The organism is Streptomyces jeddahensis (genome assembly GCF_001642995.1).
GTDB classification, from domain to species: domain Bacteria; phylum Actinomycetota; class Actinomycetes; order Streptomycetales; family Streptomycetaceae; genus Streptomyces; species Streptomyces jeddahensis.
The window spans coordinates 57,672-104,597 of the sequence record NZ_LOHS01000158.1 but is presented as its reverse complement, the minus strand read 5'-3'; the positions used below and the strand labels follow the sequence as shown (position 1 = coordinate 104,597).

The following is a 46,926-nucleotide window of genomic DNA, read 5'->3' as shown; positions in this document are numbered from 1 at the left end:
CCACCGGCAGGTGGCGCACCAGCCGACGACACCCCCGCAGCCGCGCACGCTCCCGCGCCCCCGCCGGCAAGGCGCATCGGCGGCCGCAGGCCGTGTCACGGCCCGGCCGGCGCCGAGGTCTCCGTGTCCTGGGGCGTCGCGTCCGCGTCGCCCCCCGACGTCGCCACCCACGTCCCGACCCCCACCACGGCCGCCAGCACCACCCCGGCGACCCCCAGGGTGATGCGCCGCCGCCGCGCAGCGGCCCGGTGCCGGGCGGACCCGGGCCGCGGCACCCCCGCCGCCCGCGGAGCGCGCGCCGTCCCCCGCGCCCCTCCGGCGAGCTCGTCGGGCGCCGGAACGCGCATGCTCGTATGCGTGTCCCGGTTCGAGTCGGGCGCAGACCCCCGCACCAGCGGCACGGCGCCCCGCCGGCCACCCCCACGGGCCGCGTGCGGCGCCGGATCGTCGTACGCAGGCCCGGCCGGGCCTGCCGCGGCGGCCTCGGCGTCGTCCGCCTCCGCCTCATCCGGCTCGTCCACGTCCAGCGGCGGCATCCCCGCGAGCAGCGGCAGCTGCTGCCGGAGCCGCGCCCCGAGCTCGGAGGCCCGCAGCCGCGAGGCCGGTGCCTTGGCCAGGCACTGCACGAGCAGCTGCCACAGCTCGTCCGGGATGCCCGGCAGCGGGACGACGGTCTCGGTGACGTGCCGCCGCAGCACCGCTCCCGGGTGTCCGCCTCCGAAGGGAGTGAACCCGGCCAGCAGCTCGTACAGGACGGTGGCCAGCGCGTAGATGTCCACAGAAGCGGTGGGCGGCAGCCCCTCGATGATCTCCGGCGCGAGATAGTCGGGCGTGCCGATGATCTTCGTGGCGCGGGTACGCCGGGGCGTGTCGATGAGTTTGGCCACACCGAAGTCGGTGAGCAGCGCGGGATGCGAGCCGCCCGGGCCGAGCGGCCCCTGCATATCGAGCAGGACATTCTCCGGCTTCACGTCGCGGTGCACGATGCCCGCGGCGTGGGCGGCCGCGAGTCCGTCGGCCACGTCGGCGACGATGGCGACCGCGGCCTCGGGGGCCAGCCGACGCTCGCGCTCGAGCCGGGTCCGCAGATCCGTACCGCGTACGAGGTCCATGACCAGCGCGAGGTCGTTGCCGTCGACGACCAGGTCGCGCACGCCGACCACGCGCGGGTGGTCCAGGCCGAGCAGCGCGGTGCGCTCCTGGACGAAGCGGCCGACCAGTTCCTGGTCGGACGCGAGGTCCTCACGCAGCAGCTTGATGGCGACGGGCCCCTCGGGGCCCTCGCCCAGCCACACCGTGCCGGCGCTGCCGCGTCCCAGGATCTGGTGGGCGGTGTACCGGCTGCCGATCTTCCGTGCCAAGACTGCTCCTACGGACGCGTGTCGGCGACACTGTGCTCTCCCGGGCCGGGCGCATCAGCGGCTGCCGTCGCGGCCCCCGGGCCCGGCCTCAGCCGACAAAACTACGCGGCCGCGGAGCCAACCTTCACTTCCGAGGAGGAAATCACCCTGCAGATGTCGACAAATCCCCAGTCTCGCCGGACTCGCCAGAGTCGCCGGACTCATCAGAGTCGCCGGCTAGTACCCCAGCCCTGACCCGGACCCGGTCCCCAGGCCGGAGCCGGAACCGGAACCGGAGGACCCTGTCCCGCCGCCGAGCTCCCCGAACCAGTCCGTGACCGTGTTGAACCAGTCCGTGAGCTGCTGCCAGTAGTCCTTGGTCGTGCCGATCCAGCCCTGGAGCGGGCTCAGCTCCCAGATGAGCCAGCCCGCCACGAACAGGATGACGATCGTGAACAGGCACCCCTTGAGGCAGCCGAGGCCCGGGATCCGCATCGGGTTGGCGCTGCGCTGCCTCGGCGGCCGGGGCTCGCGCTCCGGCCGGGGTGCCTGCCGCGGCGGCTCGGCGTAACGCTGGGGCTGCGGCTGGGGGGCGGGCGCGGGGGCGTACCGCTGGGGCTGCTGTCGCTGGGGCGCGTACGGCTGAGGCCCCGGACTCTGTTGCGGCCGCTGCTGGGGGTTCGGCTGCGGGCGTGCGACCTGGCGCTGGGGCCGGCGCCGCAGCGGATCCTGGTTCGGCTCCAGGTACTGGATCTGCGTCTGTTCGTTGCGGTCGCGGGCCGCGCGCAGCTGGTTCTGCCAGGGGTGCGGGTCCTCGGGCGCTCCGCCGGACGGGTGCTGCCCACCGGCCTGCGGCCCACCGGACTGCGGCCCGCCGGGCCGGTTCTGCGGCATCGGCGGCATGACCGCGGTCGGATCGGCTGCGCCGCGGTTCGGGAGGACCGCGGTCGGGTCGGCGGCGCCGGAGCCTGCGGTGTGCGGCATGACGCTGGTCGCGGCGTTCGGGTCGTACGCACCCGAGTTCGGTCCCGCGTTGGCCCCCGCGGCCGCTCCCGCGTTGTTCGGCAGCACCTGTGTGGGGTCGGCGGCGCCCGGGATGCCCGGGACCGTGGCGGGGGACGGGTCCGGCGCGAGCAGGGCGCCGACGCCCTCCGCGGCGGCGATCTGAGCGGAGTTCGCGTGCACGCCGACGCCCTCGGCGACGACCCGCAGCCCGCGCGCGAGGTTCTCGGCGCTGGGGCGTTCGTCGGGGTTCTTGTGCAGACAGCGCTCTATGACGGTCCACAGCGGGTCGGGCACGGTGGACGGGCGGCGCGGCTCCGCGCTGAGGTGCTGGTGGAGCACCTCGAGGGCCGAGCTGCCGGCGAACGGCGGACGGCCGGTGACCAGTTCGTACAGCATGATCCCGGCGCCGTAGATGTCGACGGCGGAGGTCTGCGGGCGGCCCTCGGCGGACTCCGGCGCGACGTACGCGGGCGTGCCGACGAACTCGTGCGTGCGGGTCAGGCCCGGCGAGTCCGCCAGGCGGGCGATGCCGAAGTCGGTCAGCATCGGGTGCATCTGGCCGCCCTCCTGCTTCAGCAGGACGTTGGCGGGCTTGAGGTCGCGGTGCACGACGCCGTCGGCGTGGCTCGCGGCCAGGGCGTCGGCGACCTGGGCGGTCAGCAGGGCGGCGGCTACGGGGCTGAACGGCCCGTTCTCGCGCAGATAGCGGTGCAGGTCCGGGCCGTCGACCAGGTCCATGACGAGGGCGAGCAGATCGCCCTCGACGACCAGGTCGCGCACCCGCACGATATTGGGGTGCGTGAGCCGCAGGAGTACGGAGCGTTCGCGCAGGAAGCGCATCACGATGTCCGCGTCGTTGGCGAGCTCCTCCTTGAGGACCTTGATCGCCACGGTCTCGCCGGGCTGGCCCGGCACGGCCGCTTCCGCGCCCGCGGTCTCCCTCTGGCGGGCTCGCCAGACGGTGCCCGTGGCGCCGCGTCCGAGCGGCTCCTCGAGCAGGTACTTGCTGCCTACCGGCCGCACGTCATGCGCTCCCTGCTTGCTTCTTGCCCTGGCTGGTCTGTTGCTCGCACTGGTGTGCTCGCTGCTGCCTGCTTGTGCTGCTGCCTGCTTGTGCCCGTGGTACGGCGGCTCCGCGAGGCGCTGACAACGCCGAGCCCCCGGGCGGTCCTGGTCTTCCGATCCACTGTAGTGGGAGCGGGCGGACCTCCGGCCTGTCGACTTCCTGTGTGATCCTCCCTGAGACGCTTCCGTCGGTGGTGGGGAAAGACGCGGCGCCGGGGCTGTTGGTTGCCGGAATCACGCCGGCATCGCGCCCGCATCGCGCCGGTATGACGTCTATTACGTCACTGCCGCGTCGGTGGGCGATCGCAAGCGGACAGCGGCTGCGCACAGGGCGGGCACTTTTGCGGGCAGAGCCGACCAATCAAGATCACTTACGGGTGGGCGCCGGGCGTGTTGTCAGTGGCAGGTGCGAGGATGCCTCCAGTACTGGCCGACGTGCCCGTGTGCGGTGGGGGGAATCACAGCGCAACCCCGTGCCGGGTGCCCGCAGAAGGGACTGCTGACGGCGATGCAGATCCGGCTGACCGTCCTGGGGCCGCGACCCGAACCGACGGGCCGCACGGCCGCGTGCGACGTGCTGGTCACCGCCCCGGCCGGCACCGCGCTCGCCACGGTGGCCTCCGGCCTGGCCTCGGCGGTCGCGGGCGTCGACGGTCCCGCGGTGCTGTACGCGGGCGCGGAGCGGCTCGACGCGCAGCGCTGCACGCTGGGCGAGCCGCCCCTGGTCGACGGTGCGGTGCTCGCGCTGGGCGCTCCCGCCGATCCCGGCCCCGAGTTCGAGGGCGCCACGGCCCAGCTGCACGTCGTCGCCGGACCCGACGCGGGCGGTGTCCATCTGCTGCATGGCGGGCGGATCGACATCGGCCGCTCGGCGGACGCCGACGTCCCGCTGGACGACCCGGATGTGTCGCGGCTGCACTGCGCCGTGACGGTCGCCGCGGACGGCGGCGTCTCGGTCACGGACCTGGGCTCCACGAACGGCACGACGGTGAACGGCACGCCGATAGGCGACCGCCCGGTCCGCCTCCAGCCCGGCGCACTGCTGCGCCTGGGAGAATCCGCCATCCGCCTGGCGCCGATGGGGGACACGGCGCCCACGCTGCCGACGACGCCGGACGGCGAGGGTCACCTGCGTGTGCGGCGCGCCGCCGGGACGCCGCCGGCCGGGGGCGACCCCCACGCGGCACACGCGCGCGTGGCCGACGGCCAACCCGCGCAGATCCGCGCCGGGGGCCGGGCTGAGGCCGGGGTCAAGGGCGAGCCGGGCCCGTCGGGCGAGACGCACCATGCGTACGGAACGGGGACGCGGGACCGGGACCCGGGGGCGGTCGACGGCGGGCCGGCCGCGTACGGAGAGGGATCAGCCGGAGCGTGGACCCGCGCGTACGAACGGGATGCGGCGGGGACCGACCGCGCTCGGCGCGCGCCGGACGGGCCGGAGAGCGACCGCGCTCGGCGCGCGCCGGATGGGTCGGGGAGCGACCGCCGCCAGTCGGGCTCGCCGAGGGCGGACGGGGGGCACGGCGCGTATGCGCCGGAACCGGCGGGAAGCGACCCCAGCGATGGCACACGGGATGTGTCGGGCGCGGGCACCGGGCTCGGGCTCGGGTCTCATCAGGCCGACGCGACCTGGAGCGACCGCGGGGCGAGCGCATACCCGTCGAGCGCGGCGATGAGCGACGGCAGCGGCCGAAGCCCGGCGGGCCCGGACGAATCCGGGTCGGGCACGGCCGCCCGGCAGGAGAGAGCGCTCGGGCGTACGGACGCGGGGGCCGGGCGAGGCGGCCTCCTCGGCCCGGGCGGACGGCAAGGCAGCGTCGGCACGGGCAGGGGCACGGATACGGACGCGGGCAGGGACACGGATACGAACGCGGAGGTGCTGCCCGTCGTCCCCGAGCAGGGCCGGATGCCCGACGAGCGCGCGCGTATGGGCACCCCCACGCGTGGCACGACGGTGCCGCGGGGCCTACGCCGGCGCGGAGGCTTCACGGCCTGGGCCCGGCGGCTGGGGCGCGGCCGGGACGATCACGGCCGGTCATCCGGCCGCGCGGACGGAACGTCGCCGCAGGAGTGGACGCCCGCGGGCTCCACCGCGCCCGAGCCCTGGCCGGACCCGGCGGCGCTGCTGCTCACCGCCCTCGGTCCAGGACCGCGGCTCTGGGAGCGCGAGCCGGATCACCCAGAGGCGCTGGTGGTGCGTCTCGGCACCGCCGACCGGCCCGCTCCGGGGGGCGCAGGACTGCTGCCCGCGGTGCCGGTGACCGTCGGGTTGCGGGAGTCCGGCGCGCTCGGCCTGGCGGGACCGCGCGAGCGGCTGGCCGGGCTCGCCCGTTCTGTGATCGCGCAGCTCGCCGCGTTGCACTCGCCCGACGTGCTGGAGATCGTGCTGATCAGCACGGACCGGGCGCGCCCCGTCCAGGAGCGCACCGCCGAGTGGTCCTGGCTCGGCTGGCTCCCCCATCTGCGCCCCGGACAGGGCCAGGACTGCCGCCTGCTCCTCGCCTTCGACCGCGAACAGGCCGCCGCCCGTACGGACGAACTGCTCCGGCGCCTGGACGATCACCTGCGCGAACAGCGCGAACAGAGGACGGCGGGTCCACTCGGTACGGGACGTCATGCGCGGCAGGGGACGCCGTCCTGGGCCGGCGGTGCGCAGCCACCGTCCTGGGCCAGCGGTGCGCAGGACGCGCACGAGCGCCCGGGGAGCTCGGCCGGTGGCGATACCGGCTGGTCAGGCGGTTCTGGCCCGCCCGAGCACGATCACGATCCGGCACAGGACGCCCACGGCCGCAGCGCCCTCCATGACGAGACCCGCCCGGGCGGTGCGAGCGGTGCCCCTCCGGGCTACGACGAGCACGACGACCACGGCGGGCGCAGCCACCGGGCGTACGGGCACGTGAGGGAGGAGCAGGGCCACGGGGCGTACGGACACACCCCCCGCTCGGGCGGAGGCGCGGCCGTGGGCCGGCCGGAGGACGGCTCCTGGCGGGCCGCTGCGGGTCGGGGCGCTACGGAGGCGGCCGAAGCGCCTGCCGAGCCTGCCGACGGACGTGCACGTCCCGGGCCGTACACGGTGGTCGTGGTGGACGGGGACCCGGGTTCCGCGGGTCTGCGGGAGGCTGTGACCCGGCTCGCTGAGCAAGGCGGCGCCGCGGGGATCCACGTCGTGTGCCTCGCCGAGACCCCGGCCGCCTCGCCCGCCTCGCCGCTGGCCGAGACGTACGAGGCCGCTTGTGCCGAGTCCCCGGCGTTCCGTGCGTGCGGGGCCGCCGCCCTGCTGAGCGGCGACGTGGCCACGGCCCTGCGGCTGCTGCGTACGGTCCGCGGAGAGATCGCCGGGCATGGCACGGTGGCCGCGGTCGACGCGGTGTCGGCGGCCTGGATCGAGCGGTTCGCACGGGCGTTGGCGCCGTTGCGGATGGACGGCGCTCCGGGCGATCGGCACGCGGGCGTGGCCGCTCCCCTGCCCCAAGCGGCCCGTCTGCTCGACGAGTTGGGGCTCGCGCGGGCCACCCCGGCTTCGCTGATGGCGCGTTGGGCGGCCGCGGACGACAGCCCGGAGGCCCTCGGCGGCCGCGCCTGGGCGGTGCTGGGCGCCGGGCCGCGCGGGCCGGTGTGCGTGGACCTCGCGGCGGAGGGCCCGCACATGCTGATCGACGGCCCTCCGGGCAGCGGCAGGACGGAGCTGCTGCGCTCGGTGGCCGCGTCGCTGGCCGCCGCGGAGCGGCCCGACCGCCTCGGCCTCGTCCTGATCGACGGCCGCGACGCCGGCGCGGGCGGCAGCGCGCCCGCCGCGACGGGCGGCGGCGGTACGGGGGCCGCCGGGCGCGGCGACGGGCTGCGGGCCTGTACGGACCTGCCGCACGTCACGACGTATCTGACGGCCAACGACCCCGTCCGGATGAGGGAGTTCGCACAGTCGCTGACGGCCGAGCTGAAGCGGCGCGCCGAGCTGCTGGGGCGGCTCGGCTTCACCGACTGGCACACGCAACGCGAGGTGTCGGGCCGGATGGTCGCGCAGCGGTCGGCCGCAGGGGCTCGGTCGCCCGGGCGGTCGGAGGCCTCCACCGCGCCGCGGGCGACGGCGGGAGCACCGTTCGCGCCACAGGCGCCCCAGACACCGTCCGCTTTCTCCGGGACGTCCGCACATCCCTCGTCCCTGCCACCGGGTACGTCTCTGCCACCCGGTGCGTCCCTGCCGCCCGGTACGGAGATTCCAGGCAGCCAGCCGTCCGGCACCTCCGGTACGCCCGGCACCCCCGGTACGCAGACACCCGGTAGTCCCCTGCCCTCGCAAGCATCCGGTGATCTGGACACCCCGCCGAGCTCGACGCTGCGGCTGCGGCCAGGAGGCCGGAAGCGTCCGGATCCAGGGCCGCCACTGCCCCGGCTCGTCGTCATCGTGGACGACGTCGACGCGCTGCTGTCCCCGGCCCTCGGGTCGCCCGGACGTCCCTCGGCCGGCTCGGTCGTACGCGCGCTGGAGGCCGTCGCACGGGACGGCGAGCGGCTCGGCGTACACCTCGTGGCGGCCACCAGGGGCGGGGCGCGCCCGCCGGAGACGGAGCTGGGCCGTTCGGCGACGCTGCGGATCGCACTGGACGCACCGTCGGGCGGGGTCGACGATCCCGCGCCGGGACGCGGGACCCTGCGGACGGCCGACGGCCGGGCCACACCGTTCCAGGCCGGTCGGGTCACCGGGCGCATTCCCCGGACGGGCACGCTGCGGCCCACGGTCGTGGCGCTGGACTGGGAGCGCATGGGCGATCCACCGGCCCGGCGACCGGTGCGGGAGCTGGGGAACGGCCCTACGGACCTGGCGTTGCTGGCGAGCGCGCTGGAGAGGGCTGCACGCTCCGTGGAAGCCACGCAGGTGCCCTCACTGCTGTAGCTGTCACGTGGGGCCGGGACTGGGCTCTTTCATCGCCCCGTCATGCTTCGCGGTGGCAGCCTGTCCTCGGTCAACACGATCTCGGCGATCAGCCCCCGAGCCAACGCGCCACCCAAATGCTGACTAAACGCATCGATCGAGAAAAAACGTTCTTTCAAAGAAGCGTTTGCCCGCGGGAGGGCGTTTGATTTGCGTCGTTCCTGGCTGGCTGCTTCCCGATGACCGAGACCGGTGAGCAAGGATTTCCTTCAGACATCTGTGCAAGTCAGAAGGACCGCAAGAAATAGCTCGCTCGGCGTAAGCAGCCGTGTCCTCAAGACGTGGCCTCGGTTCTTCATTGCATGGCATTGTTCGGCCGCATTGCTCCGCCGCGTTCAGCACCACCTCTCTCAAACGCCGAGGGCGTTCCCTATCTGCCGTCACAGAAAGGCTCCTCCCCGCGCCTATCGGACCGCTGGGAAATCATCATTCTGGTCACTGGCCTCGTGGGCATCGTCAGTGCCCTGTTGCTGCCCATTGCTCCCGTACTGGCGCAGCGATCGGAAGTGACCTGGCCGCAGCGTGGTGCTGATGTCCGGTCCACCGTCGTGCAGCTCGTTCCTTACCGACCCGAGAGCATCACCGTACGTATTCCGTGCCACGCGGTGCGGGCTGCGGAGGGGCGCTCCGGCGTAACCACGGTATTTGCCACTGCCCCGGGCGGCTCGCCTCAGGACAGGCTCGCGATGGTGTCTGACCATGGTGAGAGTCAACTCGTTTACCACAAGCGGTCGATCCGGCTCCCGCAGCTGGACGGGAGCTGCACCATCACAGTGCGGCTCGAGTCTGGCCGCACCCCACGAGTGGATGTTTCCGGAGGCCCGTCACTCCGCCTCTCACCCGGCCCAACGCCTGAGGTTGTCGCGTTTCTCACCGACCTCGACGCATCTACAGCGCGCGGGATGAGTGCCGTCGCGCGCCCTTATACATGGTTCGAAACTTCCCCCACACGGATCAAGACGTTTCTTACCGCCACCACCATCGCCTGCATCCTTGTCGTGCTGACACTGGCGATTCGCCTCCGCAGGCCGCGGACGTCGACTGCTACGCCCAAGCGTCGCCGTGTTCTCTTCGACGCGCGTACAGCACTCGATGTTTCCGTCACCACGGTACTGGCGGCCTGGCTTTTCATCGGGCCGGCGACCCACGACGACGGATTCGCCACGATGACCGTGCGCAATTACGCGGCGACCGGTGACATCGGCAATTACTACCGCTGGTTCAACGCCTCTGAAGCACCGTTCACCCTTGTCCAACACGTCATGCGGATTCCGATCGAGTTCGGGCTGAGTCCTCCGCTGCTCCGACTGCCGAGCATGATTGCCGGCCTGGCGACGTGGCTGCTGCTGCACCGAACGGTGCTGCCATTGGTCTGTCCGGTGACCCCGCGGATCCGGTGGCGGGTGAGCCTGCTCGCCTTGGTGTTCTTCCTTGCTTGCTGGCTGCCCTTCAATCTGGGTGTCCGGCCCGAACCGTACATTGCACTGGGCACGTTGGCGACGTTTGCGTGCCTCCTACGTGCGACAGCGCCAGGCACGGACCGGCCATTCGCCTGGCTTGCCACAGCGTCGCTGGCAGCCGGGCTCACCGTGTCCGTGACACCTGGTGGCATCGCCGCGCTGCTGATCCTTGGCGTCTTCGCGCCACGGTGGGTTCCCGTCATCACGGCCGGAAAGCCCTTGCGGACCGCCGCACGCTGGGTGCTGATGCTCTGTCCCGGCTGTGCTGGGGCTGTGGCGATTTTCGCAGACAACACTCTGCACAGCGTCGTAGTGGCCACCCGGCTGCACGAAACGATGGGGCCGAGCCTTGCCTGGTACCAGGAACCCATCCGATACGAGTACCTTTTCGATACCACCTTTGCGGGGACAGCCGCGAAGCGTGCGGCCGTATTGCTGGTCCTCACCGCACTATTCGTGGCTGCCGTCTGCTTGCTCAGAGCAGTCCACCGTCTGTGCCATGCACCTGCGCTGGTCCCGCTGACGCTCTCTACCGCCTCGCTGTTCGCAGCAATGTGTGTGGCACCCTCCAAATGGAGCCACCACTTCGGGTCACTGGCCGGCATCGGCCCGGCGCTGCTCACCGCCGTCGTACTGCTGTTGGGAAAACCGGCTCGGGCTCGCAGCGAAGAGCCGCGAACCGAGGACCGGTGGCTCGGCCTAGGGGGAGCAAGCGCGGTTGCGGTTACGGCCGGCCTGGCATTCATGGGCCCCAACCAATGGCTGACCTTCAACCGAGAAGGGCTTCACTGGACCGACACTCCTGTCCGCCCTGGCGGAGTTCCTCTGGACAGCCCCATTCTCTGGCTTGCGGCCATGGGTTGCGTCGGTGTTCTGGCTGCCGCCATGCGCCGCAGAAGACGAGCCTGGCCAGTGCCCACGCTGCTGCCGGCCATCGGCCTCTCGGGGATGGCACTCGTCTCGACCGGGCTGATGATCGGCTCCTTCGCACTGGCGCCCTTCGAATCCTCCAGTGCCTACTCACTCACCCGGTTCAGCTACGACAGCGTGACGCGTTCGGGATGCGGGCTGCTGGACGCAGTGGAAGCACTCCCTCTTGCCCGGGACGGGGTTCTGCGCCGCAGCGACGGCCGCTCTCTGGAGTCCGGCGCGCGGGCGCAGAGCGTCAACCCTGCCAAGCAAATCCAGGAGCCATATCTGTGGACAAGTTCAACCGCTACCTCAGGAGGGGCCAAGCAGACAGGCTCGTACACAAGCCCCTGGTTCACGCTGCCTCGTCTTGGGCGCCACCAGGTGTTGACCGTGTGGGTGGCCGGGAGACCGCAGCAAGGCAACACCCTGAGCCTCCAGTTCGCGGACGACGGCAAACATCTCGGCACCCGGGTAATGCGCCTCCCACCCCCGGCTACCCGTCCCTATGCGGATCCTCGCCATGGCCGTCCGCGCAACTGGCAGCGGTTCGACGCATGGCGACCGCTCACACTCGCTTCGCATGCGGTGCCCGCCGGCGCTCGTCAGGTGCGTGTACGCGCGGTTGACAGGGCAACCGATCCGCAAGGGTGGCTTTCCACGAGCGCCCCCTCCGTCCGCGACGTGGTACCGCTTCGCGAGTTCCTCCGCACAATCCACCCGCTCTACTTGGACTGGCGCCTCGCATTCCTGGCTCCCTGCCGCAACGACTATCCGCGTGTCGCCCATGGCACGGCACAGTCCGTAGCCGCCTCTATCGAGGAAACCAGCAACTTCGGGATTGATCAAAGCTCGCAGCTGGGGGGCGTCTTCATCGGCAAGTACCAGCTCTCCACCCGCACAGAGATCCCGACACGCGCAATCGGCTCGCCGGGGCTCGATTGGGGACACCTCTATCTGCACACCTATCGGATCCAGCAAGACGCGTACGACGTCACCGTCCGTCGGGTTCAGCAAAGCGGCCTGAACGGGCAGGGCTACTACGTCTTCGATCAGTAACCCAGCGCGAAGGGAACTCTCATGACCGCTGCCATGGAATCCGTCGTCTCCGATGACACTCGAGAAACTCCATCGGCCGTCTCAGATCAACGGCATCGATCTCTCATCTCCTACGTGCTGCCGGTCTACAACGAGCGCGAGGGAATCTGGGCCTTCCATACGGCGCTCACCGAGGCGATCGCCGCACGGCCCGAGTTCGACTTCGAGTTCGTGTACATCAACGACGGTTCCACGGACGGCACTCTGCCGATCTTGAAGGACTTGGCGAAGAACGACCACCGCGTGCGTATCGTCGACTTCACTCGTAACTATGGGCATCAACTCGCCATCACAGCAGGGATCGACTTCGCCGCGGGCGACGCCCTCATCGTGATGGATACGGATCTGCAGGATCCGCCTCAGGTGAGCCTGGAGCTCATTGATGCCTGGCGTGAAGGCGCAGAGATCGTCCATGCACGTCGGCGCACCAGACGTGACACAGCCTTCAAGCGCACGACTGCGCACGCCTACTACCGGCTGCTGCGCAAGTGCACCGAGGTTGACATCCCGCTGGATACGGGGGACTTCCGGTTGCTGGATCGCAGGGCCGCCGAGGAACTGCGGCGGTTCCGGGAGCGCAGCCGCTTCGTGCGCGGAATGGTCGCGTCCATGGGTTTCCGGCAGCAGGAGGTACTCTACGATCGCGACGAGCGGCACTCGGGCGACACCAAATATCCGCTGGGCAAAATGCTGCGACTTGCGGTGGACGGCATGACCGGTTTCTCGACCGTGCCACTGCGTCTCATCATGCGGCTGGGATTTGTGGTCCTCGCCCTGGCCTTCGCCGGAATTGTCTACGCCGTGTGCATGCGACTCCTGCGGCCCGACATCACGGTGTCCGGCTGGACCATGCTCATGGTCGTGATGCTGGGCCTCGGCGGCACTCAAATGCTGTCTCTCGGCATCCTCGGATGCTACGTCGGGCGTACTTACAGCGAGACCCAACAGCGTCCCCTTTACATCGTGCGCCAAGTCATTTGTCACGATGAGGACTGAAGAGATCGGTCTGGCGGAAACGCCGTCGCGGCTCGCTCCAGCCGCCCCGGGGCCACTTCGGGACTTCGTCCTCTATTCGGTCATCGGTGCCACGGGCGTGCTTGTCGATCTGGCCGCCTTCTGGTTGCTGTACGAGGTCTTCGGTCTGCCCGCCCAGTGCGCCAATGCGCTGAGCACCACCTTCGGGATCACCAACAACTTCACCTGGAACGCACTCTTCACGTTTCGACGGCGGGACCGTCTGCTGCGGCGCTTTTGCCGCTTCTACCTGGTGGGACTCGCAGGGATGGCCGTCACCAGCATCCTCCTCTTCCTCTTTTCCGGCGTGCTGCACGTCGACCCGAATCTCGTCAAAGCAGCCTCGCTACCCGCCGTCCTCATCGTCCAGTACGTACTGAACAGAACGTGGAGCTTTTCGTGATCATCGGCATTATCGGAGCCGGGGCAACCGGGCTCACAGCAGCCTTCGATGCCGCGAAAGCGGGTCATGAGGTCACCGTCCTCGAGGCATCCGACGAAGTGGGAGGCCTCGCTGGATCCATCACTGTCGGTGACACTCCCGTGGAGCGTTTCTACCATCACTGCTTCCGCACCGACAGGGACATGATCGATCTGATCGGTGAACTCGGACTTGGAGAAGCGCTCACCTTCTATCGCCCCACTACCGCTGTCTACCTGAACGGCCGGATGTATCCGTTCGGGACTCCAACCGAAATGCTGCGCTTTCCCTTGCTCTCACGTCCGGACCGGCTCCGCTTCGCCATGTCGTCCGCCTTGTTGAAAGCCGTGCGCAACGGCAGCCGGTTCAACGATGTACCGGCCCTGGAATGGATGCGCCGCCGGGCAGGTCACCGGGTCACCACCCTGATCTGGGAGCCACTGCTGCGTGGCAAGTTCGGCGACCGTGCGGAGTCCGTGTCGATGGCTTGGCTGTGGGCACGCATCCACTACCGCACTTTCGAACTCGGCTATGTCGAGGGCGGTTTCAGCCGGGTCTACCAGGCGCTCTACGACAACATCACCGAGCACGGCGGAAAGGTCGAGGTCGGCAAGGCCGTCGTCTCCATTACCCAACCTCCCGGCGACCGCACGGTCACGGTGCATACCGCAGACGGTTGCACCTTCAGATTCGACCGGCTCATCGTCACCACGCCGCAGCCGACTTTCGCCAAGGCGGCCGGCATCCCCTCGGACGACGCGCTGTGGCGCAATCAGTACCTGGGCGCCACATGCTTCGTTCTCGAGTGCAACCGCAGTGTGCTTCCGTACTACTGGCTCAACATCAACGACCCGACGTTCCCGTTTCTGGCTGTCGTCGAGCACACACAGATGGTCGATCGCGCCCAGTACGGCGGGCGCCATGTCGTCTATATCGGCAACTATGTGGCGCGCGACGATTGGCGCTACACCACCCCGCCCGAAGAGCTATTGGAGCGGTACATCCCATGGCTACGGAAGCTACATCCTGACTTCGATGACTCATGGATCGCCGACTGGCATTTCTCGAAAGCCGGTTTCGCTCAGCCGGTGGTCACGCCGGAGTACCGAGCCCTCATCCCGGGACACCGCACCGTTATGGAGGGAGTGACGCTTGCGACCATGTCCCAGATCTACCCACAGGACCGGGGACAAAGCTACGCCGTGGCACTGGCGCGTCGCGCAGTTCGTGCAGCAGGAGTGGCCTGAGAGAATGCGGCTGACCTGAGGAAGCGTGGGTTGGTTTGGTGGCCGGGTCAGAAGGCTGGTGCGGATCGCGCTGTAGGTTGGCTCTGGCGACGTGCCCCGAGCACAGCGTCTCGTAGCCGGTCCTGAGCCATGGTCAGGCACGCGTACACCGCTCCTTCTGCCGTCGACAGACCGATCACCTGCGTCACCGTCTTGATCTCTGGGACCGCCGGAAGGCTCTGGTCCAGTCGTCTGCGCACCTCGGGAAGCACTTCTTCGACGAGCGGACGCAATCGACCCACGAAATAGACCGACTCAGGGTCCAGCATCACGGCGACGACACTGACAGCAGTCACGATTGCCGTGGTGAACGCCTCCAGCACCTCCGCGCGCGGCACCTCGTCGTGCGGTTCCAGCCAGAGATCGTCGATGCGTTCCAGGTCGAGTCCGCGCCCACGAGCAAAGCGAAGGAGACCTCTTGCGCTCAGCAGCTCATCGAGGGTCTCATCGTCAACCCCGGAGGAGAGCGCACCAATGTCCCCGAAGGTAGGCGTCCGCCCGCGGGCGAGCTCGTGATCTGTGCAGCTGGCGAAGTTAAGGATGGTGCTGAGGCTGAAGAGCGCGGCGTTCCTGACGGTGGCGTCGTTGGTGAGGATCTCGAGCAAGGACGCATTGGCGTCACTGTCGAGGAGCACGGGAGCGCTCACCAGGTCTTCAATGGCTCGCTGGAGACCAGAGCCAGCGAAGATCTTCATCGACTCCGCCGGGCCGAAGATCTCCGTGCCGTTCCGGACCCGGCCGGGCACCGCGGCGACGACCTGGCGCAGTGGTCCCTGTGCGGCTTCGCTGGCCTTCGCAATCAAGCCGACCAGCCATTCGGCGGCGGTCCTGACCTCGTCGTGGTCCGCGGTGGGAACCGTCACGTGGTGGACCTCGCGGCCCCTCAGATCGGTCACGAGGACGCAGGTGTTCTGCGCGCCGAAGCTGATACCGACGACGTGCCCGGTCGTGCCGGGCACGTCCAGATAGGTGGACCGGCGGCCGCGGCCGACAACCTCATCGACTCCGCCGTCGATGACGAAGCCATCCGCCCGAAGCTCCTCTACGGCTCGGGACACCGTGGCCTTGCTCAAGCCCGTGAGCTCGATGAGCTCGTTCCGCGTCAAGGGCGCCCGGGTCAGGACTACATCAAGGACCGAGGCCTTGTTGTGGTCGCGCGATGTGGGGTTGCTGGTCACCTCATGACCATAGCGAGCCCGATACGCCGAGCGAGCCGTCCCGGTTTGGACGCGACGATCAACGGCTTCAGTGCGGTGACAGCACTCGCGGAGCGCCGCACCGGCTCGCCGAGCACCGCGCAGCTCGGCCAGTTCTCGTTTCAGATTGGAACTGGAACGAAAGATGGTAGGGTCTCAGCCACAGCAGCGAGCAACTCCGACGGAACAAGACTGAAGGTGTGCCTGCAGATGACTTCGACGCTGAGCCGAGCCCTCGCCCACTACCCCAACCGGTTCGACCCGGGCGGACTGAGCGAGCTCCCCGAACACCTCCAGGAGACCATCCGACGCCGGAACAAGGTGCTCGGTCCTGGCTACACGCTCATCTACAAGGAGCCGGTCGAGTTCGTCTCCGGTCACGGAGCCCACCTCATCGACCGCGACGGCAACGACTACCTCGACGCATACAACAACGTTCCGTGCGTCGGGCACGCCCACCCCCACGTGGCCGAGGCCGTCTCCCGCCAGATGGCGGCAGTCAACACCAACACCCGCTACGTCCAGGAATCGCTGGTCAACTACGCGGAGCGGCTTCTCGCGACCTTCCCCGAGGAACTGTCGAAGCTGAGCCTCGCGTGCAGCGGGTCGGAGGCAAACGACCTCGCGGTGCGGGTGGCGAGGTTCCACACCGGCGGTGAGGGAATCATCGTGACCCGCTGGGCCTACCACGGCCTCACTCGTGAGGTTGCGAGCTTCTCGCCGACTCTGGGCACAGGATCACCGCTGGGACCGAACGTCCGGCTCATCGATCCTCCTGACCCGCGCCTCGTCGCGCCCGGATCCACACTCGCCGAGCACATGCGCAACCAGGTGCGCGGCGCGATCGACGACCTCGAGCGCCACGGCTACCGGCTCGCGGCGCTGATCACCGACTGCGCCTACTCCAGCGATGGAATCTTCACGGACCCGGTCGGCTACATGAAGGCCGTCGTGGAGGAGGTGCACGCGGCCGGCGGTGTCTACATCGCGGACGAGGTACAGTCGGGATTCGCCCGGCTCGGGGATTCGATGTGGGGGTTCAGCCGCCACGGTGTGCTGCCGGACATCGTCACCATGGGAAAGCCGATGGGCAACGGACTGCCGATCTCGGGTGTGGTTTTCCGCCCCGAGGTCTGCGAAGAGTTCGGACAGAACGTTCGCTACTTCAACACCTTTGGTGGCAGCTCGATCCCTGTGGCCGCCGGCGCGGCAGTGCTGGATGTCTTCGAGAACGAGAACGTGCAGCAGCGCGCTCTCGAGAACGGTACGGCTCTGCGCACAGGGCTCCAGGAGATCACGAAGGATTCCCCTTACGTCGCTGAGGTGCGCGGCAGCGGTCTCTACGTCGGTGTGGAACTCGTCAAGGACCGGGAGACGCGAGAGTCCGACCGCTCACTTACCGAAGACGTCATCAACGACATGCGCGACCGTCGGATCCTCATCAGCGGCACGGGCACAGCGGCGAACGTTCTGAAGATCCGTCCTCCGCTGGCCTTCACCTCCGCCGATGTGACCCGATTCCTGGAGACCTTCGCCGAGGTCGCGAAGGACCGTCTGTACCAGTCTGGCTGAAGGAACTGACCATGAACACCTCACCGGCAATAAGACTCGCTCAACGCCTCTTCGAGGAGAGCGGCCTGGCGTCGTCTCACGAGCCCATCGACGTCATGCTGGTGAGCGCCCTCCTTGAAAGGCATTACCACGTCGGCGGACGTCTCGAGCGACTGGCGACGGAGAAGGATGACACGTTCAGGCTCAGGACCGACTCGAACGACTACCTCGTGAAGGTCTCACACCCTGACGAGGCAGAGATGGTTGTCGCTCTACAGACCGCTGCGATGCGTTATCTCCAAGGCGTCGCTCCCGAATTGCCGGTCCAGCGGGTGAAGCTGGCCGTCGACGGAGACGACCACGTGGCCATCACAACGAACGACGGCAGGACTCGAGTCCTGCGGGTGCTCGACTTCGTCGAAGGTCCGGTCCTGGCACGAACGAATCCAACCGCGGAACAGCTCGCCAAGGTGGGCGAGATGCTGGGACGAGTCGACGTGGCGCTGAAAGCGTTTGAGCACCCTGCGGACCGACGAGGGTTGGTATGGGACATTCGGCATTTCCACCAGCTGACCGGACTTGTCGAGCACACGCCGAATACCGAGCACCGCCCGTTGGCTCAGGAGGTCTTCCGGCTTTTCGACGGAGCCATCGTCCCGAGGCTGAATGATCTCGAGACGCAAGTGATCCACGGTGACTACAGCCCTTACAACGTTGTGGTGGATCCGCAAAGCGACGACTTTGTCACCGGCGTCATCGACTTCGGTGACACTATGCGCAGTGCCGTGATCTTCGACCCTGCTGTCTCTCTGGCGAACCTGCTCGGCCGGACGCCGGATCACCCCTGGCTGGATGCCTGCGCCTTCGTCGCGGGCTACGAACGGGCACGTCCCATCGAGGACTGGGAACTTCCGCTGCTGCCGATTGCCGCGCTGGCACGACTCACGCTGCGCGCGCTGATCACGAACTGGCGCGCGGTGCGCGTACCAGAACGGCGCGACTACCTCCTCGGCCACGCCAAGGACGACTGGATCAACGTCGGGCGGGCCCTGGCCGTACCCCTGGACGACGTCATTGCGCAACTCCGGGAAGGCCGCCATGACCTCGCCTGAACCAGGAGCGACCCCCCCCGGTCGTACGCAAGCTCGGCAGCGCCCGGCCCGAACAGGACGTACTGACGTCGAGGCCCTCTCCTGGCCAGCTCAGACTGAGGATGGGAAAGGCTCATTGCCGTACCCTCCGGCGAACCATGCTTATCACCCGCTGACAGCACTTAAGAAGCGCCAAGACCATGGCCCCCATGACGCGACCATCTCTGAGCGCTTTTCCCTGCCACCGGTCCAAGCAAGAGAGATCCCCGATGACGTCGTCCGGGGCAAATTCTTCAAGAAGGGCGCCGGCTAGCCTGACATATTCGCTGCGCGTATGGCGAGGCATAAGAAGGAAGCGATATCCAAACCTTCCCAGAATGTCCCCCCTGACCCAGCGAAGGAGAAGAGCGTTGCGATTCGCACCCCGCTCCGTGTTTTCGACCACGACCGTCAACGCATCACGCACCACGCCGAAGTAAAGGCCCGGATCAGGCGTCTGCAACGTAAGGTGCGGGAAACCCTCGCGGCGCACGAGATAATAGCAGTCATAATCGGATACTACAGAGATTCCCTTCGCGAGAAAATAGGCCCTGACGACGAACGGCACCTCCTCGGAAAGCCGCACACCCTCCGTGAACCGAAGCCCGTGATCCATGACAAGGGAACGCCGGAACAGCTTGTGTGCCGTCAGACTCCAAATGGCTCGGGTTTCGTAAATGTCGCCACTCTCAATATTTCGAGCGAAGGGTCTGCTCGCCACGGAGCGACCTACTCCACGAATGCGGCCGAGCACGACGTCGGAATCATTTCGGCGAGCCATTGAGACCATGCGTTCGAGCGCCTCATCGCCGAGGAAGTCGTCCGGATCGGCAAAGAAAAGGAACTCGCCCGTCGCAGATTCGATACCGCGGTTCCGAGGGCCACCTGGAGCGCCCGAGTTCTCCTGATGGATTACCTTGACGTTCGAATACCGCTGAGCCCATTCATGGAGCAGCTCGCCACTACCGTCCGTCGAGCCGTCATTGACGGCAATCACCTCAACGTTGTCAAATCCGATCGTCTGCCTCACGAGAGACCCGAGGCATTCGCTCAAATACTCAACCGCGTTATAGACTGGAATGATTACACTAATCCACTTCTTTTCTTCATTCACGCAAACTCCTTACCTCTGGCCTCCCTGCCCCCTCGACAAATAACGGCCGCGCCGAAGAGGAGTTATGGGACGCCCCGCGTGGGGCGGGCGGACGAACTCCTGGCCAACATCACGACCCCGTCACGATCACCCGCTGGACAGCGCAGGCGCTCTTGCCGCGCCTGAGCGGGCGGGCGTAGACCAGAGCGCACGGGACAGGTCTCGCAAGCACTCGCGCTGGAGCGAGGGAAGAGAACGGGGCAGTGATGCACAGCACTCTTCGTCAGCGAACGACGCGCCGTACACATACGAAGAACCGGGCCGCGAAAACCGCAGCAGCCGTCCTCGCGGGCGCGCTCGCGCTGACCCTCACCGCGTGCGGCGGTGACGACGGCAAGGACAAGGAGGGCACGGGCGGCGGCACGCAGGAGACGGGCAGCACCGTCACGCTTCCCAAGCTGGACGGCGAGAGCCTCGAGGTCTCCGCCGTCTGGACCGGGCCGGAACAGGCCAACTTCAAGAAGGTTCTGGCCGAGTTCGAGAAGCGCACGGGCGCGAAGGTGACGTTCGTGCCCGCGCAGGACCCGATCATCAACTTCCTCGGTTCCAAGATCGCGGGCGGCGAACCGCCGGACGTCGCGATGCTTCCGCAGGTAGGCGCCATCAAGCAGGCCGTCGACAAGAAGTGGGCCAAGCCGGTCGGCAAGGAGGCCCAGGAGCAGCTCACGAAGAACTACTCACAGGGCTGGCAGGACCTCGGCAAGGTCGACGGCACGCAGTACGGGGTGTACTTCAAGGCCGCCAACAAGTCGCTGATCTGGTACAACACCACGGTCTTCGACAACGCGGGGGCGACGGAGCCGAAGACGTGGAAGGAGTTCCTGGACACGGCGCAGACGATCTACGACTCCGGGGTCACTCCCGTCTCGGTCGGCGGCGCCGACGGATGGACGCTGACCGACTGGTTCGAGAACATCTACCTCTCGCAGGCGGGTCCTGAGAAGTACGACCAGCTCGCCAAGCATGAGATCAAGTGGACCGACCCGTCCGTGAAGGACGCGCTGACCACACTCGGGGAGCTGTTCGGCAAGAAGGACTACATCGCGGGAGGCGCGGACGGCGCGCTGCAGACCGACTTCCCGACCTCCGTCCAGCAGACCTTCACCGGCGGCGACCAGCCGAAGGCCGGGATGGTCTTCGAGGGCGACTTCGCCGGCATCAACATCACGCAGGCGAAGGCGGAGATCGGGAAGGACGCCAAGGTGTTCCCGTTCCCGGCCGTCGGTGCCGAGGCGCCCGTCGTCAGCGGCGGCGACGCGGCCGTACTGCTGAAGGACTCCAAGGCCGGACAGGCGCTGCTGACCTTCCTGGCCTCGCCCGACGCGGCGACGATCTGGGCGAAGGAGGGCGGCTACCTCTCGCCGAACAAGAGCGTCGACCTGGCCTCGTACCCGAACGACGTGCAGCGGGACATGGCCAAGGCGCTGATCGACGCGGGTGACGACTTCCGCTTCGACATGTCGGACCAGGCCCCGCAGGCGTTCGGCGGCACGCCGGGCGCGGGCGAGTGGAAGGCGCTGCAGGACTTCCTGAAGAACCCGAAGGACGTGGCGGGCACGCAGGCCACGCTGGAGGCGGACGCGGCCAAGGCGTACGGGGACTGAACCGGGCGATGATGTCGTCGACGGCGGGAGGCGCGGCCACGCCGCCGCCTCCCGCACCCCGGAGTCGTAAGAGCGTGACGGGCACGCGCAGGACGGTGGCGGCACTCTTTCTGCTGCCCGCGCTGCTGCTGCTCGGTGCGCTCGTGGTCTACCCGATCGGGTACTCGCTGGTCCGCAGCTTCTTCGACCAGTCAGGCAGCAGTTTCGTCGGGATCGACAACTACAGGGAGCTGTTCACCGACAAGAGCATCCTCACCGCCATCAAGAACAACACGATCTGGGTGGTGGTGGCCCCGGCCGTCGCGACGGCGCTCGGCCTGATCTTCGCGGTGCTCACCGAACGCGTGCGCTGGGGCACGGCGTTCAAGTTGGTCGTTTTCATGCCGATGGCGATCTCGATGCTGGCGGCCGGGATCATCTTCCGCCTTGTGTACGAGCAGGATCCGGACCGCGGCTTCGCCAACGCCGTATGGGTCGGGGTGCACGACACCTTCGCCGAGTCGTCCGCGTTCCCGAAAGCGCACCCGGGCGCGGAGTCGCCGCTGAAGGCGGCGGGCGGCGGCGCGTTCATCACGAAGGAGCCGGTACGGGCCGGTGAGCCGGTGGTGCTGCCGCTGGTCGGTGTGGCGCCCGACCAACTGCCCGACAGCGCCAAGCCGGCGAAGGCCGCGGCCGCCGAGCCGGGCAAGGTCACCGGCACCACCTGGCAGGACTTCACGCGCGGCAAGGGCGTGGGCGAGCGCAACGGCGTCGACGCCTCGGAGCTGGGCTATCCCGGTATGAAGATCGAAGCGGTCAAGGACGGGAAGGTGGTCGACTCGACGCGGGCCGCAGCCGACGGCACGTTCACGCTGTCGTCGAAGGCCGACGGCGCGCAACTACGCCTCCCGGCCTCGAACTTCCGGGAGCCGTACAACGGAGTCGACTGGCTGGGCCCGAGCCTGGTCACCCCGGCGGTGATCGGTTCGTACATCTGGATGTGGGCCGGGTTCGCGATGGTGCTGATCGCGGCGGGTCTTGCGGGCGTGCCGCGGGAGCTCCTGGAGGCGGCGCGGGTGGACGGCGCGAGCGAGTGGCAGGTGTTCAGAAGGATCACGGTGCCGCTGCTCGCGCCCGTACTGGCAGTCGTCCTGGTCACCCTGATGATCAACGTCCTGAAGATCTTCGACCTGGTCTTCATCATCCCGCCGGGATCGTCGCAGGACGAGGCGAACGTGCTCGCCCTGCAGCTGTACCGCTCGGCGTTCAGCGACGACCAGCCCGGCATCGCGAGCGCGATCGCGGTGTTCCTGCTGCTGCTCGTCGTACCGGTGATGCTCTTCAATATCCGGCGGCTGCGGCGGGAGGTGCGGCGATGAGCACTCCCAGTGGTGCCGCGCACGATGGTGTGCCGAAGGCCGCGCCCTCGGCGGAGGCCCTGAAGGCGCAGCGGTCGCTCGGCGCTCGGATCGCGGACGTCCTGAGCGGCGGCTTCGTCCGCGTCTTCCTGATCGTGGTGGGCCTCTTCTGGCTCGTACCGACGATCGGGCTGCTGCTGTCCTCGCTGCGCACACCGGCGGACATGGGCAGCAGCGGCTGGTGGAAGGTGCTCTCGCAGCCGTCCCAGATCACCTTCGACAGCTACCAGCGGCTGCTGGAGAACGACACGATCACAGGTTCGCTGCTCAACACCATCTTGATCACCGTCCCGGCGACCCTGCTGGTCGTGGTGATCGGCTCGCTCGCGGGCTACGCCTTCGCCTGGATGGAGTTCCCGGGCCGGGACTGGTGGTTCCTGCTGGTCGTGGGCTTGCTGGTGGTGCCGGTCCAGGTGGCGCTGCTGCCGATCGCCCAGCTCTTCGGCAACATCGGGATCTTCGGCTCGATCATCGGCGTGATCCTCTTCCACGTGGGGTTCGGGCTGCCGTTCGCCGTGTTCCTGCTGCGGAACTTCTTCGCGGAGATCCCACGGGAGCTGCTGGAGGCCGCACGCCTGGACGGCGCGGGTGAACTCCGCCTGTTCGTCCGCGTCGTGATGCCCCTCGGCGGCCCCGCGATCGCCTCCCTCGGCATCTTCCAGTTCCTGTGGGTCTGGAACGACATGCTGGTCGCACTGATCTTCGCCGACGCCGGCAACCAGCCGATCACGGTCGCCCTGCAGACGCAGGTACGGCAGTTCGGCAACAACATCGACGTACTGGCGCCGGGCGCCTTCATCTCGATGGTGATTCCGCTGGCGGTGTTCTTCGCGTTCCAGAAGCAGTTTGTTTCGGGGGTTATGGCGGGGGCGGTCAAGTAGCTCAGGGCCCGGATGGTTGCGAGGGGCGCGCGGTGAGGCGCGCCCCTCAGCCGTGCTCACGACGCGGTGAGAGATGGCGGCGTCTTGGCAGTAACTGTCGTATCGGCCAGGGGTAGTCAGTGCGCCCTTTACGCCTCAAACGAGCCACAGACAGCCAGGTCACCCTATATAAGGCCGTTCGAATGGTTCGCCGCTGATATCGCCTTTTATCGCCTGTTGCTGCGGATACAGTTCGCCCCCGCACGCTGCTCCAGTCACGCCAGGAGATCTCCGCCATGTCAGACACCCCGCCCCGCCCCGCGCCCGATGCCCGGGTGATGGCGGCCGCGAAGGCCCGGGCCCAGTGGTCGCGCGTACCGCCGGCGCTGCGGTTGCCACTCGCCGTCTTCCTTGCCTGCCAGGCCTGCTACCTGCTGTGGTGGATGGCCTTCTACCCCGGCATGATCGACTACGACTCACTCGTCCACGCCTGGCAGGTCACCACCGACCACTGGATCTCCAACCACTCGGTCCTCTACAACTGCCTGGTCTGGCTGACACTCAACGCCACCGGGGGGTTCGCGGCGCTGACGCTGCTGCAGACGATCGCAATGTCCGCGGCGCTCGGCTACGCGTGCGCGAGCCTGCACACACTCGGCGTGCGCGGGCGGTGGAGCGCACCGGCCGCAGTGGCCTGCGCGCTGGTTCCGCCGCTCGGGCCGTTCGCCGTCTTCGTGGGGAAGGACGTGCCCTTCACGATCTGTGCGGTGCTGACGTTCGCGGTCACGGCACGACTGATGGGCAGGCGGGGGAACGGGAGCTGGAACGGCCGTCTGCGACGCTCCGAAGTCGCGCTGTTGTGCGTCGGGTTCCTCGGAATCGGCCTCTTCCGCAACAACGGTTTCCCCATGACCGTGATCGCCGCGCTGTGCCTGCTCCTGGCGTTGCCGGGGGCCCGGCGCTTGCTCACCTCACTGGTCACCGCCACCACTGCCGTGACGTTGACGCTGATGTTCTCGGTCTATCCGGCGGTCGGCGTAGAGTCCCCGCGCCAGACGCTGGTCTACAACCTGCACTACGCCGACCTGGCCGTGACCTATGCCCAGGCGCCCGGCGTGTTCACCCGGAATGATCTGCGGCTGATGGCCCGAGCGACATCGCTTACGAACTGGCGTGCTGGCGGAGCCAGTTGCTATGCCTCCGACCCGATGTACCGGAAGCTGGACAGGGACGTCACCGACCCGCTCACCGAACCGATCGTGCGGTTGTGGTGGCGCACCCTGCGCAAGGCCCCCCACATCGTGCTGGGCGCGCGGATCTGCCGCGGGCACCTCGCCTGGGCCGTCTTCCCCGGACCGAAGGATCAAGGGGGAAGGACGTGGAACTCCCTCAACTGGGTGAACCCGGAGTTCTACAGGTGGTACCCGGAGATGCAGAAGAGCCCGTACCGACAGGCGGCCCAGCCCCGGCCCCTGTCCACAACCCTCAACCACGCTGCCGACCTGGGGTATGACGCCTCCCGCGTTCCCCAACTGGAGTGGCTCCTCTGGCGCGGCGCGATCTGGTGCTACGCCACCTATGTGCTCGTCGCCCGGCTCGCCCGGAAACGCAACTGCCGCCCCTTGTTGGCACTGGCGGGCCTCACCCTCGGCATCCAGCTCACCGTGCTCGCCGCGATCCCCTCGCCGAGCTTCCGCTACATGGTGGCCCCCATGTTCATCGGCGTGCTCTGCCTGTCACTCATTCCCGCGCTGCGCCGTGCCGCGAGTCCCGTCGTCCCGCCCCAGACCTCTCGAACGACTCCGTCCACCACCTCGCCGAAGAACGTGGAGTACGTCCCGTGAGAAGCAATCATGGCGGCTGCACCGGGTGACTGCTGGGCCGTCAAGTAGCGCAGGCTCCCGATGGTTGCGAGGGGCGCGCAGTGAGGCGCGCCCCTCAGTGCTCGATTCCGACTACTCCGTACGCCACATCCCTCGTAACTGCTCACCCCGGCACTCGTTTTCGGGCAATATGCCGCTGACGACCTATGGATGCGCCTTGCCCCGGTTCAGTGTGATCGTCCCTGTGTACAAGGTGCAGGCCTACCTGCACGCATGCGTCGAGTCCGTACTGGGCCAGTCCTTCACGGACTTCGAGCTGATCGCCGTCGACGACTGCTCACCCGACGGCAGCGGCGCCATCGTCGACGAGTTCGCGGCTCGCGACGCGCGCGTCACCGCGGTCCACCTGCCGGAGAACGCCGGCCTGGGTCCGGCCCGCAACGCCGGTCTCGAACGCGCCACCGGTGAGTACGTGATCTTCCTGGACAGCGACGACTCGCTCGCGCCGGGCGCGCTGCAGGCGATCTCGGACCGGCTCAAGGACACGGACGGTCCGGACGTCCTCGTCTACGACTACGTGCGGACGTACTGGACCGGCGGGACGGTCCCGAACAGTGCCGCTGCCCAGCTCACCGAGGCAGGCCCCCCGGTGTGCACCCTGGCGGACCGGCCGGGTCTGCTGCGGGTGCTGCACGTGGCCTGGAACAAGGCCTACCGCCGCGAGTTCCTGGAGCGCGGCGGCTTCGCCTTCGCGCCCGGCTACTACGAGGACGTCTCCTGGACGTACCCGGTGCTGCTGACAGCCGAATCGATCGCGGTCCTCGACCGGGTCTGCGTGCACTACCGGCAGCGCAGGCAGGGAGCGATCACCAGCACCCCCGGGAGCAGGCACTTCGAGATCTTCGAGCAGTACGACCGGGTCTTCGCCTACCTGGACGCACACCCCGAACTGGCCGAGTGGCGGCCCCACGTCTTCCGCCGGATGATCGACCACTTCAGCACGGTGTTCACGTCGCGCGGCCGGCTGCCGCGCGACAGCCGCGCCGCGTTCCTGCGCCGGGCCCGTACGTACTGCCGCCGCTACCGCTGCCCGGGCGCGACCCCGCCCGCGCGCACCAGGATCCGGCATGCACTGGTCGGCATGGGCGCGCACCGCACCTACCGCGCCGTGTGCTCCGCACGGGCCTTCCAGCGTCGCGTCCGCCGCGCCGTCGCCGCCGCACATCACGCCCTCAGGGCGGCCGCGCTCCAGGTCCACTACGGCATCCAGCGGCGCCTTCCGCTGCGTGAGAACGACGCGGTGTTCTCCGCCTACTGGGGCCGCGGCTACGGCTGCAACCCGGCGGCGATCGAGGAGAAGGCCCGCGAACTCGTGCCCGGCATCCGCACCGCCTGGATCGCCGACCCCGCGCACCACCACACCGTTCCGACGGCCACGCGCCGCCTCGCGCCCGGAACGGCCGCGTACTGGACGGCGCTGGCCCGCTCCAAGTACCTGGTGAACAACGTCAACTTCGACCGCAGGCTGGTCAAGCGCCGGGGCCAGGTGTTCCTGCAGACGCAGCACGGGACCCCGCTCAAGCACATGGGCCTGGATCTGCTCGACCGGCCCGCGGCGGTCGGCGACACCGACGTCCGGCGGATGCTCGCCAACTGCGACAAGTGGGACTACGTCCTGTCCGCGAACCGCCACTCCACGCTCGTCTGGGAGCGGGTCTACCCCGCCGCCTACACCACGCTCGAGTACGGCTATCCGCGCAACGACGTCTACCAACGGGCAACGGCCACTGACGTGGCCCGGCTGCGGGAGACCCTCGGCATCCCCCGGGACTCGGTCGCGATCCTTTACGCGCCCACGCACCGCGACTACCGCCGCACCCAGCACCAACGGATCGATCTGGACCGCCTGCTGCACGCGCTCGGCCCCAGCTTCACGGTCCTCGCCCGCGCCCACCATCTCCACGACACGCCGCTCGCGGGCGAGGGTTCGTCCCGGCTGGTCGACGTCTCGGACCACCCCTGCGTGGAGTCCCTCTGCCTGGCGAGCGACGTGCTCGTCACGGACTACTCGTCGCTGATGTTCGACTACGCCAACCTGGACCGCCCGATTGTGGTGTGCGCCGACGACTGGGAGGCGTACGAGGCAGCCCGCGGCACTTACTTCGACCTGCGGAGACTCTCTCCCGGCGCGATCGCGTTCAGCGAGGAGGAGCTGATCGACATCTTCGCGACCGGCGAGTGGCGCAGCCCGCATGCCGCCCAGCGGCGGGCCGCGTTCCGGATGCGCTTCTGCCCGTACGACGACGGGAGGGCCGCCGAACGGGTCGTACGGCATGTGCTCCTCGGCGAGACGGCGGGCCTGCCGTCCGTCGTGCCCCTGGAGAGGCGGCAGCCGGCGGAAGTGCCCACGGCCTTCGGACCGCGGCAGGAGCCGCAGGCATCCGTGCGTCTGACCACCAGCCCCGTGTAAACCCCGATCGAATGAGGGTGACTTGTCCCGGTTCAGCGTTGTCGTTCCCGCCCATGAGGTCGGTGGCCGGCTGCCCGGCTGTCTCGACTCGGTGCTAGGCCAGCCCTTCGCCGATGTCGAGCTGATCGCTGTCGTCAGCGACCCGGAAGGACTGTGCGGATCGATCGTGGCCGCACGCGCGGACGCCGATCCGCGGATCAAGGTGGTGCACTCACCGCCGGCCAACGGCCTGCCGGGCGCCCGCAACGCGGGAATCGCCGCCGCCGAGGGCGAGTTCCTGCTCTTCCTCGACGGCGACGACACGTTCGCACCCGACGCCCTGGCGGCCATCGACGCCCGCCTGAAGGAGACCGGCGAACCCGATCTGCTGGTCTTCGACCACGAGCGGGTGCACTGGTTCGAAGGCAGCAGGGGGGCGGCACTCGAGCGGCTGTGGCAGGGTGCCCCGGCGGCCGGGGCCGTCCCGGTGGAGCAGCACCCCGCGCTGCCCGATGTACTCGTGCCCGCCTGGAGCGCGGCCTACCGGCGCGCCTTCGTCACCGGACATGAACTGGCTTTCCCCGCTGGCATGTTCACCGACATGGAGTGGAGCGTGGCAGCCGCGCTGAGGGCCGACCGCATCGCTCTGCTCGACCGGGTCTGCGTACGCCATCTGCTGCGCAGGCAGGGCAGCAGGAACCGTGCTCCCGGCCCTCACTATCTGGATCTGCTCGACCGGTTCGACGCGGTGATGCGGCTGGCCGCCGAGCTCAAGCCGTACGCGCCGCTGGTTGGCAGGGTCTTCGACCAGATGGTGCAGGAGGTGCTGACGACCGCCGCGTCCCCGTGGCGGGTGCCGGACGCCGCGCTGAGGCGCCAGTACTTCAAACGGGCGAGCCGGCTCTACCGGCAGCACCGCCCGGCGGACCACCGGCAGCCCGGCGGCGCCCCGGGACTGCGACTCGCGCTGCTGGCGTCCGGTTCCTACGCGGCGTTCTGCGCGCTGCACGCTGCGGCGGGCCGGCCGGCCCGGAAGGTACGGCCTGCCCGGGACCGCCTCCGGCGGCTGCGGCGGCCGTCACAGCACCCGTACAAGGCGTTCCTCAAGCGGCCGGTCGACGAGAATCTCGCCGTCTTCTCCGCCTACTGGGGCCGCGGCTACACCTGCAATCCCGCCGCCGTCGAGGCCACGGCCCGGCGACTGGCCCCGCACATCACAACCGTCTTCCTGGTGACAGAGGACAGCGGGGCGCAGATGCCGGACGGCGTGGAGAGCGTGGTGATCGGCAGTCCGCGCTACTGGGAGGTGATGGCCACGGCCAAGTACACCTTCAACAACGTCAACTTCGAGATGGCCATCCGCAAACGGCCCGGCACCGTCCATGTGCAGACGCAGCACGGGACTCCGCTCAAGCGGATGGGCGTGGACCAGGTGGAGTTCCCGGCGGCGGCCGCGGCCGCCGGCGATTTCGGCAAGCTGCTGCAGCGCGTGGACCGCTGGGACTTCAACATCTCCTCGAACCGGCACTCCACCGAGGTGTGGGAGCGGGCCTACCCGGGCGCGTACGAGAGCCTCGATGTCGGTTATCCGCGCAACGACGCGTTCTACACCTCGACGGCCGAGGACGTGCTGGCGATCCGGCGGCGACTCGGCATCCCCGACGACCGGATCGCCGTGCTGTACGCGCCGACCCACCGCGACTACCGCAAGGACTTCGCCGCGCAGCTGGACCTCGCCGCGTTCTGCGCGGCACTCGGCGACGACTTTGTCGTGCTGCTGCGCGCCCACCATTTCTACGAGGGCACCGCGGGCCTGGAAGCGACCCGGCGCTCCGGGGCGCTGATCGACGTCACCGCGCACCGCTCCCCCGAGGAGGTGTGCCTGGCCGCGGACGCGCTGATCACGGACTACTCGTCCATCATGTTCGACTACGCCAACCTCGACCGCCCGATCGTCGTGTACGCGGACGACTGGGACGTCTACCGGGAGACGCGCGGCGTCTACTTCGATCTGCTGGCCGAGCCGCCGGGCGCCGTGGCCCGCACCCAGGACGAGCTGACGCGGATCTTCCTCGGCGGCGAGTGGGACGACGAGCGGGCGGGACGGCTGCGCGCCGCGTTCCGCGAGCGGTTCTGCGAGTTCGACGACGGGCGGGCCGCGGAGCGCGTGGTCCGCCGGGTCCTGCTCGGCGAGCCGGCCGATGCCCTGCCGCCCGTCGTCCCGCTGCACGAGCGCGTACCCGCTCCGGCTCCCGGCCGCGTCCTGCAGCACTGATCCGGCCCGAGCCGCATGCCCCCATCCCTCACGACCGTGGAAGAGCCTGTGCCCCGCTTCAGCGTCATCGTCCCCGTCCACAAGGTTCAGGGCTTTCTGCGCGCCTGCCTCGACTCGATCCTGACGCAGTCGTTCACCGACTTCGAAGTCATCGCGGTCGACGACTGCTCACCCGACAATTGCGGCGCGATCATCGACGAGTACGCGGCCCGCGACCCGCGCGTCACGGCCGTCCACCTGCCGGAGAACGTCGGTCTCGGCCGCGCCCGCAACACCGGGGTCGGCCACGCCACCGGCGACTACCTGCTCTTCCTCGACAGCGACGACTGCTACACGCCGGGCGCCCTGCAGGCGATCGACGAACGGCTGACGGTCACCGGCCATCCCGACGTGCTCGTCTTCGACCACGTGCGCAGCCATTGGTGGGGCCGCGGCGGCCGGAGCGCGACGGCGAAGCTTCTGGCATCGGCGGGCACGGAGACCTTCGACATCCTGGGCAGCCCCAAGTACCTGCGCCTGTTCCTCGTCGCCTGGAACAAGGCGTACCGGCGGGACTTCTTCACGGGCCACGGCTTCACGTACCAGCCGGGCCTGTACGAGGACGCACCGGTCACCTACCAGGCGCTGGTGTGCGCCCGCCGCATCGCATGTCTCGACCGGGTCTGCGTCGAGTACCGGCAGCGCAGGCAGGGCGCGATCACCCGCACCCCCGGGCGCCGGCACTTCGACATCTTCGAGCAGTACGCAGGGCTGTTCGCGTTCCTCGACGAACACCCCGAGCTGGATGAGACGAGGCCGCTGCTCTTCGAGCGGATGATCAACCACTTCCTGGCGACGATGCGGCTCACCGAGCGGGTACTGCCCGAGGACCGGCCAGCCTTCTACCGCAGGACGGTGGAGTTCTACCGGCGCTACAAACCGGAGGGCTTCACACCGCCGGACGATGCCTACCGCGTCCAGTGGCGGCTCCTCGCCGGGGCCCCCTACCGCCTCTACCAGATGTGCGTACTGGCGAAGGAGCTGCGTAACGCCTCCGACCGCAAGAAGCGTGAGCTGCGCAAGTCCGCATCCGCACACGTCAAGCGCACCATCGCCCGGACCCAGCGCCGACAGCCACTCGACCCGAACCTCGCTGTGTTCTCGGCCTTCTCGCACCGCGGCGTGCTCGGCGATCCGGCGGCCATCCACCAGGCGGCTCGGACGCTGGCCCCACACATCCGCCCGGTGTGGGTGGTGCGGGCGGACTCCGTGAAGGGACTGCCGAAGGGCATCGACTATGTCACCCCGGACACACCGGGCTACCACCGGGTGATGAGTCGCGCCACGTATTTCGTCAACAACGTCAACTGGCCGCAGGGGCTGGTGAAGCGTCCCGGACAGATCCATGTCCACACCCACCTGGGCACGCCGCTGGGGCACATGGGCGTCGACCTGCTGGGCCACCCGGCCGCGACGCACCGCGTCGACGTGCAGGCGACGCTCTCGGGCGCCGACCACTGGGACTACAGCCTGGTCTCCAGCCGGTACGCGGAGCAGATCTGGGACCGCGCACTCCCGTGCCACTTCACCTCGCTGGCGACCGGCGCCCCGCGCAACGACGTACTCGTGCGGGGCGACAGGTCCCGGGCCTCCGCCGTGCGCAGACGGCTAGGCATCCCGGACGGCAATATCGTGGTGCTGTACGCCCCGACCCACCGCGACCACCGCCGGTGGTACGTGCCCCGGCTGGACTTCGACCGCCTGGTGCGGGAGCTCGGCGCCACGGTCACGCTGCTCGTCCGGCTGCATCCGCGGGACGCGGACGCCGCGATCCGCGGACTCCAGCTGCGCGACCTCCGGCAGCGAGGGCTGCTCCTCGACGTCACCGACGAACCCTCGGTCGAGGACCTGATGCTCGCGTCGGACACCCTGCTGACCGACTACTCCTCGCTGATGTTCGACTACGCCAACCTGGACCGCCCGATCATCGTCCACGCCGACGACTGGGAGGCGTACCGCGCAGCCCGCGGCGCCTACCTCGACCTGCCGGCCGCGCCGCCGGGCCATGTGACCACCGGTATCGAGGAGTTGGCGGATCTGTTCACCTCCGGGGCGTGGCACGACGAACACTCCGCCGCCCTGCGCGCCGCCTTCCGCGCGCGGTTCTGCGAGTACGACGACGGGCACTCGGCGGCTCGTGTGGTCTCGCTCGTCATGCTCGGCGAGCAGCCCGGCGGCCGCCTCCAGCTCCCGGCACAGGTCACCGCCCCCCGTGGTGCCCTGGCCGACGCGCCCCGTCTCGGATACGACCCGGCATGACGCAGACCATCCTTGGCACGCATCCGCCGCGGCAGCGCATCGTCCGGTCCCTGCTGCGCGGTCCGTCCCCCCGGCGCCCGCGAATCACGCCGTACGGGATGGTGTCCGCCGCCGTGCTGGCGGTTCTGCTGCCGATCTGCGTGAAGGTGCCGTGGCGCGCCGACCTCGGGCAGCACGCCGCGACCATCGAACGGCTGCGGGTGGATCTGCTCCACCCGGGCAGCACCCTGATCGACCTGCCGGTCTCCAGCCCGTACTACTCGCCCTACACCGTGGCCGCCGCCCTGGCGGCACGGCTCGCCGACACCACGGCGCTCGGCATCCTGCCGCTGTGCGCCCTGGTCAACACGGTGCTGCTGCTCACCGGCGTGTGTGCCTTCGTACGGACCCTGAGCACCTCGCCCTGGGCCCCGGCACTGGCGCTGCCGACGCTGCTGCTGCTGTGGGGCCCCGTGCTGCGGATGTGGGCGGGGAACATCTCGCTGCTCAATCTCGCCCTGGACATCTGCTTCCCGTCCATCTTCGTGGTGGGGCTGACCTTCCACATTTGGGCGCTGACCGCCCGCGCGGTGGGGCGCTCCGTCTCCCACGCCTCGCCACTGGCCCGCCGGGGATACGCCGTGCTGGGGCTGCTGACCGCGGTGGCCCTGCTGTCGCACGCGATCACCGGGGCCGGAATGGTCCTCGGGATGGTGGCGCTCGTCGCGGGCCGGCTGCGCGCGCTGGACCGGCGGACGGTCCTGTGCCTCGTGCTGAGCTGCGCGACAGCGCTGGTGGCCGTGCTGGTGTGGCCGTACTACAACGTCCTGCGACTTGTCGGCGCCGACCAGCTCGACTACTTCCACAACGCCCTCTACCGGGGCGCGCCGTACTGGTACGGGCTCGCCCTGATCGGACTTCCCTCGCTTCTGCTGCGCCTGAGACGGGACCGCCTGGACCCCTTGGTGCTGCTGTTCGTGCTGGCAGCGGCCGGTGTGGCGTACGGGTGGTGCACCGGGCAGTACACGTGGGGCCGGCTGATCAGCACCGCGCTGGTGCCGCTTCAACTCGCCCTCGTCATCGACCTGGTGGAGGCCCGGAGCCGCGTACACCGGGCGTTGCTCGGTGCGGTCACGGTGGTGGGCCTCACAGCCGGCGCCTGGGCACAGGCCGGGGTGCTGCTGCACATCGTGCCGGAACGGCACCTGCCGACGGCGTTCACCCAGCGGGTCGAGCGCCGTGACGCATGGCCGGGGTACGAGTGGGCGGTACGCCACATGCGCCCGGGGGACGTGGTGATGGCGGCGGCCGAAAGGCCGATCCGGATGCTCCCGGCATACGGCGTGTACACCGTCGCCCCCATCTGGCAGGACCCCCTGGTACCCGAGACGGAGCGCCGGAACCGCTGGTCAGCCACCCGCGCCTTCTTCGACCCGGACACGGCGCCCGCCGACCGCGAACGGGCGTTGCGCCGCTACCACGCCGACTGGGTCCTCGTCGACCAGGCGGTCGAACCCACGCCCCAGGGGCCCGGATACGAGCGGGTCGCCTCCCGGGGCGCCGAGATCCTGCTGCGGAGGGCCGGGGCATGACCGCCGAGGAGCAGCGGCGCCCGGCCGAGGCCACCGTCCCGCGCCCGGTCGCCTCGTGCGCCGAGGAGCGCGATTTCCGCGGCACCGACACCTGAGAGAGCAGAGCATGGCAGTCCCGGCACGTACGACGGCTGGAACACGTTCGCCCTATGCGCGGTCCCTGCCGGGCCAGACCCGATACGGAAACGGGCGCGCTCCGGCCGGGGGCGCGGGCACGCGACACGGCCCCCTGCGGTGGGCGGACGGCGCGGCCGTCGCCGCGGGCACCGTCCTCATCGGATGGCACGGTTCACGGCTCGGCCGGTGGACGGTCGACGACGCCGCCATCACCTTCGCGTACGCCCGCTCCATCGACGAGGGCCTCGGCCCGGTCCAGCAGCCCGGCGCACCGAGAGTGGAGGGCTACTCCAACCCAACCTGGCTGGCCCTGCTGATCGTCGGCCGACGGCTCGGGCTCTTCGACCACCGGGCCGTGTTCGGCGTGCCGGACCTGGTGCTCTACCCCAAACTGCTCGGCCTGCTGTGCGCCGCGGGCATCCTGATCGCCGTCTCCTGCGTGGCCCGGCGCGTGGTCGCCCACTCCTGGGGGGTCACGAGCGTGACCGGGGTGCTGCTGGCGTCCAACATCTCCTTCGTGGCCTGGATGTTCTCCGGCCTCGAGAACCCGCTGTACGCCCTTGTCGCGGCCGCACTGGCCGCCGTGCTCGTCAGGGCGTGCGCCACCGGCACACTGCTCGACCGAGGTCCGGCGGTCGCCTGCGGGCTGCTGTCCCTGACCGCCGCGCTGACCAGGCCGGACGGAGTGGTGCTGGCGGGCGCGTATCCCCTGCTGCTTCTGCTGTCGGCCCGGCGTGTACCCCTCGGAAGGCGGGCACGGGCTGCGGGCCTGGCGATCGCGGCCTTCGCCCTGCCCTACGCCGCCTTCCTCGGCTGGCGCTACACGCTCTTCGGGCGGCTGGTGCCGAACACGGCCGTGGCCAAGGCCCAGAAGCTGCCCGAAGCCCGCGTCTTCGCCCGGACGGTCGTCGAGTTCCTCACCTTCGCGGGCTGGCCCGCGGTCCTCACGGCCGTCGGCCTCATCGGCATCGCCGTCTTCGGCCGGGGTGCGCTGCGCCGCGTACTGCCTGCGGTCCTGGTACCGCTCGCGCTGACCTTCTGTGCGTTCGGCGCGCTCAGGCCGGACTGGATGGGGATGTACCGGTTCGCCACCCCCGTATGGGTGCTCGGGACCATGGCCCTGTCCGTGACGGCGGTGGCCTTGGTCGAGCGCGGCACCCGGCGGGCCCGATGGGTCGTCACGTCCATGGTGGCCGTCGCCCTGTTCGTCTCCGTGGCCGGACAGCAGCAGGCGGCGGCCGAGTTCCGTGCCGGTCCGACGCTGCCGATGTGCCTGATCGTCAACCGCGACGGAGTGGTCTTCAACGAGTACGCCGACCGGCTCGGCGTCGAGTCGCCCTCGGTTCTGCTGCCCAGTCTCGGCGGCACACTTCTGACGAGCGACCTCAAGGTGTACGACCTGGCCGGGCTCACGGAACCGCGGATCGCCGACGCGCTCGCCGACAACGACATCGAGCGGCTCCAGGCCTACGTCTTCGGCGAGTTACGGCCCACGTTCATCCATGCCGCAGCCGTGTGGGCGCGCAAGACCGGGATGCTCGCGCCGCGGCTCACGGCCGAGGGCTATCTGCCGCTGTACCCGACCGCGGAAGGCGGCGGTGACTGGGTGCGGGCCGACGCCCTGGTCCACCCCGAGCGGCTCGAGACCGTCCAGGCATGGGCCGCCGAAGCGGTGCCGGAGGCGTTCGCCAAAGACAGGAACAACTGCGGAGACGTCCTCAGACCCGGTCGGCTCACTGGGGATGGTGAAAGTCGGGGCCATACGCCTCAACGAGCCTCGCGACACCCAAGTCACCGTGGTTTAGGGCCATTCGAAGGGTTCGCCGTTACTATCACGCTTTTTCAGCTCTTGTTGTAGATACAGTCCGGGAATTCTCCGCGGCGGCGAGAGAGGCGGCCCAGGCCGCCGGCACAGACGGCAGCGAGGGCAGAGAGACGAGCGGCTTCGTACACCCCCGTGCACTCACCTCCTTCAGCAGCACTGCGCTGGTCGGGGCGGGGACACTGGTCAATGCCGCGGCCTCGTACGGACAACTGGCGCTCGCGGGCCGGGGCTTGGGGCAGGAGGCGGCAGACTCGTTCTCCGTCTTCTGGGCGATCGTCTTCTCGGTGGGCATCGGCCTGTTCTTTCCACTGGAGCAGGAGCTGACCCGCGCGATCGCGGACCGGCACGCACGGGCTGTCGGTACGACCCCGCTGGTACGGCGGGGAGCTGCGAGCACACTCGGACTCGCCTGCGCCACCCTCGGCCTGCTCACGCTCGGATCGTCTCCGCTCGCCGACGCGCTGTTCGCCGGGGATCGCTCTCTGGTGAGCGCACTCGGCGGGGCTCTGCTCGGGCTCGCCTGCGCGCATGCGACGCGGGGAGTCCTGGCCGGTCTGGGGGCGTTCTCCGGGTACGGCGCCCAGTTGGCCCTGGACGCGGTGCTGAGGCTGCTGCTGACCGGCGCGCTCGCAGCCGCCGGGAACAGCTCCGCCCTGGCGTACGCGCTGGTCCTCACCGCCGCTCCCGTACTGGCCTCGCTGGCAGTGCTGCCGACGGCCGTGCGCCGTACCGCGCCCGGCCCCGGGCCCCTGCCGGGGGAGCTCGGGGCGGGTGCGGGGGCGTTGATCATTTCCACGCTGCTCACCCAGGGCGCAGCCAACGCCCCGGTGATCACGGTGAGGCTGCTCGCGCCAGACCGGGCTGCTCTCGCCTCGGCGCTGCTGTACGGGCTTGTGCTGGTGCGCATCCCTCAGTTCCTCGTCGCCTCGTTGCAGGCATCGCTGCTGGTACGGCTGACCCATGCCCACACACGGCTCGACCCGGCCGGCTTTCGCCGTGCCCTGCTGACGTGCGTGGCTCTGGTCACCGGTGTCGCGTCCGGCTGGATGCTGCTGTGCGCGCTGCTGGGCCCCATGGCGAACGTCGCTCTGTTCGCGGCCGAACCGCTGCTGGACACAGCCGACTTCGTGTTGCTTGCTTTCGGCTCCACCGGATTCCTGCTGGCCCTGGTGCTCGGCAACGCCGCGGTCGCAGCAGGCCGGCGCGGGGCCCAGGTACTGGCCTGGTCATGCGCTTCATGCCTGCTTCTGGCCCTCCCCGCACTCAGCGACGACGCGCTGTGGGGCGCGGAGCTCGCATTCGCGGCCGCCGCCTGGGCCGCCACCCTCGTCCTTCTGCTGTCCTTCCGCTCGCTGCTCGGGTCCGACGCCCAGGAGTTCTCTGCCATGTCAGACACCCCGCCCCGTTCCTCGGAGGATGCGCCCATCGCGGCCACCGGTACCTCCTCCCGGCAGCGGCACATCGGTGGCGAACAGATGGACCGAATGCGGCTGTCGGGTGCGCCAGGCAGTCGGCAAGGTCTTCACCTACCGCGAGTTGGTTCTGGCGGGGGCCTCGTGGCGGCGGCCGCGAAGGCCCGCGCCCTCTGGTCGCGCGTACCGCCCGCGCTGCGGTTGCCACTGGCCGTCTTCCTCGCCTGCCAGGCCTGCTACCTGCTGTGGTGGGCGGCCTTCTTCCCGGGCGTGATCACCAAGGACTCGGTGGTCTACATCTGGCAGGTCACCACCGGCCACTGGCGCTCGGACCACTCCGCGCTCTACAGCTCACTGGTGTGGTTCTCCCTGAGATCTACGGGAGACCTGTGGGCGCTGACACTGCTGCAGACGATCGCGATGTCCGCGGTGCTCGCCTATGCGTGCGCAAGCCTGCGGGCTCTGGGTGTTCGAGGGCGGTGGAGCGCACCGGCCGCGGTGGTCTGCGCCGCGGCCCCGTCGCTCGGGTCGTTCACCGTCTTCGTATGGAAGGACGTGCCGTTCACGATCTGCGCGGTGCTGGTCTTCGCCGTGGCGGTACAGCTGGTGGGCAGGCGGGTGCACGGCACATGGAACGGACGTCTGCGCCGCTCGGAGCTCCTGCTGCTGTGCATCGGGTTCATGGGCGTCGGCCTCTTCCGCAACAACGGCTTCCCGGTCTCCGTGATGGCGGCGCTGGCCCTGCTCCTGGCTCTGCCTGGGGCGCGGCGCCTGATCGCCGCCCTGGCCGCCGCCACCACGGCCCTGACGTTGTCGCTCATGCTCGTGATCTATCCGGCAGCCGGTATCGAGCGGCCGAGCAAGACATTCGTCTACAACCTGCACTACGCCGACCTGGCTGTGGCCTATTCGCGGCAACCCAGCCTGTTCACCGCCGACGACCTGCGGCTGATGTCCCAGGTGGCCCCGCTCTCACACTGGCGCGGCCCCGGGGCCAACTGCTATGCCGCTGATCCGTTCTACTACAACCCCGCCCTGGACAAGGCCGCGGCCGAGCGGCTCACCGAACCGCTGGTGCGGTTGTGGTGGCGCACCCTGCGCAAGGCCCCTCAGCAGATCCTCGACGCACGGTTGTGCCGGGCACACATCGCCTGGGCCGTCTTCCCCGGGCCGCCCGACCAGGGCGCCAGGACGTGGACCAACGGCACCTCGATCCCCACCAACCTGTGGGGATTCACCGAATGGGAGTGGGGGCTCAAGGACAGCCCGTACCTGCCGGTGATCAAGACCCGGCCACTGTCCCAGGACCTCAACGACGCTGCCACCTTCGGCCGCTACGCCTTCCACGTCCCGCAGCTGGAGTGGCTCTTCTGGCGTGGCGCCACCTGGTCCTACGCCACCTATGTGCTTATCGCCCTGCTCACCCGGGCCCGCCGCTGCCGTCCCTTGCTCGCCCTGGCGGGCGTCACCCTCGGCGTGCAGCTCACCGTGCTCGCCGCCAATCCCGCGCCGTGCTTCCGCTACATGGCCACGCCCATGTTCATCGGTGTGCTCTGTCTGTCGCTGATTCCCGCACTGCGGGCCACGGTCGACGGCGTCGTCCCGCCCCGGGCGTCCAGGCCACTGCCGTCCACCACCTCGACGAGCGAAGTGGAGCACGTCCCATGAAAGCGTTCGTCCGCCGTTCGCCCGCTCGACGGCGATCCCATTCCCGGCGTCGTCGATCTCCCCCAGCCTCCCCACCCGCGCGGCGACCGCCGCATCACGATGGAGCCGCCGACACCGACGGTGCCCACGGCCCTGTTCCGCACAGAGGGAAGCCGATGAGCCTGTCGGCTCCCTGCCCCGCAGATCCCCAGTCCCCCTTCATCCTGCCGGAGACCTCCACCATGACCATGACCAGCAGCCAAGCGACCACCGACCAGGACGGCGATCTGCCCCGGCCCAGCTCGCTGGGAGAGGTACCGGGCTGGTTCTGGCCGCTCGACCAACGCCTCTTCGCCTGGTTCCTGGGGCGCGAGACCCCACAGAATCCCCCCGGCGACCTCCTTGAGATGGGCTGCTACCTCGGCAAGAGCACCATCGTCATGGGCGCGTTCCTGCGCCCCGGCGAGAAGATGACCGTATGTGACCTCTTCGGCGCCGACGACGGCTACACCAAGGAGGAGACCAAGGTCTTCTACCAGAAGACACTGAACCGTCGCGCCTTCGAGGCCAACTACCTGGCCTTCCACGAGACCCTGCCGGAACTGGTCGAGGCGCGCACCGACGTCCTGGCCAACGTGATCGCCGAGGACTCCTGCCGGTTCGTCCACATCGACGCCTCGCACATGTACGAGGACGTGAGGGGCGACATCCTGACCGCGAAGAAGGCACTGCGCGAGGACGGCATCATCGTCCTCGACGACTACCGCACCGACCACACCCCCGGTGTGGCGGCGGCGACTTGGGAAGCGGTGCTCTGTCACGGCCTGCGTCCCGTGATGCTGTCGTCCAACAAGCTCTACGGCACCTGGGGCGACCCTGCGCCACTCCGGGACGCACTTCTTGAGGAGCTGCGGACCATCCCCATGTGCTCGCCGGAGATCCAGCATCTCGCCGGTCACAGCGTTGTCCGCGCCTCACGGGAGAAGATCCCGGCAGCCGACCTGGTCACCTCCCGCTACGCCGCCACCGGCCAGGGACCCCACGTGGCCGCCCCCCGTAAACCCGCCTCCGAGTGCGTATCCAGCCCGGCACATGCCCTGTCGTCGCCCATGGCCAGGACGCCGAAGGGCCGCTCTCTGCCGCGCCGGATCGCCCTCGATCTGCTGCCACCGGTCGTGACCCGGACGCTACGACGGGCCCGCCGCTCAGGGGCCTGACACACGGTACTTCGGTCCCTGGCTCTGTCCGAGACGGCGGCCAGGGACCGAAGTCTTTGTACCGGAGGCCGGTTGCCTGCGAGGTACTCCGGCTGCCCAACACGATGGCGAACCGTTTCTTCAATTATGCCAATTGGCCGAGCCCCGACTCGATGAGATCGTGTCGCTTCTTGCGCTGGGGTCGGTAACGCACAAACATGCCCGAGACGGTTTTACCTGAAATGGCACCAGGATTCCTGAAGGGGCATCAGGTGAGATGGCTTTCGACCCACAGCAGCGGTTTCTGAGTTTTGTGCCCGGCGGCAACGGAATCATTTACGGAATCCAGGCCGACGGAAACCTCTATTGGTATCGTCACATCAACTGGACGACCGGCACACCCGCCTCCTGGGCGAATTCCGGCAACGGGCGGCTCATCGGCACCGCATGGCAGAAATTCCGTTTCGTCCTGGCCGCCGCGGACGGGCAGCTCTTCGCGTTCCTGCCGAACGGGGATCTTCTCTGGTACCGATATATCCTGAGCAATATCAACACCGGTGCGGGGAGCTGGCACTCGGCAAGCGGCACCCGAATCGGAACCCAATGGAACTTCCCGCGCGTCATCGGCGGGTGGAACAACGTCTTCTACGCGGAGGACGGCAATGGAAACCTGCGCTGGTACAGGTACACCGGCACGAACGGCTCCTTCAGCTGGGCGGCGAATTCGGGGTCCACGATCGGAACGAAGTGGCAACCCTACGTCCAACTGTTCGCAGACCCGAACGGAGTCATTTATGGAACGCGGCACGGCAGCGCGCTCCGTTGGTTCCGCTACCAAGGTGCAGGAGGGTTCAGCTGGGCGAACGGCGGCAACCCCATTGACCTCGGCATTCTGGGACCGTTCGAGAGGGCGATCTTCTCGAACGGCGGTGGTGCCATCTACAAGGTCAGGACGAGCACGACCAACCCGCCCGGTCCCGACACCCAACTCCAGTGGTATCGACTCCTGAACTCGGAGACCGTGAACACCAGCGGTGTCCAGTTCGCCAGCGGGTCCGGTGCCGTGGTCGGGAGCGGTTTCACCCGCGAGAATTCGGCGGCGCTGCAGGGTTACCCCACCTCGCTGTCCACTCCACAGGGCTCGAGCCTCAGCATCCACGTCTCATCGACCTTTCCCTCGTACACCTCCTCAACCGTCCGCCTTGCTCCCGACCCCGCCGTCGTCACCTCGCCCACAACGCGCACGGGGCAGCTCCAACTGCTGCAGAGCGGATATCACAGCGCCGGCTGCGGGTGGAATCCGTCCTTTTCGGTGAACGTGGGGACGGATCCCAACGTCTGGCCTTCGGGTGTATATGCATCACGACTGAGATCACCCCAGGGCAAAGAACACAACGTGATGTTCGTGGTGAGGCCGTCACCGCTGCCACAGAACCAGATCGCCGTCCTGGTTCCCACAAACACGTATAACGCCTACAACTACTGGGGTGGGCACAACCAGTACACCGCAGGTCAGGCGGGTTCCCAGCGGACCGTCACCCTACAACGCCCCAATATGGGAACCTCCTGGGACAACTTCTACGTCACGGCGACCGGGATCATCGACCACCTGCTGTACAGCGACCTACTGCTCCTTCAGTGGATGTCCGCACCTTCGCAGAACATCGGTTATGACTGCTACACCGACAGAGACCTGCATACGACGGGTGCCAGTTGGCTGTCCGTCGCGAATTACAGGGCGCTGGTGCTGACCACCCATCCGGAGTACTTCACTCAGACCGCCCGTAACAACGTCGTGAGCTACCAGAACGCGGGCGGCCGCATCATCTACCTCGGCGGGAACGGCATCTACGAGCGAATTCAGTATACGCCGGACGGTAACGCAGTCATCTTTCGCCGACCTGACGGCACCCGAGACCTTTTCCGTCAATCCGGGCAGTCTGAATCTCAGATCCTGGGCGTGGAGTTCTACTCGCCATCGTTCATGACATTTGCGCCGTACCAGGTGCGAAACAACCACCCCTTCCTGGCCGGAACCGGCCTCAGCGTGGGAAACAACTTCGGCAGCGTCGCCTACAACACTGGGGCCAGCGGCTGGGAAATCGACCGACGGATCGGTGCGGTGCCCGGATCGGTGCTCATCGCCGAGGGCCTGAATTCGGGTGGCGGCGCCGAAATGCTCTACGTACCCAAACCACTCAACGGCTGGGTGTTCGCAGCCAGTTCCCTGTCCTTCAACGGCGGGATTCCGAACGATGCCGCGATTCAGCAGATCCTACGGAACGTTTTCACGTGGGCGGTGGACCCCAATCCGCCACTGGCCCCCGTAGCCGAGCGCAGCCTGGCGTCCGTTCGCTGACGGAGAGAAGAGAACATGGAGAAGATCTCGCGTCGTGCCGTATTGGCCGGCGCCGCGACTGCGACGATTGCGCTGAGCCTTCCCGCCTCGGCCGCGTGCGCGAAGCCCGCAAAAGAGAAAGAGAAAGAGAAAGAGCAGGCGCTGGCGACCAGCGACTGCGGAGAGCTGGGCAGCATGCAGGCCTGTGTCACGGCACGACAGGTCCAGGATGTGTCCGGTATCCAGTACGACATCTCAAACGGCGGTAACGAGCCGGCGAGCTACACCGTGTGGTACGTGGACGTCAACGGCGGACCCGAATCAGGAAGACACACGGTATCGGTGGATTCGGGGGAGAGCGCCGTCGGATATTTCTACGGTGACCTCGGCCACTGTTTCACTCTGCACGTGTGTTCGGCGGCAGAGGGTGAGGAAGAGCAATGCCTCGTCCTCGGACCCGTATGCGCCGAATACCCATCAGACTGGTAGCAAAACTCGAAGACTTTCCTAACGAGAGAAATGGACGGGCATGCGAAAAATCCCAGTGCTCGCGTTTGTCATTCTCGGAGTCGCCCTGCCTGCCGCACCTGCTCACGCAGGCGCCACGGTCTGCGCGCAGGACGGCGTGGCTCGGCTGTGTGCCACCGCACAGGAAGTCCAGGACGTCACGGGCATCAATTACGACGTGACCCAGCAGGACGGCCTGGGAAGCTACCAGATCCACTACGTGGATCTGAACAGCGGCTTCACCTCGCTCCCGCAGAACGTCGGCCCGCTGCAATACCAACAGCATGGCTTCGGCACCCTGTTCGGCGATCTGGGGCACTGCTTCCGAGTCGTCCTGACCAGCGAAGCGGGCACCAGCCTGGACGTGGAACCAGTCTGCCCCTAGCAGGGCCGGCAAACCCAGCACCATCGTGGAGAATTCGATGCCCCGAAGTGACAGAACCCGACACATTCGCCGGTCGGCGTGGAGTGCGCTCAGCGCCGTACTGTTCACGCTCACCGCTCCAGGCACGTCCGCCCACGCGGCCACCACCTGCACGGATCCAGCCGTGAGCAATTACCACGTGGACGAGAACGGCAAACTGCGACGCTGGACGCACGGCAGCCCTCTGACGGGCACCGCCAGGTGGAACCAAACCGTGATCAGTCCGGCGTGGAGTGCCACGAAAACCATCTCCGGTGGTGATGGAGTGATCTTCACTATCACCCCATCCGGCAGTCTGCTCTGGCACAGAGACAACAACTACGACGGCTCCGGCGGGGCCGAATGGCATTCCCAGAGCGGGTCGGTGATCGGCACCGGATGGTCGTCGTTCACTACTGTCCTCGGCGGCGGAGACGGCGTGATCTACGCGGTGGCCTCCGATGGAAGGCTCTTCTGGTACCGGTACATGGGCTCCGACGGCCAGGTCAGCTGGGCCAACAATGGCGCGGGCCGTCAGATCGGCTCCGGATGGAGCGGCTTCCTCCGCGTCGCCGCCAGTGGAAACGGCGTCCTGTATGCCGTGCTGGCCAACGGGCAACTGCGCTGGTATCGCCACCTGGATCCGGACAATGGCACAAACAGCTGGGCCAACAGTGGCGCGGGGAGCACGATCGGAAGCGGATGGGCCGGGTTCACCAAGCTCGCCTCCTTCGGCGCCGGCATCCTGCTGGGCCGGAACAGCACCGGCACGATTTTCTGGTACCGCCATCTGGATCCGCTGGGTGGAACCACCACATGGGCCAATGGTGGATCGGGCACCGCCCAGGGCACGGGTTGGAATGACAACCAGCTCGTGGCCGATGTGACCGGCTGCAGAGCCACGTGAGCGCGATGGGCGTCCGGCTGCCCGCTTTCCGCATCCGGACGCCCGTCGGATCGTTCCACAGCACATGAAGCACAACAGTGAAGCGCAAGTCGCGCCGGTCCGCACCGCAACCGGTGCGCAGATCGACGAGTCGGCCGCATTGGGCCCCGGCACCGCCGTATGGGAACTCGCCCAGATCCGTGAGCGGGCCGTGCTCGGCGAGAACTGTGTGGTGGGGCGCGGCGCCTATGTCGGCCCCGGTGTCCGGATCGGCGACGGGGTCAAGATTCAGAACCACGCTCTGGTCTACGAGCCGGCGGAACTCGGCGACGGCGTCTTCGTCGGCCCTGCGGTCGTGCTGACCAACGACCACAACCCTCGCTCGGTCGACCCCGAAGGGCGGCCCAAGCGGAGCGGCGACTGGGAGCCCGTGGGGGTCACCGTGGCCGAGGGCGCGTCGCTCGGCGCCCGCTCGGTGTGCGTGGCCCCTGTCCGCGTGGGCCGCTGGGCGATGGTCGCCGCCGGTGCCGTCGTCACCCGGGACGTACCGGACTTCGCCCTCGTCGCCGGCGTCCCGGCCCGCCGCATCGGCTGGGTCGGGCGCGCGGGTGAGCGGCTGCGTGTGCTCCCGGGTCCAGCCGCTATCTGGGAGTGCCCGCGCACCGGCGTTCTTCACGCGGAGAAGGACGGCGTCCTCATCGAGGTCTCCGATCCGCTGACGACGGCGAACCAGGCAGGATCGTCTCTGCCCCGGCCCACCGGGCATGGCGGATGAACCGCCGCACGTCGACACCAGACGCGTACCGGGAACCGGCCGGTGCCGAGCTCCCGGTACGCGTGGTGGCCGCGGGCGTGAATCAGCGGCGAGAGGGCGGGATCCGCGAAGCCGAAGTGCTGCCGCTCGCCATCGGGGTCACGAGAGTGCCGCCCCGCGCGCTGGATCGATTCCTCCAGTCCAGGCCCCCGGCGGTGGCGGCCAAACGGTCCGGACTCTCCTGGATGTCGAGCATGAGGGCGCCGATGAGGAAGTGAATCCCCGTGAGGATCGGCAGGGTTGCGAGCAGGACACTTCCGGCGCTGGCACTCGAAGGTCCGAGTGTGTGGATCAGCACCCAGGTGCTCACCGCACTGCCGAGGACGAGCAGGAACAGTCCCGCCAGAAGCAGGAGAGCGATCGGCGAGAAGGAGAAGACAACGTACTTCAGGACTACGCGCCGACAGGATCCGCGGGCCAGTTGAGCGATCAACGCTGGAATGACCCTATGCATGCGCATGGTTGACACCTCGTCCCCGTAAACGGCCGGAACCGGGACGTCACAGGCGGGGATCCGGAGGATGTTCAGGTTGATCAGAAGGTCGTTCTCAAACGAGTAGTCCTTGGCCACACGGTCGAGGTTCAACCGTCTCAGCGCCGTCCGGTGAATCGCGGTGTACCCGTTCTGCGGGTCGAACAGATGCCAGTATCCGGACGCCAGTTTGGTCATGAAGGACAGGATGACGTTGCCGAGAATCCGGTATTTCGGCATGCCGCGATAGGAGTCGCGAGAGTAGAAGCGGTTCGCCTTGGTGAAGAGAGCGGTCCCGTCGCAAATCGGGTCGAGCAGGGCGGGAAGATAGGCTGGGTCCATCTGACCGTCGCCGGCCATCACGACCGAGACGTCACACCCCAGCCGCAGTGCCTCCTTGTGCCCGTCGCAGACCGCTCCGCCCACTCCGGTGTTGTTCTCGTGCCGAATGAGCACCAGGCGTGGATCGCCTGTGCCGATCGCCTCCGTAGCCGTCGCGTCACTGCTGGCGTCGTCGATCACGACGATGTGATCGACGAAGTCGGGCGTAGTGTTGATCGTCCGGGCGATCAACTTCTCCTCGTTGTACGCCGGTACCACGACCGCGACCTTCAGATCCTGATACACGAAGAATTCCTCACACTTCATCTCGGTGGTGGGCCTGCGTGGGCCGGGGAGGGACACGTGGCGTCAGGTGCGCGGCTGTCACGAACGTTGTGTGACCACGGCCAGGTCCGGGTGCGGGTTCCGCAACGGCAGGGACACCCGCCGTCGTGCCGAGTCGAGGACCGCTTCCGCGACCTCGACGGTCCTGAGCCCCTGGCTGAGAGTGACGATGTCCGTGGCCTTGCCGCCGACGGCATCGCGGAACCGTTCATGCTCGACGAGCAGCGGTTCACGCTTGGGGATGGCGTACCGGACCATGTCGCCCTCGGAGACGCCGCGGAAGGCGCTCAGTGCCTCCCACTCCATGGGCACGGCGCCATTGGCGTGAAAGGTGAGGTCGGCGGTGAGGGTGTCCGCGATGAAGCAGCCGCGTTCGCCGGTGATGGCGGTGAACCGCTCCTTGAGCGGGCTCAGCCAGTTGACGAGGTGACTGACCATGGTGCCGTCGGCGAGGTCACCGACGACCGCGACCATGTCCTCGTGCGGGTGGCCGCTCTTGGAGACGGTGCGGGCCGTCACCGTGGCGTACTCGGAGCCGGTCAGCCATCCGATGAGATCGATGTCGTGGGTCGCCAGGTCCTTGACCACTCCCACGTCGGCGATGCGGTGCGGAAAGGGTCCCTGCCGACGGGTGACCGCCTGGAACACCTCGCCGAGTTCGCCCGCCTCCAGACGTGACTGCAGGCTCTGCAGCGCCGGGTTGAAGCGCTCGATGTGCCCGACTCCCGCGACGAGTCCAGCCTGGTCGAAGGCGTCGACGAGCCGGCGGGCCGCCGCCGCGGAGTGCGCGAGCGGCTTCTCGATCAGC

General features: G+C 68.5%; 29 protein-coding genes (1 of these 29 cut by a window edge). 23 read left to right on the top strand and 6 right to left on the bottom strand.

Annotation, left to right across the window (positions count from 1 at the left end):
* Positions 1 to 95 precede the first annotated feature (95 nt).
* The gene (locus tag STSP_RS32495) at positions 96 to 1,361 is read right to left on the bottom strand and encodes a serine/threonine-protein kinase (protein ID WP_067284603.1); all 1,266 of its coding nucleotides are present in this window, start codon (positions 1,359 to 1,361) and stop codon (positions 96 to 98) included.
* 216 nt (positions 1,362 to 1,577) lie between these two features.
* A complete protein-coding gene (locus STSP_RS32490) occupies positions 1,578 to 3,368 on the bottom strand; it encodes a serine/threonine-protein kinase (protein WP_067284602.1) in 1,791 nt (596 codons plus the stop codon).
* 550 nt (positions 3,369 to 3,918) lie between these two features.
* Here STSP_RS32490 and STSP_RS39815 point away from each other — a divergent pair.
* From STSP_RS39815 to STSP_RS32465, 5 genes are all read left to right on the top strand, one after another.
* A complete protein-coding gene (locus STSP_RS39815) occupies positions 3,919 to 8,301 on the top strand; it encodes an FHA domain-containing protein (RefSeq protein ID WP_067284601.1) in 4,383 nt (1,460 codons plus the stop codon).
* Positions 8,302 to 8,642: 341 nt separating this feature from the next.
* Entirely contained in the window at positions 8,643 to 11,768 is a 3,126-nt protein-coding gene (locus tag STSP_RS32480) for an arabinosyltransferase domain-containing protein (protein ID WP_078067687.1), read from the top strand.
* A 21-nt stretch (positions 11,769 to 11,789) separates the two neighbouring features.
* A complete protein-coding gene (locus STSP_RS32475) occupies positions 11,790 to 12,803 on the top strand; it encodes a glycosyltransferase family 2 protein (RefSeq protein WP_198547477.1) in 1,014 nt (337 codons plus the stop codon).
* Positions 12,793 to 13,224 (top strand): GtrA family protein, encoded by a 432-nt coding sequence (locus STSP_RS32470; RefSeq protein ID WP_078067686.1) that lies wholly within the window; start codon positions 12,793 to 12,795, stop codon positions 13,222 to 13,224. Before STSP_RS32475 ends, STSP_RS32470 begins: the two co-directional genes overlap by 11 nt.
* A complete protein-coding gene (locus STSP_RS32465; RefSeq protein WP_232789877.1) occupies positions 13,209 to 14,489 on the top strand; it encodes an NAD(P)/FAD-dependent oxidoreductase in 1,281 nt (426 codons plus the stop codon). Before STSP_RS32470 ends, STSP_RS32465 begins: the two co-directional genes overlap by 16 nt.
* 47 nt (positions 14,490 to 14,536) lie before the next feature.
* Here the strand turns inward: STSP_RS32465 and STSP_RS32460 are convergent, their stop codons facing one another.
* Positions 14,537 to 15,706, bottom strand: coding sequence for an ROK family transcriptional regulator (locus STSP_RS32460; RefSeq protein WP_067284598.1), 1,170 nt, complete (start codon positions 15,704 to 15,706; stop codon positions 14,537 to 14,539).
* A 228-nt stretch (positions 15,707 to 15,934) separates the two neighbouring features.
* Between STSP_RS32460 and STSP_RS32455 the strand changes: the two genes are divergently transcribed.
* Together STSP_RS32455 and STSP_RS32450 are read left to right on the top strand one after the other, a co-directional pair.
* Positions 15,935 to 17,296, top strand: a complete 1,362-nt coding sequence (locus STSP_RS32455; protein ID WP_067284613.1) for an aspartate aminotransferase family protein — start codon at positions 15,935 to 15,937, stop codon at positions 17,294 to 17,296.
* Between the two features lie 11 nt (positions 17,297 to 17,307).
* Entirely contained in the window at positions 17,308 to 18,387 is a 1,080-nt protein-coding gene (locus tag STSP_RS32450) for a phosphotransferase (protein ID WP_067284597.1), read from the top strand.
* Positions 18,388 to 18,499: 112 nt separating this feature from the next.
* Here STSP_RS32450 and STSP_RS32445 read toward each other — a convergent pair whose 3' ends face one another.
* Positions 18,500 to 19,519, bottom strand: coding sequence for a glycosyltransferase family 2 protein (locus STSP_RS32445; protein WP_067284596.1), 1,020 nt, complete (start codon positions 19,517 to 19,519; stop codon positions 18,500 to 18,502).
* 245 nt (positions 19,520 to 19,764) lie between these two features.
* Here STSP_RS32445 and STSP_RS32440 point away from each other — a divergent pair, with 245 nt between their 5' ends.
* The 16 genes from STSP_RS32440 (at position 19,765) to STSP_RS32365 (ending at position 44,941) form a co-directional block, all read left to right on the top strand.
* Complete coding sequence (locus tag STSP_RS32440; protein WP_067284612.1) at positions 19,765 to 21,162, top strand: ABC transporter substrate-binding protein; 1,398 nt, start codon at positions 19,765 to 19,767, stop codon at positions 21,160 to 21,162.
* Between the two features lie 8 nt (positions 21,163 to 21,170).
* Positions 21,171 to 22,520 carry a carbohydrate ABC transporter permease gene (locus tag STSP_RS32435; RefSeq protein WP_078067685.1) on the top strand — a complete coding sequence of 450 codons (1,350 nt, stop codon included), beginning with the start codon at positions 21,171 to 21,173 and terminating at the stop codon, positions 22,518 to 22,520.
* On the top strand, positions 22,517 to 23,440 hold the full coding sequence (locus tag STSP_RS32430; RefSeq protein ID WP_067284594.1) for a carbohydrate ABC transporter permease: 924 nt from the start codon (positions 22,517 to 22,519) through the stop codon (positions 23,438 to 23,440). The genes STSP_RS32435 and STSP_RS32430 overlap by 4 nt, the downstream gene beginning before the upstream one ends.
* Positions 23,441 to 23,715: 275 nt before the next feature.
* Entirely contained in the window at positions 23,716 to 25,263 is a 1,548-nt protein-coding gene (locus STSP_RS32425) for a hypothetical protein (RefSeq protein ID WP_067284593.1), read from the top strand.
* Positions 25,264 to 25,459: 196 nt separating this feature from the next.
* Positions 25,460 to 27,712, top strand: a complete 2,253-nt coding sequence (locus STSP_RS32420; protein WP_067284592.1) for a bifunctional glycosyltransferase/CDP-glycerol:glycerophosphate glycerophosphotransferase — start codon at positions 25,460 to 25,462, stop codon at positions 27,710 to 27,712.
* A 22-nt stretch (positions 27,713 to 27,734) separates the two neighbouring features.
* Positions 27,735 to 29,966: a bifunctional glycosyltransferase/CDP-glycerol:glycerophosphate glycerophosphotransferase gene (locus tag STSP_RS32415; protein WP_067284591.1), complete on the top strand. Its 2,232-nt coding sequence runs from the start codon at positions 27,735 to 27,737 to the stop codon at positions 29,964 to 29,966.
* Between the two features lie 48 nt (positions 29,967 to 30,014).
* Complete coding sequence (locus tag STSP_RS32410; protein ID WP_067284590.1) at positions 30,015 to 32,264, top strand: bifunctional glycosyltransferase/CDP-glycerol:glycerophosphate glycerophosphotransferase; 2,250 nt, start codon at positions 30,015 to 30,017, stop codon at positions 32,262 to 32,264.
* Positions 32,261 to 33,835, top strand: a complete 1,575-nt coding sequence (locus STSP_RS32405; RefSeq protein WP_067284589.1) for a hypothetical protein — start codon at positions 32,261 to 32,263, stop codon at positions 33,833 to 33,835. Before STSP_RS32410 ends, STSP_RS32405 begins: the two co-directional genes overlap by 4 nt.
* Positions 33,836 to 33,941: 106 nt before the next feature.
* Complete coding sequence (locus tag STSP_RS32400) at positions 33,942 to 35,810, top strand: hypothetical protein (protein WP_067284588.1); 1,869 nt, start codon at positions 33,942 to 33,944, stop codon at positions 35,808 to 35,810.
* A 197-nt stretch (positions 35,811 to 36,007) separates the two neighbouring features.
* Positions 36,008 to 38,857, top strand: a complete 2,850-nt coding sequence (locus STSP_RS32395; RefSeq protein WP_067284587.1) for a hypothetical protein — start codon at positions 36,008 to 36,010, stop codon at positions 38,855 to 38,857.
* 227 nt (positions 38,858 to 39,084) lie between these two features.
* Positions 39,085 to 40,053: a class I SAM-dependent methyltransferase gene (locus STSP_RS32390; protein WP_067284611.1), complete on the top strand. Its 969-nt coding sequence runs from the start codon at positions 39,085 to 39,087 to the stop codon at positions 40,051 to 40,053.
* 256 nt (positions 40,054 to 40,309) lie between these two features.
* Entirely contained in the window at positions 40,310 to 42,391 is a 2,082-nt protein-coding gene (locus STSP_RS32385) for a N,N-dimethylformamidase beta subunit family domain-containing protein (protein WP_067284586.1), read from the top strand.
* Between the two features lie 15 nt (positions 42,392 to 42,406).
* Positions 42,407 to 42,859 (top strand): hypothetical protein, encoded by a 453-nt coding sequence (locus tag STSP_RS32380; protein ID WP_067284585.1) that lies wholly within the window; start codon positions 42,407 to 42,409, stop codon positions 42,857 to 42,859.
* 55 nt (positions 42,860 to 42,914) lie between these two features.
* Positions 42,915 to 43,262, top strand: a complete 348-nt coding sequence (locus STSP_RS32375) for a hypothetical protein (protein WP_067284584.1) — start codon at positions 42,915 to 42,917, stop codon at positions 43,260 to 43,262.
* A gap of 163 nt (positions 43,263 to 43,425) precedes the next feature.
* Positions 43,426 to 44,187 (top strand): tachylectin-related carbohydrate-binding protein, encoded by a 762-nt coding sequence (locus STSP_RS32370; RefSeq protein WP_157902954.1) that lies wholly within the window; start codon positions 43,426 to 43,428, stop codon positions 44,185 to 44,187.
* 64 nt (positions 44,188 to 44,251) lie between these two features.
* Positions 44,252 to 44,941 carry an acyltransferase gene (locus STSP_RS32365; protein ID WP_067284582.1) on the top strand — a complete coding sequence of 230 codons (690 nt, stop codon included), beginning with the start codon at positions 44,252 to 44,254 and terminating at the stop codon, positions 44,939 to 44,941.
* A gap of 82 nt (positions 44,942 to 45,023) precedes the next feature.
* On the opposite strand, the gene STSP_RS32360 is transcribed toward STSP_RS32365, so the two are convergent.
* Both STSP_RS32360 and STSP_RS32355 read right to left on the bottom strand, forming a co-directional pair.
* The gene (locus tag STSP_RS32360; RefSeq protein ID WP_067284581.1) at positions 45,024 to 46,079 is read right to left on the bottom strand and encodes a glycosyltransferase family 2 protein; all 1,056 of its coding nucleotides are present in this window, start codon (positions 46,077 to 46,079) and stop codon (positions 45,024 to 45,026) included.
* 78 nt (positions 46,080 to 46,157) lie between these two features.
* Positions 46,158 to 46,926 carry the 3' portion of a Gfo/Idh/MocA family protein gene (locus STSP_RS32355; RefSeq protein ID WP_408646393.1) on the bottom strand. 221 nt of this gene lie beyond the right edge of the window, so the window shows 769 of its 990 coding nt (coding positions 222–990); its start codon lies off the right edge, out of view; it ends in the stop codon at positions 46,158 to 46,160.

Bases quoted from the DNA above. Each gene is read 5' to 3' on its own strand.
- STSP_RS39815 (WP_067284601.1), top strand. From the start codon at position 3,919: ATGCAGATCCGGCTGACCGTCCTGGGGCCGCGACCCGAACCGACGGGC.
- STSP_RS32480 (WP_078067687.1), top strand. From the start codon at position 8,643: ATGGCATTGTTCGGCCGCATTGCTCCGCCGCGTTCAGCACCACCTCTC.
- STSP_RS32475 (WP_198547477.1), top strand. From the start codon at position 11,790: ATGACCGCTGCCATGGAATCCGTCGTCTCCGATGACACTCGAGAAACT.
- STSP_RS32470 (WP_078067686.1), top strand. From the start codon at position 12,793: ATGAGGACTGAAGAGATCGGTCTGGCGGAAACGCCGTCGCGGCTCGCT.
- STSP_RS32455 (WP_067284613.1), top strand. From the start codon at position 15,935: ATGACTTCGACGCTGAGCCGAGCCCTCGCCCACTACCCCAACCGGTTC.
- STSP_RS32450 (WP_067284597.1), top strand. From the start codon at position 17,308: ATGAACACCTCACCGGCAATAAGACTCGCTCAACGCCTCTTCGAGGAG.
- STSP_RS32440 (WP_067284612.1), top strand. From the start codon at position 19,765: ATGCACAGCACTCTTCGTCAGCGAACGACGCGCCGTACACATACGAAG.
- STSP_RS32435 (WP_078067685.1), top strand. From the start codon at position 21,171: ATGATGTCGTCGACGGCGGGAGGCGCGGCCACGCCGCCGCCTCCCGCA.
- STSP_RS32430 (WP_067284594.1), top strand. From the start codon at position 22,517: ATGAGCACTCCCAGTGGTGCCGCGCACGATGGTGTGCCGAAGGCCGCG.
- STSP_RS32425 (WP_067284593.1), top strand. From the start codon at position 23,716: ATGTCAGACACCCCGCCCCGCCCCGCGCCCGATGCCCGGGTGATGGCG.
- STSP_RS32405 (WP_067284589.1), top strand. From the start codon at position 32,261: ATGACGCAGACCATCCTTGGCACGCATCCGCCGCGGCAGCGCATCGTC.
- STSP_RS32400 (WP_067284588.1), top strand. From the start codon at position 33,942: ATGGCAGTCCCGGCACGTACGACGGCTGGAACACGTTCGCCCTATGCG.
- STSP_RS32390 (WP_067284611.1), top strand. From the start codon at position 39,085: ATGACCAGCAGCCAAGCGACCACCGACCAGGACGGCGATCTGCCCCGG.
- STSP_RS32385 (WP_067284586.1), top strand. From the start codon at position 40,310: ATGGCTTTCGACCCACAGCAGCGGTTTCTGAGTTTTGTGCCCGGCGGC.
- STSP_RS32380 (WP_067284585.1), top strand. From the start codon at position 42,407: ATGGAGAAGATCTCGCGTCGTGCCGTATTGGCCGGCGCCGCGACTGCG.
- STSP_RS32365 (WP_067284582.1), top strand. From the start codon at position 44,252: ATGAAGCACAACAGTGAAGCGCAAGTCGCGCCGGTCCGCACCGCAACC.